Raw genomic sequence first — 56,794 nt, forward strand, 5'->3', positions numbered from 1 at the left:
AAATCATCGATGGGCGTGGGCACGGTCACGATGAAGACATTCGCCTTGCCCAGCTGCTCCAGCTCGGTCGTATAGCGCAGGTGCTTGGCTTCGGCCAGCTCCTTGTCGTCCACTTCCAGCGTGTGATCATGGCCGCGGCGCAGTGCTTCGATGCGCTGCGTGTTGATGTCAAATCCGATGACGGAGCGCTTCTTGCCAAACTCCACCGCCAGGGGCAGACCGACATAGCCCAGGCCGACGATGGCCGGATGGATTTCAGAGAAAACGGGAAGCAAGCTCATGGATACCTCTGCTGTAAAAATCAATACGTGCCGACGCGCTGGCCGACGATGAGCACCTGCACGATGGGCGTAATGATCTTCTCCCACTCGTACATCGGCGCGTTGCTGACATAGATGACATCCTCGGGGCGCAGCTCAAACTGCTTGGCGAGGAACATGGACTCCGGGTTGCGCATATTCAGACGGAATACGGTCGGACGCGGCTGGCCGGCCTTGTCCTGCCCTTCAAGGCGGAAGACGAACACCCCCGTCGCATCGGCGGCGCGGTCATTCAGGCCGCCCGCCACCCCGAGCGCGTCAAGCAGATTGCTGCGCTTGGAAGGCAGCTCGTGCAGGCCAGGCTTGGTGATGGCGCCCATGGCGACAAAGCGCTTGAGATTGGGCTCGACCACGACTTCGGAGCGCGGATCCAGGGCGATATTGCGGCCGTTGAGCAACTCCTGATAGGGCACGCGCGTCATGCGGGTGCCATTGCGGATGACCACATCGACCTGGTAGGGCGGCAGCGTCGTGCCGCCGGCCTGGGCCACCGCGTCCAGCGCCGTGAGCGGGCTCTTGTTGCCCCCGAAACGGCCGGGCTGCGGCACGGCGCCCGTCACCAGCACCGAATTGGAGCGGTCGTCGGCCAGGTCGACCATGACCTGAGGCTGCACCGCCGCCGTATTGCGCAAGGCCGTCTTGATCATCTGTTCGATGGCGCCCAGCGTCTTGTTGCGCACCCGCAGATGGCCGGCATAGGGCAGCGAGATCATGCCGTCGGCGTCCACGCGCACCGCCTCGAAGACCGTGCCGCCGGCATTCAGCGGCGCGAACAACCCGCCCTCCATGCTGTCGGCCACCAGGATGCGCAGCACATCGCCAGGGCGCGCCCGCATATTGCCTGCGTAGCCATCGGAAGTATTACCCTGCACCTCCTCGGGCCGCTTGAGCACATAGGGTTCTATGGTGGTGGCGCTGAGGTCCACGACATCGTAGGCGCCGGGCGTGGCGGCGCCCTGCGCCGTGCCGCCATCCAGGATGGCGCCGCGCGTCGGTCCCGAACCGGACAGCACGCTGCAGCCGGACAGGCCCATCAGGATCACCAGGGGCAGAAAGCGAAGCATTGGAATAATAGGTTTTCTCATGCGGATCGTCAGACTCCGTTTTGCTATAGGGCGGGCGCTAGCGGGCGCCGGCCCTGAGTACGGCCGCCACCTGCTCATGCATGTGCTCGGCCAACACGGCTTCAAACGCCGGGGAATAGTGGTTGAGGTCTTCGCCCTCGCGGTCGAGGACCTCATGGCGGGCCAGCCCCTGGGCGCTGTCGAGCGGGTCGATGGCCCAGACGCCGGCCAGGCCCTGGGCCGCCGACTTCACCCTCGCGACGTGCTTGCGGCGCGAGAGCACGGGGCGCCCATCGGTGCGCGGCAGGTCCACATGGGTGACCACAAAGACCGGCTTGCCCAGGACATGCGCGGCATACCGCAGATCGCCGCGCACATCGTCCTCGCCATCGGTCTCGCAGCGCGCCCGGCGCAGGACGCGCTCGCCCGCGGCCAGCATGGCCGGCTCGGCGATCTGGCGGTACTCGGCCATGGCGCGCGCATAGTCATCGGGCCCGACCGAACCGCTGCGCATCAGGCCACGCCACCATTGCATGCCCGCTTCGCCCAGCTCGCGCACCAGATGACGCACCACCAGGTTCTTCTGCAGAAACACGCCGTCGACTTCGACACTGCGCTCGGCCGCCGCCTCGATGAAGATGGCGTCGGCCTGGGCCAGTTCGCGCGCATGGCTTTCATCCAGCCGGGGCCAGACCGCCCGCGCGAACAGAAAAGGCAGCAGCTGCCGGTCCAGGCCCTGTCCCTCCAGCAGCCAGCGCAAGCGCTGGCAGGCCTCGCGCGTGCTATGGATATAGCCCTGGATGCCCGCCGTGCACAGACGCGCCCGGCCCTGCTCCTGCAGCAGGCGCACCGGCCGGTGGACCCGGCAGCTTCCCAGCACGAAGAGATTGAGTGTGTCCGTCATCCGTCTCCCTCAAGGATGTTGATAGCAACGCACGGTGGCGGCGATCATCTGCGACAGGGAGAAACGCGAGCGGGCCCAGACCGAAGCCTTGTTGCCGATATGCTCGTCCGCCTGCCGCATGTCATAGATACGGGCCAGCGCGGCGCTGACCTGCTCGGCGGTGGTGTCCTCGGCCGGCAGGGTCAGTCCGGTGACGCCTTCCTGCACGGCCTCGCCAGCGCCGCCGGCCAGCGTGGTCACCACGGGAACCCCCGAGAACTGCGCCTCGATCAGCACATTGGGCAGGCCCTCGAAACGCGACAGCAGCAAGAAGGCATCGAACTGCTCCAGCCAATAGCCCACGCGCTTGGACAAGCCGGTGAACAGAATGCGGTCCGCCATGCCGATGCGCTCGGCGAACTCCTTGACCGGCTCCAGCAAGGGGCCCCCGCCCACCATCACAAAGCGGGCCTGGGGATGGCTGCGCGCGAACTGTTTGGCGGCCTCCACCCACAGGAAGGGGCGCTTGTTCTCGTCCACCCGCATGACCGTGCCGACCGTGAAATTCTTGTCCTGGGTCCGGGCGGCGAAGGTTTCCATCATCTTGACGGCAGCCTCGTCGCTCACCGGCTTGAGCGGCGCCAGGCCGTTGTAGATCACCGGAATGCGGCGCGCGTCCACCTGCAGCCAATCCGCATAGCGGTGCGCGGCGAAACTGGAGTTGGAACTGAGCACCACGCCGCGCATCTTGAGCAATTCGGAGTAGATGATGTCGTACTCGACCCGGTAGCGGTCCGGCCGGTCCACCGGCGGCATGGTGCGCACCGACAGCACGATGCGCGGCACGCCGGCCAGCAAGGCCGCCAGCGCCGTGGCGAAGATGGAGCCGTCCTGCCAGATGTGCACGACGCGCGGCGCGCCCGAGCGGATGACGTCGGTCAGCTTGCTGGTGCCTTCGATGATCTGCTTGGGCAGGAAGCGCAGGTACTCGCGATAAGGCGCCAGCAGCGAGGCGAATTCCGAGCCTCCCCAGGCGTGCATGTCGGCATACACCGACACCGGGATGCCATGCTCGCGCAAGGTGGCCGCGAAGAAGTCGGCCCCCTCCCGGCTGCGCAGCGAGCGGCAGACCACCTGCACCGGGCCGATGACATCGTGGCCGGCGATCATCTGCCCTTGCTGCATGGCCGTCTGCAGGGCGACCGCCGTGTTGACGAACTGGCGCTCCGCCCCGCCCGCGCCGAGCGAGCCATTGATCATCAGCACCTTGCCGACAAAGCTCTCCGGCTCGGCATCCAGCTCTTCATTGCGCCGCCGCCCGATCTCCTGGAAGAGCCGCTGCAGCACCAGCACGCTGACCGGCACATTATTCTCGGCCCATGACACGCCCAAGGCCGTCAAGGCCGCCAGGTCGGCGTCCAGGTCGGCCAGGCGGCGGGTCAGCTTGCGTCCGCGCTCGCCCAGCCGCTTCAGACCCAGCTGGAGGATTTCCCGGGAGCGCCACAGGATGCCGCGCCGGTTCTGCGACTGGGCCCAGACGGCATAGCCGTCCTCGAATTCCGGATGCGTATCAACCAGCCTGGCGAAGGCCGCATCGGCCAGTCGCGGCTGCCCGATCTCGTCCCAGCTCTTGGCTTCGAGCAGGATGTCGCGGGCGGCCTGGCTGCCGCCGGCGAAATACTGTTCGATCTCCTGGCGCGCGGCGTCCACGCCCAGCTGGCGCTTGACGCCGCGCAGCGTCAGGATGAAGGCATCGGCCGAATCCGGAAACCGCTGCTGGATGCCGCGCCAGACCGCCAGACTGTCATCGGGGCGATGCGCCGCCTCCAGGCTGCGCGCCACCAGCACCTGGAACAGCTCGGTCTCCGGATAGCGCCGCACATATTCCAGCAAACGCGGCACCGCATTGAGCGCATCGTTGGCGGCCACATGACGCTGCATGAGCGCGCGGGCCTCGTCCTCGATCTCGCGGGCCGGCGCCTCTTCCTGAGACGCGCCGACCAGCAGCTCCTCCAGCTGGGCCGCGGGCGAGGACAGGATGGGCGCCGCGGCCCTCACCGGGGGCCGTTCCTGCCTGCGCAAACGCGATAGAAATGCAAACATGATGGGTTTTCGTCCTTGTGGCGGCCCGGATCAGGCGTGATCCCGGATGGCGTAGACCACGAGCACGACCACGATCCAAAGGATGAGCAGGCCCAGCAGACCCAGCGCCGTGTCCACCCAGCGGCGCGGATATTGCGACTCATCGGCCAGCGTCGGCTGGGACGCGATCACCGTGTAGAGCACCTGACGGGCGGCCAGGCCGCGGGCGTCCTCCAGGCCCTTGAGGGCGCCGGTGTAGTACACCTCGGCAAACTGGCGCTCGGTCTCGGCCGATTCATACTCGCGCAGCAGCGAAGACAGCGTGTCCGCCTTCTCCGCGCCCCGGCGCACGCTGATCTGATGGTCATTGAGTTCGCGCAGCTGGCCTTGGAGGGCCCGCAGGCGAGCCTGCGCGCGCTCCATCGCCGGGCCGCCGCTCACGCCGCCGGCGCGCAGGGTTTCGACCTCGGCCGCGGTGGTCGCGATATCGCCGCGCACCTTGGCGGCCAGCTGCAGATTGGCCTCGGCCTCCTTGACCGGATCGAGCACGCCGGTGCGGGCCCGCATATCCTGGACCTTGAGCCGCGCCGCCGACAAGCGCTGTTCGGCGCCATCGACTTCAAGGCGGGCAAAGCGCACGCTGTCCTCGCGGGCCTTCTTGGACATCTGGTTGACCAGCGTTTCGCTGGCCTGCAGGATGGCCTGCGACAAACGCAGGGAGTCCTCCGGCGTGAAGGCCCTGACGCGCAGGATGATGGCGCCGGTAGACATATCGAACTGAATATCGACCATGCGGTTCCAATGCCGCCACAGGGCTTCCTCCGAAGCATCGGCCGAGACGCGATACCAGAAATCGATGGCCGGCTTGGACCACATCTCCCGCAGATTCAGTGTCTTGTCCAGTTCGCGCACGATCTGCCGCGACTTGACGTAGTCCACCACGGCAAAGGAATCGACAAACAGCTCCGCCGTCATTTCGCCGCCGCCCAGGCTGGAATGCCCCTCCCGGTTGGCCGCCGAGGCCTGCGTCACCGTGCCGGCCCGCAGGCCGAAGCGCGCCTCGGACACATATTGATCCGCGGCGATCAGCAGCAGATAGAGCGCCAGCAGCACGCCCGGAACGGCGATCAGCAAAATGGCAGAGCTGCGCAGCCAGCGCGACGGCCGCCGCGCAACGGTGCCCGGCAAGGCCGGGCCGCGATAGGAACTCTCCGAAGTCGTCATAAAGGCTCAGGCTCTCTCTTACAAAAATCAGTTTTCGCTGTCCGCGGCTTCGGTCACGGCTTCCTCGACGGTGTCGGCTGCCTGGGTGAAGCGGGCAGCAACGTCCTGCAGCTCGCCATAGCCCTGCAGCCGGCCGTCGCGCAGGATCACGCCATGAGTGCAGAAGCGCCGCACGGTCGTGGTCGAACTGGAGGTCATCAGGATGGTGGCGCCGCGGGAGCGCTCGGTGAACACCTCCAGGCACTTGCGCTTGAAATCCATGTCGCCGACGGCCAGCATCTCATCGACGACATAGACATCGCAGGCCAGGGCCATGGACACGCCATAGGACAGGCGCGCCCGCATGCTGTTGGCATAGGTCGACACCGGCAGGTCATAGGCGCGGCCCAGCTCCGAAAACTCCTGCACAAAGCGCTCGACCTCGGCGACGTCGCAGCCATAGACGCGCGCGATGAAGCGCACGTTGTCCCGCCCGGTCATCGACGAGCTGATCGCGCCGGCGAACCCCAGCGGATAGGACACCCGCGCCTGGCGGTGCACCACGCCGCTGTCGGGCAGCTCCATGGCGCAGATCATCCGCAACAAAGTCGATTTGCCGCTGCCGTTGGCGCCGAAGATGGCGACATTCTGGCCGGCGATGAAGTCGAAGCTGACCCGGTCCAGCACGGCCTTCATCCCCTTCTTGGAGCGGAAGGCCTTGGAAACATCGCGCAGGGCGATCACTATGGAAGCATCTTGCATCGCGGACTCCTAGCGGGTGTGCAGGCGCCGGCGCATGGCGCGCTCCAGGCATAGGCCCAGCACCGTGGACGCGATGGCCCACTCGATGAGATAGGAGCGGTCCAGGGTCAACGAACTGAAATTGGCGAAATACCCTTCGCGGAACCATTCGATGGCGTGGACCATGGGGTTGTAGACCAGCACCGCTCGCGCTTTGTCCGGCAAGGCGTCGACCAGGTAGAACACGCCGGACAGCAGGTACAGCGGGCGCGTCACGGCGCTATAGAGGTGCTCCCAGGACTTGAACATCATGTTCAGCACCGAGTTGATCAGGCCCACGCCGAAGCCCAGCATGAAGGTGAAAAAGGCCGCCGCGGCGCAAGTCTCCAGGTTCTCGGGCAGGATCAGCTTGTCGCCCAGCATGGCGAGAAACAGCAGGATGCCGAAGACCGCGATCCAGGTAAGCCCCTGCAGCAGCGCCTTGGCGAAGATCACATCCATATTGGTGATGGCCGGCAGGCGCAGGAGCTGGGTGTTCGACGTGATCGCGCGGGCCAGCCGCGAAGACGTGTGGCTGAACAGGAAGAAGGGCATGATGCCCGTGATGAAGAACATCTGCAGGTTGCCCAGGGGCGACTGCCGACCCCACACGACATAGATGGTCGACAGCACCGCCACGTGCAGGATGGGCTCGATCAGCGCCCACAAATACCCCAGCCGCGTGCCGCCGAAGCGCACCCGCGTCTCGCGATAGATCAGCGCCGCAATCACCCTGGCCTGGATGGCCAGCAATTGGGCGCTCAATGCGCCGCCCTCTGCGTATGGTTCATTTTCCTCTCCCTGTTCCGGCGTGTTCGCCGTTCTGAACTCCAGGACCGCGCCTGGCGGTTTCCGTGGAAACGGGAGGGATGATACGGGCCAAAAACTCGGCCCGATATTTCAACACTTATCAAATAAAACCAAGTACGTATTTTCCAGCGGCCGATTATCGATGGAAAAAGCGGGTTCCTATAATTTTCCTATGCAACCGCGATTCCAGAACCACCTTCCCCAGGGATCGCCAACTAAATCAAGCCACGGCTAATGAAAATCCAACCTCCCAGGGCCCTTCGATGCTCGGAACCATTCTGTTAAATCTTTCCCAGAAACGCGCACATAGGTATGTCAATACATTTCACGCATGGGAAGTGCTGCACCGCCATGCGGATAACCCCGTGCTGCTCAATCGCATAGGCCTGTTCGACACGGCGCGCCGGACAGGCCGCGGCGGACGGGAGGCCGAACTGGCGCGGGCCCGCGCCACCCTGGAATGGACAGGCGAGAACCCCGGCCTGGAACGGCGGGATTTCCTGGGGCGCGTCTCCGACCATGAACGCCAGCAGTACGCCCTGGCCCTGGGCAGGCTGGCTCCCCAGGAGGCAAGCGGCTGGCTGCGGGACTCCGAAAGCGATATCGCCCTCGGGCTGGCCCTGGCCGAGGGCAATGCGCAAGCCGCCCAATGGCACGCCGCCGCTCTGTCTCCGGCCCGCCGGGATGATCTTAAAAAAGCGAATAATTTGCGTGCAGTTGTTGCTGCGCAGCATTGCATGGCCGGCCATTACGTCCAGGCACGCAAGAATTTAACGTATATCCTCACAAATTCCGGCATCGAGTTACCCGCCAAGAATTCCCCTATGGCAATGGATGATTTCCTGTCGGATTTCCCCCAGCAAAACCCCGCCGGCGTCGCCGACCATGGCTTGGTCACTGTAATCATTTGTGCGCACAATGCCGCGCCATTTATAGACAAAGCGCTGCTTTCCGTTCAACGGCAGACTTATCAGAATATTGAAATAGTAGCAATTGATGACGGATCAACAGATAACACTTTCGCACATCTGACTGCAGCCTCTTCAAATAATCTGCGTATAAATACGCTGCGGACAGAAAATCGCGGGGTATATGCGGCAAGAAATATCGCATTAAGTCGGTCGCGCGGCCGTTTTATTACTTTCCTGGACGCCGACGACATCATGCTGCCCAGGCGGATAGAGCAACAGCTTGAGGGGCTCCTATCCGGACAGGCCCAGGCATGCACCAGCCGCCTGTTGCGCCTGACGCCCGACGGCCAGCTTGTCTCCCCGCGCATTTACCCCTTCATCCGCCACAACCCCGCGTCGCTGATGATGCGCCGCGAGGTCTATGAACGCCTCGGTTCCTACGAGGAAGTGCGTTTCGGAGCAGACGATGAATACGAGCACCGTATCCGACTTCATTGCGGGACAGACAGCCTGCGGCGGGACGCCGCCGTGCACACCATCGCCCTGCATCACCCCGCCTCGCTGACGCAGGCCGCCGCCTCCGGGCTGACCTCCCCCGCAGGCCGGCAAGCCCGCATCCGCTATCGCGAAGAATGGGTCAGGCGCCATCTGCAACACGGCCTGTCCCGCGACAACCCCTCTCTTTCATAAAAACAAGGTCATGAACACGAGCAACGTCATCCGTCCTCTCAGTTTCGCCAATGTGCCGGCCGCGCCCAGCGGCGGCGAGCAACTCATGGCAAGGCTGGAACAGGAGCACGCCGCCCGCGTGCAGGCCGAGAAGGATCTGGCCAACGCGCGCGCCCTGCTGCGCGAGACCACGCAGCAGCTCGCCAAGCAGCGCATGACGCTGACCTGGAAGTTCGGCGAGGCCGTCATCCGGGCGCGCAATGTCATCGACTATGCGCTGCTGCCCTACACCCTGCTGCGCCTGTCCCATGCCCACCGCCGCGAGCACCGGCATAATCCGGCGCCGCGCAAGCCGAGCGCGGCGGCCCTGCCCGCCGAAACGGCCAGCGCCATCAAGGACGCCCTGGACTATGTCAAGCGCGTGCGCAGCCCGGAAGTGCTGCTCTGGTGCTCGCGCCAGAACTGGCCCGCCGAGGTGCGCAGCAAAGTCTATTGCGAAGTCGCCCGCTGGGCGCGCACCAGCTACCCGGAAATCGCCGAACAGGTCGCCCAGCAGCTGCTGGACATCGACCCCGGCGCGCCGCACAGCCGCCAGCTCGCCTTCAGCCTCTACGACGCAGGCCTGGTGACGGTGTCGGCGCGCCTGCTGCAGGCCGCGGCCAAGAGCGGCGTGCGTCTGAATACGGCCGAGTCCCAGCGCCATGCGCGCATCCAAGCCGCCCACGAGATCCTGAACGCCGAGGACGCGCCGCTGCAGCCGGGCGGACATCGTTTTGACTTCACGGGCGACGGCCCCCTGATCATCCTGGCGGCGCGCAGCCTGATGCAGCGCCGCGGCGCCAACGAGAACGCCCTGCACCGCTATGCCACCAATCTCGCCGCGCGCGAAGGCGCGGTGCGCGTGATCAGCCTGGACACCGGGGACGAAGAGACGGCCGAGCCTGACCTGCAGATGGGCGCCGAGCTGAAAATCGACGGCGTGACCTACCAGGCCATCGCGCCCGAACAGGCGCGCGCCGCCCGCCTGCGTCCCGACGCCTTTGCCGACGCCATCCTGGCTCATACCGTGGGCCAGCAGCCTCGCGCCGTGCTGGCCTGGGATGATGCGCGCTGCGGCCTGGGCGCCCGGGCCGCGGCCCATAGCCTGCGCGTGCCCTATGGCTTCATCGTGCACAGCCTGGGCTTTTTCCAGAAGACGGCCGCCAACCATATCCTTTCCGAACGCGCCCATGTGGACTTGCGCCTGCTGCGGCGCGCGCTGCGCCAGGCCGACATGGTCGCGCTGGGCTCCAGCGCGCTGGCCGAGCCGCTGCAGGCCCTGCTGCAGGCCGAGCTGCCCGTCTGCCTGTTGCCGCCCCTGCCCCTGCCGGCCGCCAATCTGCGCACGCCGCAAAGCGACGCCGCCCTCACGGGCGCCATGGCGCGCCTGCGCGGCAAGAAGGTCATCGTCTGGAGCGAGGACGAGCCCCCGGCCTTGCTCGCGCGGGTGGTGATCGATCTCTACGCCGAACTCGCCCTGCGCGATGCCGAAGCCGTCCTGCTGGTGCTCTGCGAAGGCCGCGCGGCGGCGGCCATGCGCCAGCATGCCGTCGCCATCGGCCTGACCGAAGACCAGATCGTCTTCGCGCCGGCCATCACGGACGCCGTCTCGCGCGAGCAGTTGCTGCGCCAGGCCCGGCTTGCGCTCTTTCCCTATTGGCCGACCAAGGCCGAGCAGGCCGCCGTGCCCACGCCGGCCGCCTTGCTGGAGGCCATGTCGCTGGGGCTCTGCCCGGCGGTCGGGCCGGCCAGCACCTATACGGACCTCGTGGACCACGGCGGCAACGGCGTGCACATCGATCTGGCCGCCTCGCCGGCGGACAGCGCCGCGCAATTGCACCAGCTGCTGGGCGATGCCGCCGCGCTGGAGCAATACGGACGGCGCGCGCGCGAATCGGTGCAGCGCCATATGCCCTGGCAGGCCTACGAGGAATCCATCACCGCCATGCTGATGCAGGCGGCCACGCCCGAACCCGCCAATCCGGCGCGCCGGGCCGAACCGCGTCTGCTGCACTTGCGCGCACGCTGACACCAAACGGAGTTGCAACAAAGACTGATGACGCGCCAGGCGCCGCCCACCTGAGCAAGAACCGGCGCCTTGCACAGCCGTTACGTAATCACACCCCCTGCATAAGGCAGGCGGATGTGGCTGCGCTATCTTCAAACTGCTGTTGAACAAGACGGAGTATCTCACCGTGAATATCACTACGATCGGATCCTGCCGCGTGGCTGGACCCATGGCCAAAGTCCAGGCCCGGCGCAATTTCGTGCTGGATAACCGCCTGCTGTATGGCTACACGCACAACACCAAGGAGGCCATCCAGGCCATCCGCTATATGCGTGGCGACCTGAGCATTCCCGAGAGCCTATGGAAGTTCATCTCCGGCCAACCGTATCGTGGCAGCAATCCCCGCCTGGACCACTCCAGCATCCCCACCGACGACCGGCATGTGGTGGAGGTCAGCTCGACCAAGGTGCTGGAGCTGGACGGCTACCAGCTGCAGCTGGTGCGCTTCAAGGAAGCGCTGGCCTTCTGCCCCGATCTGCGCAAGATCTTTTTTGACCACGGCGCGGCCGACGCCCGCGCCGAGCGCCTGCGCCTGCTGCAGGCCACCGCCACCTATGCCCGCGTGCCCGCCGACGTGCAGCACGTGCTGGCCCAGACCGTGCTGCGCACGCAGACCGCCGCCGAAATCGAAAGCGATCTCAAGCAGATCGCCCTGCTGCTGGACCAGAACTTCGTACTGGTCACGCACTGCAACGCCATGAACGCCCACGGCGAACTCATCGCCGACCGCGCCAAGATGGTGGACCGCGTTTCGCGGGCCTGCGCCCGCGCCGGCATCACCCTTATCGATCCGGGCTCCCTGCTGGCCGCCTATGGCCAGGAGCGCGGCATGCCCGACGAAGGCCGCGACACCGCGCACTACACGCCCGCCTTCGCGCGCCTGGTCGGCAAGGAAATCAGCGATAAGCTTCTCGGCGTGCAGGAAACCGCCGCGCTGCCCGAAGGCGAAGCCGCGCTGGACTGGAAGCAAAGCCTGGAACGCGCCAAGGAATACGGCCAGACCCAAGCCTGGGACCTGGCCCTGCTCTACGCCAACCGCGCCATCGAACTCAAGCCCAACGTCTCGGCCGCCTATGTGCTGCGCGCCCGCGCCATGACCGCCCTGAACCAGGACGACGAGATTCTCGAAGCCTGGGGCGCGGCCCTGGCCATCGACGCCAACCGCAATGCCTACATCCTGCGCCAGGCCGCCGAATGCGCCTTCGACCTGGGGCAGGTCCAGACCGCCCGCGAATGGGCCCAGGAATCGCTGCAGCGCGAAAGCAGCGAAAGAACCGCCATGCTGCTTGGCCGCATCCACGCCCGCTTGGGTCAGAACGCGGAGGCCGAGCAAGCCTTCCGCGTCAGCGCCCAGACCTCGCCCGAGCGCGCGCTGCGCCATGCCATGCGCGGCACCACGCCGCTCGAAGAAGCCGCCAGCATGGTCAGCGCCCTGGCCGCCACGCATGCGGTCGACGGCGCCAGTCTGCAGGGCGCGCGCGAACAGGTGCTCAAGCGTGCCCGCCGCGAAGTCCGCCATGCGGGCCGCGCCGGCGCGCTGCTGCCCAGCCTGGGCGCCTTTTATGCGCTCCAGACGCTGGCCGGCGAGCACAAGGCCGAGCTTGATGACGAAATCAACCAGGCCTACCGCCGCCTGCTCAAAGCCTATGAAACCAGCGCGGAATACCGCAACAGCGAAACCGCCATCCAGCTCCTGGGCGAGCTGGCGGCGCTGGCCGCCGTGGATGCGCGCTATGTCCAGCGGGCCGCCAAGCAGCTGCAGACCGACGGCCATGCGGACGCCGCCATCGCCTGCTGGCACCGGCTGGCCGAGGCCACGCTGCCTGGCGAGTCGGAGAGCGTGCTGCTGGCCGCCGCCCGCCTGGTGCAGCTGGGCGCGCATGCCGACGCGGTGTCGGTCTACCGCCGCCTGGCCAAGAGCGGTGTGCTGCAGCCCGAACAGACCAAGGCCATGATCGAGAAAAGCCTGCGCGCGCTGGCCCGCTCCATGCGCCGCCACCTGACCGATGGCGACCTGAGGGCGGCCGAACGGGAGCTGACCGCCATCCGTTCCATCGATCCGGCCTACGCAGGCCTGGCGTCCCTGCAGCGCACCCTGTCGGATGCGCACAAGCGCGAGTTCCAGGACCAGCGCCAGCAATCCAGCGACCAGAGCGAAGTCATCGCCAGCGCGCGCCGCGTGATCGAAAGCAACCCCTTGGACCGCGAGGCCAATGTCGAGCTGGTGATGCAAAGCCTGCGCACCGGCAATCTGGGCGAAGGCCGCCGGCTGCTGGAGCGTTTCATGGAGAACAGCCCGGCCTGATAGGCTGATTCCAAAAAGAATCCCGGCGCAAGCCGGGATTTTTTTTTGGGCGTCCCGCCGATGACGGGCGCTTATTGCAGCAGGCTGCGCAACATCCAGGCGTTTTTCTCGTGCACGTCCAGGCGCTGCGTGAGCAGGTCGGCCGTGGGCTGGTCGTTGGCGGCGTCGGCCTTCTCGAAGGCGGCGCGGGCGGTCTTGGCCACGGCTTCGTTGCCCTTGACCAGCATGCGCACCATCTCCAGGGCTTCGGGCACGTCGCTCGGCTCTTCGATGGAGGTGAGCTTGCCATATTCGCGGTACGTGCCCGGCGCATAATGGCCCAGGGCGCGGATGCGCTCGGCGATGGCGTCCAGGGCGCCCCATTCTTCCGTGTACTGGGTCATGAACATATTGTGCAGGGTGTTGAACAACGGCCCGGTCACGTTCCAGTGGAAGTTGTGCGTCATGAGGTAAAGCGAGTACGAGTCGGCCAGCAGCTTGGACAGTTCTCCCGCCACGGCCGCGCGGTCCTTGTCCGAGATACCGATATTGATACGCGGGGCGGCACTGCTGTTCTTGGTCGGTTTTGCCATGTAGTGCTCCTTGTCCAAAGGCGACGGAAAGAGCTTAAAAGGATACCACCGAGGCGTGCCGCCGGTCAGCCTTCAGCAGCAGTCGCACAGCAGCTCGTCGTTGATGACATTGCGCGGCCGCGCGCCCAGGCGGCCGAAACCGAAGGCGGCCAGGACGTCGTGACAGACCTCCATGGCCTGGCTGTCGTCCTGCGCGTCGGCCACGTTGGGCCAGGTCACCAGGATGCGGCGCTGCCGCATCCCCGCCAGGAAAGCCTCCGGCACCTTATGGCCCACCACGGTCACGGACTGCACGCCCGCCGGCACCCGCTCCGGCGGCATGCCGGCCAGCGTGCAGGACCGGACGATCAAGGCCGCCGTGTCGGCCGGCAGACCGTCTTCGGCCCGCCGGCATTCCAGCGCGAAGAAATCGTCCAGGCGCTGGCGCGCCTTCGGCGCCAGCGGCAGCAGACTGACGCAGCGATGCCGCTGCAAGGCCAATCGCATCATGTCCTTGCCTCCTGGATCCAATCGGCCGCCCGCTCGGCCAGCATCAGCACCGGGGCGTTGATATTGCCCGAGGTGAGATCCGGCATGACCGAAGCATCGACCACGCGCAGGCCGCGCAACCCCTGGCAGCGCATGCGGCCGTCCACCACGGCCATCGGATCGCCCTCGGCGCCCATCCGGCAAGTGCCGCCCGGGTGATGCACCGTGATGGCGGTACGCCGGATAAAAGCGTCCAGCGCCTCGCCGTCCTCGACCGCCTGGCCGGGCAGGAGCTCGGCGGCGACGTAGCCGCCCAAGGCGGGCTGGCGCAGCAGCTCGCGGGCGATGCGCACCGAGTCCCTGACCCGCTCGCGATCTTGCCCGCTGGCCAGGAAATTCTGCTCGATACGCGGGGCGGCCAGGGGATCGGCGCCGGCCACCGTGATATGGCCCCGGCTGTGCGGGTGCAGCAGCACCGTGCGAACGGCGAAGCCATCGTCGAAAGGCTTACGCAGCGGCTTGAACCAGGGATGGGCATTGAACGGCGCGGCCGTCAGCAAGAACTGCAGGTCGGGCGTCTCGGCTCCCTCGGGCTGAACAAAGCCCACCACCCCGCCCGGCACGTCCCCGGCGAAACCTTCGCCTCCCAGATAGGCGCGCGCCATGGACAGGCCGATGCGGTCGGCACGCAGTCCGCGCACAAAGGGCCCGGCCTCGCGCCGCCTGGCGGTGACGATGACGGAAATATGATCCTGCAGGTTCGCGCCGACGCCGGGACGGTCCTGGCGCGGGCGGATGCCAGCCGCCTTGAGCACACCGGCCGGCCCGATGCCCGAATGCATGAGGATGGCCGGCGTATTGATCGCGCCCGCCGACAGAATCACCTCAGCGCTGGCGCGCACCAGGTGCTCGCGTCCGTTACGGACAAAGCGCAGGCCCACCACGCGATCGCCCTCGAACTCCAGCCCGAGGACGTGGGCGCCGGTCTGGACCGTCAGGTTGGGACGCGCCAACGCCGGCCGCAGATAGGCCGTGGCGGCGCTACACCGCCGTCCCTGGCGTATCGACATCTGCAGGCGCGAGAAGCCGCCCGAGGGTTGGGCGTTGTAATCCTCCAGCCAGGCATGGCCCGCCTGCCGGCTCGCCTGGGCGAAGGCATCGAGCAGCGGGTCCTGGTAGCGGCAGCGCTGCACGCGCAGAGGGCCGCCGCCGCCACGAACCGCGCTGCCGCCCTCCTCCCAGTCCTCAAGCCGCCGGAAATAGGGCAATACCTGGTCGAAGCTCCATTCCGGCAGGGCATAGTCGCGCGCCCAGCGGGCAAAATCGCCCGGATGGCCGCGCACAAAGGCCATGGCGTTGGTGGAGGAACTGCCCCCCACCACCTTGCCCCGGGCGCATTCAATCGCGCGCCCGTCGGCGTGCGCCGCCGGCTCGGCGTCGTAGCCCCAATCATGCAGCCGCTTCTGCAGGATCTTGCCCCAGCCAAGCGGGATATGGATCAGCGGATCGCGGTCCCAGGGGCCGGCCTCCAGCACCAGCACCTGCGCCTGGCCGTCCGCGCTCAGGCGATTGGCCAGCACGCAGCCGGCCGAACCCGCGCCGACGATGATGTAGTCATAGGCCGTCTTCATGGGCGTCCCACCTGGCGCAGGTTGATATGCACATTCTTTTCGCGCGTGAAGGACAGCATTTCGCCAAAACATTCATCGCGTCCGATGCCGGATTGCTTGACGCCGCCATAGGGCGCGCCCAGAAAGTGTTTGCCAACCTCGTTGATCCACACGAAACCGGCGTCTATCTCGCGCGCCAGCCGATGCGCGCGCGCCAGGTCCGTGGTCCAGATGGCCGCCGTAAGACCCACATCCAGGCGATGGATATCGGCCAGCAGCTCCGCTTCCTTATCCCAGGGCAGCATGGCCAGCACCGGCCCGAAGAGTTCCTCGCAGGCCAAGGCCGAGTCGGCCGCCACATCGGCGAAGACCGTGGGTTCGAGGTAATAGCCGCCGGCCGGCACGCCGACCCGCGGAATGCTCCCGCCGCACAGCAGGCGCGCGCCCGAGCCGCGCGCGCGGTCGATCGCGTGCTTGACGCGGTCGCGGTGTTCGGCGCTGATCATGGCGCCCATGGTCGTGGCCGCCGCGGTCGGATCGCCGGGCACATAGGCCGCGCACGCCTGCGCCACCCGCTCGCAGACCTCTTCATAAATGTCGCGATGCACGAAGGCCCGGCTGGTCGAGCCGCAGGACTGGCCGCACCAGGTGAAATTCATGCCGTCGACGATGGCGCGGGCCGCGAGCGCCGGATCCACGTCCGAGCAAGCCACGAAGGGGTTTTTGCCGCCCAGTTCAAGCGCCACGGGCTTCAGGCGCCCGGCCGCCGCCTCCATGACCTTGCGGCCGGTGGCGATGCTGCCCACGAGGCCGATCATATCGACGTCCGGGCTCGCGGCGAGCGCCGCGCCGGCCTCGCCGCCGCCCGGAATGATGGACAGCACGCCCGGCGGCAGCAGGTCGCCGATAAGTTCGGCGCAACGCAAGGCCGACAGAGGGGCCTGCACGGGCGGCTTGATGATGACGGCATTGCCGGCGGCCAGGGGCGCGGCCAGCTTGCCCATGGCAAACAGCAACGGATGGTTGAAAGCCACGATGCGCGCCACCACGCCCACCGGCTCGCGCTCGGTGTAATTGAGCGCGTCGTAGCCCATGGGAATGGTGTCGCCCTTCAGCTCGGTGACCAGCCCGGCGAAAAAATCCATCAAGGCGGCGGCCACCATGACATCCGAACCCATTTCACTGACCGGATTGCCGCAGTCCAGCGCATCCAGCAGCGCCAGCTGCGCGGCATTCTCGCGCAGGCGCTGCCCGATCTTGCGCAAGACCGCGGCGCGGGCCAGCGGCGCGGTGCGGCGCCATGTCCGGGCGCCGGCGCGCGCCGCGCGTGCCGCGCGCGCCACATCCTCGGCCGTCGCGTCGGCGACCCGCGCCAGGACTTCGCCCGTGCCGGGCGCCTCGATCTCCAGCCAGCGGTCCGCCGCGGAACGATGCCACTGCCCACCATAGAACAGGCCGGTCTGGCCCGGCAGGATCACCGGACCGGAGGCCGTATCGTGCGTCTGCATCCCCTACCCCTTAACGCTTGAGCGGCTGAGCCTGTTCAAGAAACTTCATGTCGAAACCCTTGCTGTCGTCGAACGTGGGCGCCAGCGCTCCCTGCTCCTTGTACAGCGCCGCGGTCGCTTTCCACAGCCCGGCGTCGATCCAGCCCAGTCCGTGCGTCTTGGTGTGTTCGCTGAAGAAGGTGAAATCCAGGTCGGCCTGCAGCTGGGCCACCAGCATGGCCTTCTTGTCCTTGTATTCGGGATTGTTCTTGATCAGTACATCGGCGGCCGCCTCCGGATTGGCGACGACGTCGGCGAAGGCCTTCATATAGGCTGCCACGAAGCGGCGCACGAGGTCGGGCCGCTCGGCGATCGTCTTGTCGGAGGTGAACATGCCCGAACCATAGCTCTGGATGCCCAGGTCGGCGCCGTGCAATACCGACAGCGACCCCGGGCCGCCCGCCTTGTGCTCCAGCTCGGGCACCTCGGCATCGATATAACCGGGCACCGCATTGACCCGGTTGAGCAGGAGGAAATTCTCGTAGGGCGGCGAGACCGTGGACTGCTTGATGTCGCTCAGCGACAAGCCGTTCTTGGCCAGCGCGGCCTTCAGGAAGATATAGGTTGAGCCGGCGGGATGTACCCCGACATTGGCGCCCTTGAGTTGCTGGGCGCTTGTCAGATCGAAATTCTTCTTGACCGAGATGATAGCCAGGGGCGTCTTCTGGTTTACCGCCGCCAGCGCCGTGTTGGCCACGCCTTGCGTGCGCCCCACCATCAGGGTGGGCAGGTCAGAGAATCCGAAGTCCGCATTGCCATTGGCCACCAGACGCAGCGCATCGGTCGACCCCGTGCCCTTGCGTATGGCCTGCACCGTGATGCCCTGTTGGTCGAAATAGCCCTTGTCCTTGGCGACGAAGAAGGGCGCGTGGTTGCCGCGAACCACCCAGTCCAACTGCACCGAGACGGTGTCCTTGGCCTGGGTCGCGCCCGCGGCCAAAGCCAGGACGCCAGCCAAAATGCCCGATTTCCAGCGTTTCATCATGATTTTCCCCTTGTTGATGTCCAGGATCAGTGCGCCGCCCAGCCGAGAAAGCGCAGTTCAAGCAGTTCGATGATGTAGTAGAAGACGACTCCCAGTACCGAGACCTGCACCAGGGCGGCGAACACCAGTGCGGTGTCCATCTGGCTGGAGGCGAACTGAATCATGTAGCCCAGCCCAGCCGAGGCGCCGACGAACTCGCCCACGATGGCGCCGATCACGCTCAGCGTGATGGCGACCTTCATGCCCGCCATGAGCGCCGGCAGCGACGCCGGCAGCTTCACGCGCGCCAGCACCTGGTTGGGCGTGGCGCCGATGGACTGCAGCAGCGACACCAGATTGGCATCGGCCGAGCGCAGGCCCACCAGCATGTTCAGGGTCACTGGAAAAAACGCCATGATGACAATCAGGGCGACCTTGGGCAGCAGGTCGTAGCCAAACCACAGGATGAGCAGCGGCGCCAGCGCGATCTTGGGCACGTTCTGGAACAGCACGATGAGCGGATAGCTCGCGCGCCCGAACCAGGCGAAGCGGTCCACCAGCAGCGCCACCACGATGCCCACGATGCAGGAGTACAGAAAGCCATAGAGGATTTCCGCGCCCGTCACCAGCGAGGCATGCATGAGCTCGCCCTGGCGCTCCAGCAGCACCGCGAGGATGCTCGACGGCGCGGGTACGACAAAGGCCGAGACTTCCAACGCCCTGACGCAAGCCTCCCATATCGCCAGGATGAGGAGGACCAGCACGATGCTGGGCGTGGCCGCCCGCAAGGCCAGGGCCAGCCGGCCCGGCGCCGCGGGCGCGGCGGTCAGCTTCTCTTTCATGGTTGTGCTCGTGCTCATCATGCATTGCCCTGTGCGTGTCCGGCTTTCAGCAGCTGGCGCAGCTGGAACGACTTCTGATGAAAGACCGGGCTGGAAAAAGTGCGCTCATTCTTGGGTCCGAGCAGGCCGATTTCCAGCTTCTCGACGATGCGGGCCGGATTGGTCGCCATGACATAGACACTGTCGGAGAGATAAACCGCCTCGTCGATGGAGTGGGTGACAAAGACAATGGTCTTTCCCGTGCGCCGCCAGATATCGAGCAGGAAATCGCTCATGGTCTCGCGCGTGATGGCGTCCAGGGCGCCGAAGGGCTCGTCCATCATCAGCACCTCGGGGTCCAGCGCCAGCGCGCGAGCGATGGACACGCGCTGCCGCATGCCGCCGGAGAGCTGCTTGGGATAGCGGTCGGCGGCATACTCCAGCCCCACCAGCCTGAGCATCTCGCGCCCGCGCTGGCGCAGTTCGCCCTTGGGACGCGATTGCACCAGCTCCATCAGCGAACACACATTCTCCAGCGCTGTCTTCCAGGGCATGAGGGCCGCTTCCTGGAACACCATGCCCACGCGCCGCTGGCGCACCGCCTCGGCCGGTGTGACGCCGGCCACCGAGACCTCCCCGCCCGTGGGCGGCACCAGGCCGGCAAAGACCTTGAGCAAGGTGCTCTTGCCGCAGCCCGACGGGCCGATGATGGAGGTAAACGAACCCTTGGCGATCTCGACATCGATACCTTGCAGGACGCGCACGCGCCCGGCCCGGGTGTCGAAGTCGACATTCAGCCCCTGGGCCCGTATCTGCGCGCCACAAGGCGGCGCGCCGGAATTCGCAAGCCTGGCCATGGCCTTAACCCGCGGCCACGGCCGTGGCGAAGGCCGGTTTTTGTTCGATGCGGGCCATCCATTGACGCAGATGCGGCAATTCCGGTTTTTTGTGCGGGAACTTCAAGCAACGGCGCACCAGCGGAGCCAGACAGATATCGGCCAGCGAGAATCCCTCGCCCGCCATCCAGGTCCTGCCGGCCAGATGCTCATCGAGCAGGGACAGCTCGGCCGTCAACAACTTGGAGGCCGCTTCCGTCTGCTCCTCGGGCGGCAGCTTGGCCTCCTTGAAGCCGGCCAGATAAGCGACATTCAGCGACGCCAGCGTCCAATCCATCCAACGCTCGACCTGGCTGCGCGCGGCCGGATCGCGCGGATAGAGCGCCGCGGCGTCCTGGACATTGGCGATATAACGCAGAATGGTGTGCGATTCCCAGATATGGAGGTCGCCGTCGCGCAAGGTGGGCACCTTCTGGGTGGGGTTCAAGGCTTTGTACTCGGCCGTCAGCGTGGTTCCCTCGAAAGTCTTGCCGTAATCGTGGCGCTTATAGGGCACCCCCAGCTCTTCCAGCAGAAAAAGCACTTTTTGCACATTGCCCGAGGTGGCGCGTCCCAGAACTTCCAGCATGATCAAACTCCCTTGTAATGTCGTTGCGGCCGCTTATTGCGGCTTGTAGGCGATGCACTCGATCTCGATCTTGGTATCGATGACCGCACGCGCTTCCACCGTGGTGCGCGCCAGCATGCCGTCCGAAAAAAACTCCTTGAACACACCGTTGTAGCGGCCGAAGTCGCGCGCATCCTCCAGATAAGTCGTCACCTTGACCACATCGGTCAGGTCGCAGCCCGCGGCCTGCAGGGCGCGCCGCATGGCCTCGATGGTGGCTCGCGTGAGCTGCTCGATGCTGCCTTCCAGCATGACCCCGTTCTCGTCCTTGGCCACCTGGCCCGAGACGAACACGAAGTCACCGGCGCGCACGGCCGGATGGAAAGGCAGGTTGGGATTCTTCTTGCCGAAGGCTTGTTGCAGGTAGGCCATGTTCAGTTTCCGTAGACAGTGCTTTCGATGATGTCCAGACCACGCTGGCGGTCCAGCAGATAGAGCAGACCGCGCGCGTCGGTGGTGACATCGTTGGAAGAGACCCGTTCGAAGCCGGCCGGCACGTCGGGCTCATAGAAACCCACCTCGCGCGGCCGGAAGGGATCGCTGATATCCACCAGGCGCAGCCCGCGCGCGAACCAGGCAAAAGGCAGCACGGTGCCGCTGAAGCGCTCGGCGGGCTGATGGCAGCCGGACATGGCCTCGCGCGGCTGGCCGTCCGGATCCACCCCATCGACCTGGAAGGTGGAGATGGGCATGGGCTGGCGCTCATCGCTGATGTCGAACAGCCAGGTGAAAGCTGGCGGCGAGGGCCGCAGCTTGGCGACGTCCTCGTCCGCGACCACCAGCACTTGCCGGCCCTTGAGCAGGCCCGGAATGGGCAAGGCGGTATGCGTAGGATGGGGATGGGCCGGACCCGTGTTGAACTGCGACACCAGCCTGGGCCGAGACATATCCTCGATATCGAGGATGAACATGCCGTGGTGCCAATAGGACACGTACAGACGATTGCCCATGCGCAGCGGATGATGGCAGCGCGGCGGCACATAGTTGTCCCAGGGATAGGCCTCGCCGCCCTCCACGTTCTGGCCCGGGATCCACCAGCGGCCGACCTCTTCGGGGCGGGCCGGATCCTTCAGGTCCAGGATCTTGACGATATTGCCGACATAGCCGGGCGCGGTCGGCGAAATATAGGCGTAGCGCCCGTCAAAGTCATAGCGATGCACGCCGCCGCCCTGTGTGCCCGTCTTCCAGTGGGTGATCAGGCGCGGCCGCTCGGGACGGCTGACGTCATAGATGCCCAGGCCGCCGCCGAAATCGTCGGCGCCGCTGCGGAATTTCTCATAGTTGACGATCATCAGGCCGTCCTGCGCCCTGACCTTGTGGGAGTGCCAGCCTATCGGCACCTCCAACGAGGCCAGCAGCCGCGGCTTGCGCGGATCGGCGACATCATAGATGGAGGTGCCATAAGGCGGGCGCATGTGGGAGACATACATCGTCGTCCCCTCGACCCAGACCTGCCCGCCCCCCTCGCAATCGACGTGCGCCACCAGCGAGGTGTTCCATTGTTTAGCCAAGACCCGCCTCCCTCAGACCAGCTCGATCAGGTCGCCCTGGGCCGTACGCGACCACTGATGAAACAGCCCCATGGCACGCAGGGCCGGCTCATCGCTGGCAATGAAGAGGATCAGCGGCTCGCTGCCGTCGTTGCGGTACTGCACCCAGTTCTCGCTGGGCACGGCCACCGTGTCGAAAGGCTCAAGCGCGAACTTTTGTTCGCCCACGGTCATGCTGCCCTGGCCCGAAAAAGGCGAAACCAGCAGGTTGGCGGTCTGTTTGAGAGGCAGCGTGGTTTCGCCGGGACGAACCATCTGCATGAAAAATGTCATCGTTCGATATACCGGTCCACCGCGCAAGGGATGGGTGTACTCGATCAGCACGCCCTCATGAGGGGACTCGTCCCAGTCGCGGAAGCGGTACAGCAGCTCGCGCATGGCCTCGTAGCGATAGACAAACATCGGCGAGGAGTCGCCGCCGCCGCGGCGATGGTCCAGGAAGCGCGGCGTCAGACCGCCGATGCCGTAGACCATGCGCGAATACTCGGTCTGGAACCGCGCGCTCTGCTTGCGCACCACCTCGCCGTTCTCCTGATAGTCATGCTGGAAGGACAACGCATTCAGGTTTTCGACCAAGGGATAGTCCAGCACGGACAGATTGATCGCCGGCTCACCGCCCAGGTTGCCGTGGTTGTGCCAGGTGTCGCGCGGCGTGAGCACCATGTCGCCCGGCAGGAAGGTGATGTCCTCGCCCTCCACGCCGGTGAAGTTCTGCTTGCCCGTCAGGCCGAAGCGCACGGCGCTGGCCGTGTGGGCATGGGGCGGCATGATTTCGTTGGGGTCATTCTGGCGGTAGGCCGTGTACAGCGTGGAAACCGTCGCACGCCTCGGCGCCAGGCCGGGGTTGATGAGGATGAGGGAGCGCCGGTCGGTGTTCTCGGTGGAGATCAGACGCGCCGACTGCGCCAACAGCGGTTGAATATCGCCGCGGAAGGACCAGCGATGCGCGACGGGCTTGGGCCCGTTCATCAGCTGCTTGATGTCGTCATGCTCGTCTTCCTCGCGCGCCCAGAACGGGAACATGTATTTGCGCTCGATTTCGCCATACATGGACAGCAGTTCCGCGGCGCGGTCGGTGGCCGTGTTTGCTTGCATAAGGTTCCCCTTGTTTGGTTATCACCATTCAACGGGAGAAAATCTAATAACAACCACTGGTTGTGTAAACACGATTTTGGTTTATTTATGGAAAACCCCTAACCTGAAACACGATTTCGTTAAAAAACCGATTTTTATCCTGTTGAATCAATGCTTTGTAAAATAACAACCAAATTCGACCAATAAACAACCATTCGGGTTTTCGATATTGCCCAGGAGCCGGGCAATCCATAAGATGGACGCAAAAAACGGAGGCCGGAAAACCATGTCACGCACCAGGCAACCCGAGGTATCGAACGATGTGGCCCGGCTGGTCACGCAGATCCGCGCCATCATTGGCAAGGGAGAAGAACTCCCACCCGAACGGGTGCTCGCCGGTCTGTTGAACGTCAATCGCCACCGGCTGCGCCTGGCGCTGGAAACCCTGCGGCAGGCCGCCGAATTGCCGCGTCCGGTTATCCGGCGCAACGACAGTCCGGTGCTAAAGAGTGATGTGGTGGTGCAGGACACCAATGCGTTGGAGGTCATCGAACTGCGCATGGTGCTGGAGCCGGCCATCGCGCGGCTGGCCGCTGTGCGGGCCTCGCCGGTGCAGATCGCCAAGATCCTGGAGGCCGCCACCACGCCGCGGGGCGTGACGCGCACAATAGGCGATATCGCCTTTCACAAACTGCTGGCCGACAGCTCCGGCAACCAGCTGGCGGCCAGCCTCTACGCCTTTCTGAGGCGCGTGGGATCGGATCACAGGCTGCATGTGCCGGCGGTCAGCGCGGTCACACGCGAGCGCATCGAACTGCGCGATCAGGAGCACCGCGCCATCGCCGAAGCGATCGCGGCGCGCTCGCCGGATGCGGCCGAACAGGCCATGCGGCAGCATCTGCGCCGCGTGCAGCACGAGATCGCCGACCGCCTGAACCCGCTGGCCACGACTGCCTGAGCTCAGCCCGAGCGCGGCATGGCGAAGGACATCCCGGCGGGCTGGGCCGCCCACCGCTGCATCACGCTCTTCTGGCGCGTGTAGAAGCGCACGCCCTCCTCGCCATACACATGCAGGTCGCCGAACAGCGATTGCTTCCAGCCGCCAAAACCCTGCCAGGCCGCCGGCACCGGGATGGGCACATTGACGCCCACCATGCCGACCTCGATGCCCTGCACGAAAGCGCGGGCGGCCGTGCCGCTGTCGGTATAAAGACTCACGCCATTGGCGAAATCGTGGCGGTTGATAAGCGCGATGGCCTCTTCGAGGGTGTCCACGTGCACGCAGGCCAGCACGGGGCCGAAGATTTCTTCGCGGTAGATGCGCATGGACGGCTGCACCCGATCGAAAACCGTGGGCCCCAGCCAATAGCCTTGTTCGCAACCCGCGCCGCAGGTAGCCGGATCGATATTCCGCCCGTCAAGCAGGAGACTCGCGCCCTCCTCCACGCCCGAGGCAATGTAGGAAGCAATGCGCTGACGCGCCGCCGCGCTCACGATGGCGCCCATTTCGGCCTCCTCATGCAGGCCGCGGCGCACCTTGAGCTCGCGCGATTTGCGCAGGATATGCGGCAATACCGCCTCGCCCGCGCCGCCCACGAACACCGCGACCGAAATCGCCATGCAGCGTTCTCCCGCGCTGCCAAAGGCGGCGCCCACCAGCGCATCGGCGGCCGCCTGCGCGTCGGCGTCCGGCATCACGACCAGATGATTCTTCGCGCCGCCCAGCGCCTGCACGCGCTTGCCTTCGCGCGCGCTGCGTTCATAGATCTGGCGCGCCACCGCGGTCGACCCGACAAAGGAAATCGCCTTCACGTCGGGATGATCGATCAAGGCATTGACGGCCTCGACGCCCCCCTGCACCACGCTGGCCACGCCGGCCGGCAAACCTGCCTGGGCCAGCATCTGCGCCAGGGCCAGGGAGGGCGAGGCGTCCAGGGGGCTGGGCTTGAGCACGAAGGCATTGCCCGTGGCCAGCGCCACCGGCATCATCCACAGCGGCACCATCACGGGAAAGTTGAAGGGCGTGATGCCCGCCGCCACGCCCAGCGGCTCGCGCTGCACCCAGTTGTCGATATTGCCGCCCACATTCACGGACATCGCGCTCTTGGTCAACTGAGGCGCGCCGCAGGCGAACTCGACCACCTCGATGCCGCGCATGACCTCGCCGCGCGCATCCGAAATCACCTTGCCGTGCTCGCGCGAGATCATGCGCGCCAGCGCCTCCTTGTTGTCGTCCAGGATGGCCAGGAAGCGGTTGAGCACGCGCGCGCGATGCAGGGCGCTCTTGGCTGCCCAGGCCGGCTGGACCGCCCGCGCCGCGGCGACCGCGCGCGCCACGGCCTGGCTGCCGCCCAGCGCCACCTCGGCCACCACCTCGCCCGTGGCCGGATCGTGTATGGCCTGAGAGCCATGCTCGGCGCCATCCTCGGCCTGGCCGCCTATCCAGTGCGTCAAGCGCCCGATCTGAGTTTCCATACTGTGCTCCCGTTGAGTAAGAAACCCCAGTCTAGACAAGCCACGGCGCGCCGCAATCCCTTATAGTTGGATAGACTGTTTATATGGATCAACAATAATGAGCGCTCCCGCCCTTGACCGCCTGGCCGACCTGAAGATGCTGGCCGTGCTGGCGGACACCCGCAGCTTTACCGCCGCGGCCCAGCGCCTGGGCGTGTCCAAGTCGCTGATCAGCTTGCGCATGAAGGCCCTGGAGCAGGAATTGGGCGTGGGCCTGTTATTGCGCACCACGCGCTCGGTGCGCCCCACCGAGGCCGGCGCCCTCCTGGTCGAACGCGCGCGCCCGGCGCTGGACGCGCTGGAAGACAGCCTGGGCGAAGTGCGCAACCTCAGCCGCGCTCCGCGCGGCCGGCTGCGCCTGACCGCGCCAGTGGCGCTGGGCCGCCAGCACCTGGGATCTGTGCTGCGCCAGCTCGGCCAGCAGTATCCCGACATCGCGCTGGAAGTCTATCTCTCGGACCGCTTCGTCAATCTGCGCCAGGAGGGCTTCGACTTCGCCTTGCGGCATGCCGATCAGGTCTCCGACGCCTACGTGAGCAAACGCCTGTGCGCCACGGGCGCCCACCTGGTGGCCAGCCCAGGCTATCTGGCCCGGCACGGCCTGCCCGCCCATCCGTCCGAACTGGCGCGTCACCGCTGCCTGCTCTACCGGGGCGACGAACGCAACCCGCAATGGTCTTTCGCGCCGCGCCAGGGGCGTGGTCCCGCCGTGCATGTCAAGCCCAGCGACTGCCTGAGCGTGAACAACAGCGAACTGCTGCGCGAATGCGCGGCCCACGGTCTGGGCATCGCCATGGTGCCGGACTTCAGCCTGGGCGCGGGGGCCGACCTGCAGGCTGTCCTGCCGGAGTGGGAGTGCTATGCCGGCTTCGGGCGCGCCCTCTACCTGCTTAAACCGTTTTCGGCCACCCCCACCGCGGCGCACCGCGTGGTGGAGAAAGCCCTGGCGGCCCATTTCCGGCCAGGCTTCACGCTTTGATCAGGCCGCCTCGTCCTGCGCGCTGGCCGTCGCTTCATTGAGCATGGTCACGCCCGGCAGGCCGCAGGCGTATACCGCCTGGGCCAGCGCCTCGACGGCCGCCAGGCGCGGAAAGCTGCGCCGCCAGGCCAGCACCACGCGGCGCGTGGGCGCCTGGCCCGCGAACGGCACATAGGTCAGCAGGCTCTTGCTGGCCGGCTGCTCGGGCACCGCCGTCACCGGCAACACCGTCACGCCGATGCCGGCGGCCACCATATGCCGTATGGTCTCCAACGAGGAGCCCTCGAACGTGCGCTGGATGCCGTCGCTGGTGGCCGAAAAGCGCGAGAGCTCCGGACAGACCTCCAGCACCTGGTCGCGGAAACAATGGCCGCTGCCCAACAGCAGCATGGTCTGCTGCTTGAGATCCTGCGCGTCGATGGACTCGCGCCTGGCCCATTCATGGTCATGCGGCACGGCCACCAGGAAAGGCTCGTCATACAGCGGCTGGGTCACCAGGCCGGCCTCGGGCAGGGGCAAGGCCATGATGGCGCAATCGATCTCGCCCTGGCGCAGCAGCTCCACCAGCCGCACGGTGAAATTCTCCTGCAGCAGCAAGGGCATTTGCGGTGTGCGCTCGATCTGCACCGGCACCAGGCGCGGCAGCAGATAGGGGCCTATCGTGTGGATCACGCCCACGCGCAGCGGCCCGGCCAGCGGATCATGGCCCTGGCGGGCGATCTCCTTGATGCTGGCGCTTTCTTCGAGGACCTTCTGCGCCTGCGCGACGATGCGCTGGCCTATCGGCGTGACCCCCACCTCGGAGCCGCCGCGCTCGAAGAGCGTGACGCCCAGTTCGTCCTCCAGCTTGCGGATGGCCACCGACAGCGTGGGCTGGCTGACGAAACAGGCCTCGGCGGCGCGGCCGAAATGGCGTTCGCGCGCCACCGCCACGATGTATTTCAGTTCAGTCAGGGTCATCGTGCCCGCTCCTGGAAAAAGGACCGCTCGCGGCGGCCCGCGCAAAGGTGGGAAGTCATGTTCGTAGAAAATCCTCGCGGCCCCGCATCCAGCGCGCCAGATGCGCCTGGACGGCCTGGGGATCATGCTGGCGCAGCCACACCGCCGTGTCGCGCGCGGCCTCGGCCAGGGCAATATCGCGGTCGATATCGGCAAAGCGCAACAACGCCAGGCCGGATTGCCGCGTGCCCAGGAACTCGCCCGGGCCGCGCTGCTCCAGGTCGCGCCGCGCGATCTCGAAACCATCGCTGGTCTCGAACATCGCCCGCAGGCGCTCGCGCGCCACCTGCGACAGCGGCGTCTGGTACAGCAGCACGCAGACCGACTCGGCTTCGCCGCGGCCCACGCGCCCGCGCAGCTGGTGCAGCTGCGCCAACCCGAAACGCTCGGCATGCTCGATCACCATGAGCGAGGCGTTGGGCACGTCCACGCCCACTTCGATGACGGTCGTGGCCACCAGCAGATCGATCTCGCCGGCCCGGAAGGCCGCCATCACGGCGGCCTTCTCCGCCTGCGGCAGCCGGCCATGCACCAGGCCCACCCGCAGGTCGGGCAATTCGGCGCACATGGCCTCATAGGTGTCGACGGCGGTCTGCAATTGCAGTGCCTCGCTTTCCTCGACCAGCGGACAGACCCAATAGGCCTGGCGTCCGGCGCGCGCGGCCTGGGCGATATGCTCGATCAGTTCGTCGCGCCGGGCCTCGGACAGCAGCTTGGTCAGCACGGGCGTGCGCCCGGGCGGCAGTTCGTCGATGACCGAGACGTCCAGGTCGGCGAAGAACGTCATGGCCAGCGTGCGGGGAATCGGCGTGGCGCTCATGCTCAGCTGGTGCGGCACCACCAGGCCCTCGGCCTCCTCGCCCTTGCGGTTCAGGGCCAGGCGCTGCCCGACGCCGAAGCGGTGCTGCTCATCGACGATGGACAGGCCCAGCCGGGGGAAATTCACCCCTTCCTGGATCAGCGCCTGGGTGCCCACCACGAGCTGGACCTCGCCCGCCTCGACGGCCTCGGCCGCCTTGCGGCGCGTCTTGGGCGTGAGGCTGCCGCTCATCCAGGCCACCGACACGCCCAGCGGCTCCAGCCAGCCGACCAGCTTGCGGAAATGCTGTTCGGCCAGGATCTCGGTCGGCGCCATCAAGGCCACCTGGAAGCCATTGGCGATGGCCTGCGCCGCCGCCAGCGCCGCCACCACGGTCTTGCCGCTGCCCACATCGCCCTGCAGCAGACGATGCATGGGATAGGGGCGCGCCAGGTCGGCGGCGATCTCGGCCACCACGCGCTGCTGAGCCCCGGTCAAGGTGAAGGGCAAGGCCGCATACAGGCGCGCCACCAGGCCGCCGGGGTCTTCATCGGCCGGCATCGAAGGCGCGCGCTTGTCGCGCCTTGCCGCGCGCGCGGCCGCCAGCGACAGCTGCTGGGCCAGCAATTCGTCGAACTTGATGCGCTGCCAGGCGGGATGGGCGCGCTCGATCAGGTCGTCCTCCGCCACGCCGGGCGGCGGCGCATGCAACAGACGCACCGCCTCGGCAAACGGCATCAGCCCATGGCGCTGGCGCACCGCTTCCGGCAGGGTGTCGTGCAGGTCCACCCGCTCCAGCGCCTGCGCCACGGCGCGGCGCAGCGCCGGCTGGGGCAGGCCATCGGTGCTGGGGTAGACCGGCGTCAGCGCCGTGGGCAGCTCGGTGTCGGCATTGCTCATGCGCGGATGGACCATCTCGCGGCCGAACAGGCCACCGCGCACTTCTCCGCGCGCGCGCAGCCGGCGGCCGGCCGTCAGCTGCTTCTGTTGGCTGGGATAGAAATTCAGCCAGCGCAGTTGCAGCTCGCCGCTGTCATCGGCGATGACGGCCGTCAACTGGCGGCGCGGCCGATACAGCACTTCGGAACGCAGGATCTCGCCCTCGACCTGGGCCGGACAGCCCGGCCGCGCCGAGGCAATCGGCGTGATCCGCGTCTCATCCTCATAGCGCAGTGGCAGATGCAGCACGAAATCCTCGGGCTCGACCAGGCCGAGGTTGTGCAGGCGGCGCTCGGTATCCGAGCGCGCGCCGGATGCGCGGCTGGCGGCAGCCTTGGCTTGGGCAGGCATGATGGCCGCGCGATGCCGCTCAGAGGACCAGGATGGCCTCGACCTCGAATTGCGCCCCCTTGGGCAGGCTGGCCACGCCGACGGTGGAACGCGCCGGGAAAGGCTGCGGAATCAGTTCGGCCATGATGGCATTGGCCGCGGTGAACTTGCTCAGGTCGGTCAGGAAGAGCGTGAGCTTGACGATATCGTTCAGCGTGCCGCCGGCTTCCTTGATGACGGCCTGCATATTGGCGAAAGCCTGGCGCACCTGGGCGTCGAAATTCTCCGACACCAGATCGCCGGTGCCCGGCTCCAGGCCGATCTGGCCCGAGAGATACACCGTTTTCGAACCCGTTGCGGCCACGGCCTGCGAATAGGGGCCGACGGCGGCAGGCGCCGCATCAGTATGGATGATCTGCTTGCTCATGGGCGACTCCTTGGTATCGATAAGTATGACTATCGAAGTTTAAACAGCAATAGGCGCTTGTGAAAGTGGCAGGGTGCCAGGCGGATGCAAGCTGACGCCCCCTACAATCATCGGACCCTGGTTTTACGTCTCGCCATGTCCCTGTCCGCCCTCCGCGCCCGCAGCGCCTTTACCCTGACCGTGCTGCTGGTGGGCCTGGCGGCCGGCGTCGTGGGCCTGCTGCTGGCCCTGCTGCTGCACGCCGTCCAGCATCTGGCCTTTGGCTACAGTCTGGACGCTCTGTTTCTCAGCCATCAGACTTTTCTTGAAGGCGTGCGCGCCGCCACGCCCGAGCGCCGCGTGCTCGCCCTGCTGGGCTGCGGCCTGGTCGCCGGCCTGGGCTGGTGGGCGCTGTATCGCTGGGGCCGCCCCCTGGTGAGCGTCAAGGCCACGCTCTCGCCGGCCGCGCCGCCCATGCCGCCCGGCTCCACCCTGGTCCATGCCCTGCTGCAAATCGTCACCGTGGGCCTGGGCTCGCCCCTGGGACGCGAGGCCGCCCCCCGTGAAGTCTCGGCCATGCTGGCCAGCGGCCTGGCGCGCTATGCGGGCTTGAATGCCGAACAGCGCCGCCTGCTGGTCGCCTGCGCGGCGGGCGCGGGCCTGGCCGCGGTCTATAACGTGCCGCTGGGCGGCGCCGTGTTTGCCCTCGAAGGACTGCTGGCCAGTTTCAGCTGGCAGGCCGCCCTGATCGCCCTGGCCACGTCGGCCATCGCCGCCGCCGTCGCCTGGCTGGGCCTGGGCATGGGTGTGCAATATGTCATCGGCCCCATGGACATCCACCTGAGCCTGCTGGCCTGGGCCATCCTGGCCGGCCCGGTCATCGGCCTGGCCGCCCATGGTTTCTCGCGCCTGACCCAGGCCGCCAGGGCGCGCGCCTCGCGCGGCTGGAGACTGCCCGCGCACGCCCTGCTCAACTTCGCGCTCATCGGCCTGCTCGCGACATCCTTTCCCGCCCTCCTGGGCAATGGCAAGGGTCCGGCGCAGCTGGGCTTTGACGGCGCCCTGACCCTCGCCGCCGCGGCCGCCCTGCTCTGCCTGAAGGTGCTGGTCACGGCCACCACGCTGCGGGCCGGCGCCTCGGGCGGCCTGCTCACGCCCGGCCTGGCCTGCGGCGCGCTGTTGGCCACGCTGCTGGGCGGGCTATGGAATCTGCTCTGGCCGGGCGCGCCCCTGGGCGCCTACGCCATCATCGGCGCGGCGGCCTTTCTGGGCACGTCCATGCACCTGCCGTTCACGGCCATCGTGCTGGTGATGGAATTCACCCAGGTCAACCATAATTTCGTCGTGCCCATCGCCCTGGCGCTGGCCGGCGCGCTGGCCACGGCCCGGCTGCTCGACCACGGCTGAAAACAAAAAAGCCCATCGATGATGGGCTTTGCTTGGGCACGAGGACAGGTCATTTGTCGACGAAGGCGCGCTCGTAGACGTAATCGCCCGGTTCGCCCACGCCCGGCGAGACCTGGAAGCCGCGCGCATCCAGCATGGCGCGGATGTCGGCCAGCATATGCGGGCTGCCGCAAATCATGCCCCGGTCGGTCTCGGGATTGAGCGGCGGCAGGCCGATGTCTTCGAACAGCTTGCCGCTTTCCACCAGTTCGGTGATACGGCCCTGGTTGCGGAAAGGCTCGCGCGTCACCGTGGGGTAGTAGATCAGCTTGTCGCGCACCACGTCGCCGAAGAATTCGTTGCCGGGCAGATCCTGGCCGATGAAATCGGCATAGGCCAGCTCGCTCACGTAGCGCACGCCATGCAGCAGCACCACCTTGTCGAAGCGCTCGTACACCTCGGGGTCCTTGATGATGCTCATGAAGGGCGCCAGGCCCGTGCCGGTGGCGAACAGGTAGAGGTGCTTGCCCGGGCGCAGGTCGTCGACCACCAGGGTGCCCACCGGCTTGCGGCTCACCAGGATGCTGTCGCCTTCCTTCAGGTGCTGCAGGCGCGAGGTCAGCGGGCCGTCCTGGACCTTGATGCTGAGGAATTCGAGGTTTTCCTCGTAGTTGGCGCTGGCGATACTGTAGGCGCGCATGAGGGGCTTGCCCTCGACCTCCAGGCCGATCATGACGAAATGACCATTATGGAAGCGCAGCGCGGCATCGCGGGTGGTCGTGAACGAAAAGAGAGTGTCGTTCCAGTGGTGCACGCTCAGGACGCGCTCAGTATTGAAAGCAGCCATATCGTTCTAGAAGTTGAGGCGCCGCACAGGCGCCCCCGGGTTTGGCCTAAAGAATGGACCTAGGGTTAGTACCGATTTTACTCCATCCACCTGATAATTGCTCTCATTAATCGTTATACCCATATAGCCAAAACAGGGGTAATTCCGCCCTTTTCTGACTTGGCGCAATACCGACACCTGTTCAGACCCCGTTTATTTGTCCGCCGGCCGCGCCCCCAGGAGCTTTCATTCAGTTGAATGATCCGGGGCTTCCTGCTATCTTGCGCATCTTGTTGATAATCATTTTCGTTATGCGGCGCCCCACGGCGCCTAGCAGGAGATCCGCCCATGTCCCTTAAGCGTCCCGCCCTCAAGACCCTGCTGCGCGCCCTGGCGCTGGCCGGCGCCGCATCCTTCGCCGCCCAGGCCGGCGCGGCCGAAGAGGTCAGCCTCTACACCACGCGCGAGCCCAAGCTCATCCAGCCGCTGCTGGACGCCTTCACCAAGGACACCGGCATCAAGGTCAACACCGTCTTCGTCAAGGACGGCCTGCTCGAGCGCGTCAAGGCCGAAGGCGGCAAATCGCCCGCCGACGTGCTCATGACCGTGGACATCGGCAATCTCATCGACCTGGTCGACGGCGGCGTCACCCAGGCCATCAAGTCCGAGATGCTGGACAGCGTCATTCCGGCCAACCTGCGCGGCGCCGACGGCAAGTGGTACGCGCTGTCGCTGCGCGATCGCGTGCTCTACGCCGAAAAAGACCTCAAGCTCGACAGCTTCCGCTACGAAGACCTGGCCGATCCCAAGTACAAGGGCAAGGTCTGCATCCGCTCGGGCCAGCATCCCTACAACACCGCCCTGGTCGCGGCCATGATCGCCCATGACGGCGCCGAGGCCACCGAAAAATGGCTGCGCGGCGTCAAGGCCAACCTGGCCCGCAAGGCCGCCGGCGGCGACCGCGACGTGGCCCGCGACATCCTGGGCGGCATCTGCGACGTCGGCCTGGCCAATGCCTATTATGTCGGCCACATGAAAAACGCCGAGCCCGGCACCGACGCCCGCAAGTGGGGCGACGCCATCAAGGTCATCCGCCCGACCTTCGCCAACAGCAAGGGCACCCACGTCAACGTCAGCGGCGCCGCCGTGGCCGCGCATGCGCCCCATAAGGCCAATGCCGTCAAGCTGCTGGAATTCCTGGTCTCCGAGCCCGCCCAGACGCTCTATGCCCAGGCCAACTATGAATACCCCATCCGCAAGGGCGTCAAGCTTGACGCCGTGGTGGCCAGCTTCGGGCCGCTGACGGTGGATCCGCTGCCCGTGGCCGACATCGCCAAGTACCGCAAGCAAGCCAGCGAGCTGGTCGACAAGGTCGGTTTCGACAATTAAAGTCACGGGCCGGCGCGCCGTCCATGGGCGCGCCGGCCCGTCGACACTCGCTGTCGCCGCGTTTCCCGTAGTCCCGACAGGGCGGCCCCATGGCCGCTTTGTGTTTTTTCGCAGATGATGCCCAAGCTCACCCTGGCACGCCCCTCCAGCACCGGCCTGCGCGGACGCGGATGGCTGCTGGCCGCCGCCCTGATCGCCCTGGCCGTCCTGGCTCCCTTGGCCAGCCTGGCCTGGTGGGCCCTGGACGCCGACCTCTCCCACTGGCGCCATCTGGCCGCCTACGTCCTGCCCCAGGCCCTGGGCAACACCGCCCTGCTGCTGCTGGGCGTGGGCGTGCTGGTGACCCTGCTGGGCACGGGCGCCGCCTGGCTGGTCGCCGCCTACGACTTCCCCAGCCGCAAGATACTGGTCTGGGCCCTGCTGCTGCCGCTGGCGGTGCCGACCTACATCATCGCCTTCGCCTACCTGGACCTGCTCCACCCCATCGGCCCCGTCCAGTCCGCCATCCGCGCGCTGCTGGGCTACGACAGCCCGCGGCAGTTCCGCCTGCCCGACCTGCGCTCGCTGGGCGGCGCGATCTTCGTGCTGGGCTTTGTCCTCTACCCCTATGTCTACCTGAGCACGCGGGTCATGTTCATGACCCAGGCGGCCAGCCTGATCGAAGCCGCGCGCACCCTGGGCGCCGGGCGGCTGGGCGTCTTTTTCCGCGTGGCCCTGCCGCTGGCGCGGCCGGCCATCGCCGTCGGGGTCAGCCTGGCCCTGCTCGAAACGCTCAACGACATCGGCGCTTCCGAATTTCTCGGCGTGCAGACCCTGACCGTCTCGGTCTACACCACCTGGATCACCCGCTCGGACCTGGCGGGCGCCGCCCAGATCGCCCTGACCATGCTGGCCTTCGTGCTCGCCCTGGTGCTGCTGGAGCGGCGCGGCCGCAAGCGCCAGCGCTATGCCAATACCCAGCGCATGCGGCCCATGCAGCCTCAACGCCTGCACGGCGCGGCCGCGCTGGCGGCCTGTGTGCTGGGCTGGATCCCCGTGCTGCTGGGTTTCGTGGCGCCGGCGCTGTATCTGGTGGCCGAGACCTATAAGCGGCTGCACCTGGTGGGCGGCGTCTCCGGCCAATTGCTCTCCAGCCTGGGCAACACCCTGGCGGTCGCGGCCAGCGCCACCGTGATCACCGTGGTCTGTGGCCTGGCGGTGGCCTGGGCCGCGCGCAACCTCGGCGCGGGCGCCGGCCCGGCCCGCGCCTGCGCCCGCGTGGCCAGCCTGGGCTATGCCGTGCCTGGCACGGTGCTGGCCATTGGTCTGCTCGCGCCCTTTGCCTGGATAGACCAGGCCGCCGGCCGATTGCTGGGGCTGCCCGGCATGCTGCTCATGGGCAGCATCGGCGCGCTGGTCTGCGCCTATACCATCCGCTTCCTGGCGATTTCCACGGGCGGCATCGAAGCCGGCCTGGCCCGCATCCCGCCCTCGCTGGAACACGCCTCGCGCCTGCTGGGCGAAAATGCCAGCGGCACGCTGCGTCGCGTGCATCTGCCGCTGTTGCGCCCGGCCCTGGCCGCCGCGGCCCTGCTGGTCTTCGTCGACACCATGAAAGAACTGCCCGCCACCCTGCTGCTGCGCCCCATGAATTTCGACACCCTGGCCACCTGGCTCTATGCCGAGGCCGCGCGCGGCACCTACGAAGAAGGCGCCGTGGCGGCGCTGGCCATCGTGCTGGCCGGCCTGGCTCCCGTCATCCTGCTTGCCCGCAGCAATCTGAAAATGGGACATTGATATCGTGCCCGACCTCCTGGAACTCGAACACCTGGCCCTGGGCTATGACACGCCGCAAGGCCTCAAGCGCGTGGTCGAAGACCTCAGCCTGACGCTGCCCGCCGGCCAGATCGGCTGCCTGCTGGGCGAATCCGGCTGCGGCAAGACCACGGTGCTGCGCGCCATTGCCGGCTTTGAACCCTTGCGCGCCGGCCGCATCCTGCTCGATGGCCGCGTGCTGTCCTCGCCCACCGAACAGGTCGTGCCCGAAAAACGCCATGTGGGCATGATGTTCCAGGACTACGCCCTGTTTCCGCATCTGACCGTGGCCCAGAACGTGGCCTTCGGCCTGCGCCGCCTGCCCAAGCCCGAGCAGCAGGCCCGCGTCGACGAGATGCTGGAACTCGTCGGCCTGTCCCAGGCCGCGCAGAGCTATCCGCACGAGATCTCCGGCGGGCAGCAGCAGCGCGTGGCCCTGGCCCGGGCGCTGGCGCCCTCGCCCGAGCTGCTGCTGCTCGACGAGCCTTTTTCCAACCTGGACGTCGATACGCGCGAGCGCCTGGCCTTCGAAGTCCGCGAGATTCTCAAGGCCACCGGGCATACGGCCATCCTCGTGACCCACAACCAGGCCGAAGCCTTCGCCATCGCCGACCACATCGGCATCATGCAAAAAGGGCGTATCGCCCAATGGGATACGCCCTATAACCTGCGTCATGCGCCGGCCAGCGACTTCGTGCGCGACTACATCCGCCGCGAAGCCCTACAAGAACAGCGCGAAGCCGCCTACGCCCGCGGCCGCTGAGCAAGCCGCGGCGCCTTATGCGCGCGGCGGCGGCAAGGGGATGAACTCGGTCTCGTCGCCCGGCACTGTCTGGCCAAAGCGGTCGCGCTGCCAGTCGTCCTTGGCCTGCTCGATGCGGTCCTTGCTGCTGGAGACAAAATTCCACCAGATAAAGCGCGGGCCATCCAGGGGCTCACCGCCCAGCACCGCGAAGCGCGCATCGCTGCGCGCCCGCAGCGTGACCGGACAGCCGGCCCTGAAGACGAGCAAACGCCCGGGCTCGAACACCTGGCCATCCACCTCCACCGTGCCCTGCACCAGATAGGCGCCGCGCTCTTCGTACTCGGCCGGCAGCTCCAGCCGGGCGCCGGCGCGCATCTGGATATCGCCATAGAAAAGCGGCGACAGCGTCTTGACCTGCGAGGTCTGACCGAACAGGCTGCCGGCCACGAGCTGGGCGCGCACGCCCTCGCCTTCGATCACCGGCTGGGCCTCGCGGCCATAATGCACAAAACCCGGGTCGGTCTCCTCATGGGCCTTGGTCAAGCCCACCCAGAGCTGCAGACCGAACAAACGCTGCTCGGCGCGGCGGCTCTCCGGCGACGAACGCTCCGAGTGCACAATGCCCCGGCCGGCCGTCATCCAGTTGACCTCGCCGGGCAGAATCGTCTGCACATTGCCCGCGCCGTCGCGGTGCACGATGCTGCCCTCATACAGATAGGTCACGGTGGCCAGCCCGATATGCGGATGCGGCCGCACGTCCATGCCCGCGCCGGCCGGAAATATCGCCGGCCCCATCTCATCCAGGAATACAAAGGGACCGACGGAACGGCGCTGCGCCGACGGCAGGGCGCGGCGGACCTCGAAACCGCCCAGGTCGCTTGTGCGCGGCACCACGATGGTTTCCAGGCTGTTTTCGCCTTCTGGGGTCAAGCTCGACATGATGAACACCTCTGGGAGCATGGCGCGGCGCGCCGGGACAGTCGGCAGGCAAACGGGCGGGACCGCCAGGCCCCGCCCGCCTACTTTACGGCAAGTCGAACACCAGCACTTCGGCCGCGTCGCCATCGCGCAGTTGCACGGCGGCTTCGCCTTCCAGCGCCAGCCCGTCGCCGGCCTTGAGGGCCCGGCCATTGACCGTCACGCTGCCGCGCGCCACATGCACCCAGGCGCGGCGGCCCGCCGCCAGCGCCAGATCGGCCGCCTCGGCGCCATCGAACAGGCCCACGTACAGGCGCGCATCCTGGTGAATGCGCAGCGAATCGTCGGCGCCATCCGGCGAAGCCACCTGGCGCAGCTTGCCGCGCTTGTCGGCAGCGTCAAAGGACTTTTGCTCGTACTCGGGCGCGATGCCGGTGACATCGGGTTCGATCCAGATCTGCAGCAAATGCGTGGGCGCATCCGGCTGCGGGTTGAACTCGGAATGCAGCACCCCGCGTCCGGCGCTCATGCGCTGCACATCGCCCGGGCGGATGGTCGATCCCGTGCCCATGCTGTCCTTGTGCGCCACCGCGCCATCCAGCACATAGGTGATGATCTCCATGTCCCGGTGACCATGCGTGCCAAACCCCCGGCCCGCGGCAATGCGGTCATCGTTGATCACACGCAGTGGTCCGAACCCCATATGGTCGGGATCGTAGTAGTTCGCAAACGAAAAAGTATGAAAAGTGTCCAGCCAGCCATGATTGGCGTGACCGCGCTCGGCGGCGGGGCGAATCGTGATCATGATGCGGCTCCTTATTCCAATTTGGTGAATGGTGCCGGCCCCTCCGGCCTAAGCTTGTCATTCACGTCATGGATGTCATTCTGCGCCTTTGACCTGGGCCCGTGGGCGGCTAGAATTGAAGATATCATTCAAAATTATTGAACGATCATGGCCAGCCCTGCCCAGAACCGCCCGCCCATCGGCGCCATCACCCCCGAGCTGCTGCTCATGGTGGACGCCATCGCCCGCCATGGCAGCTTCGCCCGCGCCGCCCGCGAGCTCGGCAAAGTGCCCTCCGCCGTCACCTATGCCGTGCGCAAGCTGGAGGACAGTCTCGACGTCCTGCTCTTTGACCGTTCGGGCCACCGCGCCCGCCTCACCCCGGCCGGCCAGGCCCTGCTGCAAGACGGCCGGCATCTGCTGCATGCCCTGGATGACCTCGCCTGCCGCGTCAAACGCATCGCCACCGGGTGGGAAGTCGAACTGCGCATCGCCGTGAGCGCCGTGCTGCCCATCGAACCCCTGTTCGATCTCGTGCGCGATTTCCAGGCCCTGCAAAGCGGCACCACGCTGCGCATCAGCGAAGAAGTGTTGAGCGGCGCCTGGGACGCGCTTGCCGCCGGCCGCGCCGACCTCATCATCGGCGCCGACGCGGCTGGCGCTCCCGCCGGCGCCTATCGCAGCACCGCCATGGGCCAGACCCAATTCGGCTTTTGCGTCGCCCCCCACCATCCCCTGGCCAAGCTGGGCCGCCCCCTGACCGCGCTCGACATCGCCGAGCACACCGCCATCGTCGTGGCCGATACCTCCCGCGACCTACCGCCGCGCACCCGCGGCCTGCTGCAGAGCCAGGGCATCATCGTCATGCCCACCATGCGCGCCAAGATAGAAGCCCAGATCCGCGGCCTGGGCTGCGGCTACCTGCCGCTCACCCTCGCGGCCAGCGCCATCACCCAAGGCCTGCTCGTCACCTGCCTCATCGAAGACCTCATGCCCCCCACCGAACAGGTGGTCTATGCATGGCGGGCCGAACGCCCGGGCCAGGCCCTGGGCTGGTGGCTGGAACGATTGCGCTCCCCCCGGCTGTGCGAAAGCCTGCTGGGTGTGGGCTGAACCTCAATAACCGATCGCGATCGTCAGCGGGCCCGCCGCCGTCCCCAGACGCGGCTCCATCCGCGTCTCCGACTTGCCGGCGCCCCACATCGTCGCCAGGCGCCCGGCCTGAGCCGCGCGCAGCTCCACCGTGGGCGGCTGGCTGTCCGAGCACACCACCCGGGGCGCCTCGTCCTGGCGCACCGTCGCCAGTTTGCAACCCTTGGCCAGGTCCAGCTCGAATTCAAAGTCTTGCGCCTGCGCGACGCCGCCCACGAGAGCCGACGCCATTACCGCGATTCGAATAACCTTCTTCATAACCCTGCTCCTTTCCGATCAAATGAAGTCGATATGGAAAGAATAGGACTTACGAACATAAGACTAAATCACCAAATTCGCTTGGTATTGTAGGAAAAATCCTAATCGCATCGGGCGCCGGCGGTCTGCCGCTCGGCGCCCGAGGAAGGGCTTCGCGTCTTCAAATATGATTTCCCCCGCTGTTCGAATAACAGGATATGCCGCCCCGGGGACCGGTGCCGTATTGCCGGCCGAAAAGGCGCTACGCGGTGAACAGGAACCGGCGCGGCATTATCATGCCGCCGATTTTCGACGAATAAGAATGCGAGAAAAAAGATAATCAATAGGCCAAAACACCAAGAAGGCAATAAAAAAAGCCGCTCATGGAGCGGCTTTGCAATCTGGAATCGCCATCATGATGTCAGTCCTCGGCGATGCCCAGTTCGCGCAGTTTACGCGTGATGGTGTTACGGCCTATGCCCAGCCGGGTGGCGGCCTCGACGCGGCGGCCGCGGCTGGCGTCCAGGGCGCTTTGCAGCAGGATTTTCTCGAATTGGCGCGTGAGCGTGGCCATGATGGCGGGCTCGCCCCGCTCCAGCCGGTACTGGGCGTCCTTGAGCAGGGCCTGCTGCCAATTGCGCGGCAGGTCCTCGAGGGCCGGGCCCGCCGCGGCGGCATGGCTGGCCGCATGACCGGCCGGGGTATCGGCCGAGATACGCATCGGCGGATTGGGCGCGGCGTGCTCCATGGCCCGGATCTCGGGAGGCAGATCATTGCGGTCTATGGTCTGCCCGGGCGCCATGACCGTGAGCCAGTGGCAGAAGTTCTCCAGCTGGCGCACGTTGCCGGGAAAGTCGAACTTAATCAGGACGGCCACCGCTTCCGGCGTGAGGCGCTTGACCGGCACGCCCAGGGTCTTGGCGCTGGCGGCCAGGAAATGATTGGCCAGCGCCGGGATGTCCTCGGTGCGCTCGCGCAGCGGCGGCAGGCGCAGGCGGATGACGTTCAGGCGGTGAAAGAGGTCTTCACGAAACAGGCCTTGCTCGACGCGCTGCTCCAGCGGCTGGTGGGTGGCGGCGACGATGCGCACGTCCACGCGCACGGGCTGGGCCCCGCCGACGCGATAAAAGCTGCCTTCGGCCAGCACGCGCAGCAGGCGCGTCTGCAGCTCGATGGGCATGTCGCCGATTTCGTCGAGAAAAAGCGTGCCGCCATGGGCCTCTTCGAAGCGCCCCCGCCGCAGGGTATTGGCGCCGGTGAAGGCCCCGCGTTCGTGGCCGAAGAGTTCGGCCTCAAGAAGGTCGCGCGGAATGGCGGCGGCGTTCAGGGCGACAAAGGGGCCGCTGGCGCGCGCGCCATGGCCATGCAGCGCCCGGGCAACCAGCTCCTTGCCGGTGCCGGACTCGCCCGTGATCAGGACGGTGACCTTGGACTGCGCCAGGCGCCCAATGGCCCGGAAGACCTCCTGCATGGCGGTCGATGAGGACTGGGTCATCATGTAGCGCTCGCCGGCGGCGGCATCGGCCGCGGCGGTTGCCTCGGCCTGAGGCTCGATCTCCTGCATGGCGCGCTGGATGAGCGCCACGGCCTCATTGACATCAAAGGGCTTGGCCAGATAGTCAAAGGCGCCGCCCTGGAAGGCGGACACGGTGCTGTCGAGATCGGCAAAGGCGGTCATCACGATGACGGGCAGGCCGGCATGGTGCTCCTTGATCTGGCGCAGCAGCTCCAGGCCGTTGCCGCCCGGCATGCGGATATCGGATACCAGCACCGAGGGCGTGTCGCGCGTAAGCGCCTCCAGCACGTCGGCGGCCTGGGAGAAGCTGCGCGTGGTGATGCCGGCGCGCGCCAGGGCTTTCTCCAGTACCCAGCGGATGGCCTGATCGTCGTCAACGATCCATACGGGTTTCATCAAAGGGGCTCCATCGGTAGAACCAGGCGGAATTCAGTGTGCCGGGGTCGGGATTCGAATTCGATGATGCCGCCGTGCTGCTGCACGAAGTCCTGCGCCAGGCTCAGGCCCAGGCCGGTGCCGCCCGCCCGGGCGGTGACCAGCGGATGGAAGATGCGGTCGCGGATGTGCTCGGGCACGCCGGGCCCGTTGTCGATAATGGACAGCACCAGCGCCAGGCGGTGATGGCGATGCGCCAGCATGACCTGGCGCGCCACGCGCGTGCGCATCGTGATCTGGCCGGGCGGCACGTCGGCGCCGGGCTTTTGCAGCACCAGCTCCTGGGCGGCGTTGCGCGCCACGTTGAGGACGGCCTGCATGAGCCGCGCGGCATCGCCTTGCAGATCGGGCACCGAAGCGTCGTAGTCGCGCACCAGGCCGACCTCGTCGCGGAACTCGGCCTGGATGAGCGCGCACACGCGCTCGCAGATTTCGTGAATGTTGACCGGCCGGGCGTTGAGCGGCACACGCTGCGGGCCGCTCAGACGATCCACCAGCGCCTGCAGGCGGTCGGCTTCGGAAATAATGACCTGGGTGTATTCGGCCAGCGCCGGGCTGGGCAGCTCGGCTTCCAGCAGCTGAGCCGCGCCGCGCAGGCCGCCCAGGGGATTCTTGACCTCGTGCGCCAAGTTGCGCAGCAGTTCGCGGTGGGACTCGATTTCGTCGACCAGCCGGTGATTGCGGTCGGCCAGCACGCGCTGTTCGATTTCGCGCGTCTCCAGGAGCACCGGCCAGCGCTGGCCGGGGCAGGCGACGGTCGTGACGGTGACTTCGATCGATTCGCTGGCGCGCCGCAGCGAGGACAGCTGGCGCACATCGGCGAATTTCCCGGCCACCGCGCCGTCTATGGAATTCTGTAAGGCTTCGGGGTGATCGAACAGCGTGGGCGCCGCCAGGTCGCGCAACTGCTTGCGGGAGCGGCCGAACAGGTCTTCGGCGGCAGCGTTGGCATATTCGATATGGCCACGTTCGTTCAAGAGGAGAACGGCGGTGGCAAGCAACTCAAAAGCATCAACATTCGTCATGCGGGCTCCGGGGCGGGAAAGTCGGCGGGTCGAATGACCCGCCCCTGGCGGACTCCGCCCGCCCAGGCGGGCGGAGTCTTCAGCCTCGGCGGATTAGAGGCTGTAGTACATGTCGAACTCGACCGGATGGGTCGTCATGCGCAGGCGCGTGACTTCGCCCATCTTGAGCTCGATGTAGGCGTCCAGCATTTCGTTGCTGAACACGCCGCCGCGGGTCAGGAACTCGCGGTCCTTGTCCAGCGCGGCCAGGGCTTCTTCCAGCGACGCGCAGACGGTCGGGATCTTGGCATCCTCTTCCGGCGGCAGGTCGTAGAGGTTCTTGTCGGCGGGGTCGCCCGGGTGGATCTTGTTCTGCACGCCGTCCAGGCCGGCCATCATCAGGGCCGAGAACGCCAGGTAGGGGTTGGCCAGGGGATCCGGGAAGCGGGTCTCGATGCGGCGCGCCTTGGGGTTGCCCACGTAGGGGATGCGGATCGAGGCCGAGCGGTTGCGGGCCGAGTAGGCCAGCTTGACCGGGGCTTCGAAGTGCGGAACCAGGCGCTTGTACGAGTTGGTGCCGGGGTTGGTGATGGCGTTCAGGGCACGGGCGTGCTTGATGATGCCGCCGATGTAGTACAGGGCGAACTCGGACAGGCCGGCATAGCCATTGCCCGCGAACAGGTTCTGGCCGTCCTTCCAGATGGACTGGTGCACGTGCATGCCGGAGCCGTTGTCGCCGACGACAGGCTTGGGCATGAAGGTGGCGGTCTTGCCATAGGCATGGGCCACGTTGTGGATCACGTACTTGACGATCTGGTTCCAGTCGCCACGGCTCACCAGCGTGCTGAACTTGGTGCCGATTTCGAGCTGACCGGGAGCAGCCACTTCATGGTGGTGCACTTCGACCGGCACGCCCATTTGTTCCATCAGCAGGCACATTTCCGAACGCATGTCCTGGAAGGAATCGACCGGCGGAACGGGGAAATAGCCGCCCTTGACGCCCGGGCGGTGGCCCATGTTGCCGCCTTCGAATTCCAGGCCGGTGGACCAGGGGGCCTCTTCCGACTTGATCTTCACGAAGGTGCCCGACATGTCGGTGTTCCAGGTCACGCCGTCGAACACGAAGAATTCGGGTTCCGGGCCGAAGTAGGCGGTGTCGCCCAGGCCGGAGGACTTCAGATAGGCTTCGGCGCGCTTGGCCAGCGAACGCGGGTCGCGGTCATAGCCCTTCATGTCCGAGGGTTCGACCACATCGCAGGTCAGGATCAGCGTCGGCTCTTCGCGGAAGGGATCCAGGTTGGCGGTGTTGACATCGGGAATGAGCAGCATGTCGGAGGCTTCGATGCCTTTCCAGCCCGGGATAGACGAACCATCGAAGGCCTGGCCGCTTTCCAGTTTGTCTTCATCGACGGTATGGGCCGGCACCGAGACGTGGTGCTCGCGGCCGAGCGTGTCGGTGAATCGGAAATCCACGAACTTGACTTCGTTGTCGGCGATCTGTTTGAGAACGTCTTGGGGGCTTGCCATGTCATCTCCATTGGTAATAGCGTCACGGGCATAGCGCCCGACAGGCGTAGAAGCAGAAGCAATATGCGTGCCAGGTTTGCCCCAGGGGAAATCCCGGGGGCAATATCAGACCGCGATAAATTTAGCACCGTTATGGTGCAAAACATAGGGCATGATAGCCCTATATTGGTGCACGCCGATTACAGGAAGATTTCCTGCAAATCGTTCAGGAAGCGCCAACCCAGGGCGGTGGCCCGCAGGCGGGTGGGATCGGCGTCCAGGAGGCCGCGCTGGGTGGCCGCCTCCAGTTGGTGCGCGATGGCGGCCAGGGACAGGCCGGTGCGCTCGGAAAAGGTGCTTGCCGCCACGCCCTCTTTCAGGCGCAGGGCATTGAGCATGAACTCGAACGGCAGCTCGCCCGGGCCGACCTGGCGGCTTTCGGCGATATGGCCGCCATCGCGGGCCATGGCCCGGGCCATCCAGGATTCGGGATTGCGGTGGCGGGCTTCGCGCACGATGCGGTCATGGAAAGACAGCTTGCCATGCGCGCCCGGGCCCAGGCCCAGATAGTCGCCAAACTCCCAGTAGTTCAGGTTGTGCTTGCTGCGCGCGCCCGGCCGCGCATAGGCCGAGACCTCATAGCGGGCCAGGCCCGCCTCGGCCAGCGCCGCCTCCACCGCGTCCTGCATGAGCGCGCTGCTGTCGTCATCCGGCAGTTCGGGCGGGTATTTGGCAAAGACGGTATTCGGCTCCAGCGTCAGGTGATACATGGACAGATGCTCGGTGCCGAAGGACAGGGCCTGGCGCACATCGGCCAGGCAGGCCTCCAGATCCTGGCCCGGCAAGGCGAACATCACATCCAGATTGACGCGCGGCACGGCGCGCTGGGCCATCTCGATGGCCGCGCGCGCCTGCGCGGCGTCATGGATGCGTCCCAGCTTGCGCAGCTGGCCGTCGTCGAAACTCTGGATGCCCAGGGACAGGCGCGTCACGCCGCTGGCCCCGTAATCGCGAAAACGCCCGGCCTCGGCCGTCCCGGGATTGGCCTCCATGGTGATTTCGGCATCGGGCAGGAGGTTGAGGCAGGCCCTGAGCATGGCCAGCAGCTCGTCCAGCCCGGCGGCCGACAACAGGCTGGGCGTGCCGCCGCCGATAAAGACCGAGATCACCTGCCTGCCCCAGACCAGGGGAATGGCCTGCTCCAGATCGGCGCGCAAGGCGTCCAGGTAGGCGCGCTCCGGAATATCCTGGCCCGGCACCGCATGCGAATTGAAATCGCAATAGGGGCATTTGCGCACGCACCAGGGCACATGCACATAGACCGACAGCGGCGGCAGACTGGTCAGCGCCGCGCCCGAAGGCAGGACGACGGGCGATTTGGCCGGCGCGGCGCCGGCGACCCGGATCGGAATGGTGATGGCCATGCGGCTCAAAGCGCCTGCAATTTATCCAGGATCTCGCGCAAGGCGCGGGCTCGGTGGCTGACGGCGTTTTTTTCTTCGGCCGGCAGCTGGGCGGCGGTGCGGCCCAGATCCGGCAGGTAGAAATACGGGTCGTAGCCAAAACCGTTCTCGCCGGCCGCCGACCGGGCGATCTCGCCATGCCAATGGCCTTCGCCGATCAGCGGACAGGGGTCTTCGGCGTGGCGCACCAACACCAGCAAGGCCACATACCCGGCGCGCCGGTCGGTCTGCTCCCGCAGTCTCTCCAGCAGCAAGGCGTTGTTCGCGGCATCCGACTTGGGCGCTCCGGTTTCGCGCTGGGCATAGCGGGCCGAATAGACGCCAGGCGCCCCGCCCAGGGCGTGCACGCACAGGCCGGAGTCGTCGGCCAGGGCCGGCAAGCCGGTCGCCAGGCTGGCATGGCGGGCCTTGGCCAAGGCGTTCTCGACAAAGGTGACGTGCGGCTCCTCGGCCTCGGAGACCCCCAGTTCGCCCTGGGGCACAAGCTCGATGCCCAGCGGGGCGAACAGCGCGGCGAACTCGCGCAGCTTGCCGGGATTATTGGAGGCCAGCACGACGCGGCGCAAAGAATTGGGAATGGCAGCAGACATGGCCGCTATTGTAATCGCGGGCCCTTGGCGGCCATGGCCGGCCGCAATCATGACAATATGCAACAAGCCCAAGCCAAGGCCTCGTCATGAGGGGCAGTTCCGCCCCCCTGCCCCTCACGCAAGCGGAACACCGCCACCGCCGCGCGCAAGGACTGGGCCTGCCCCTCCAGCGCCATGGCCGCGGCGGCCGTCTGCTCGGCCATGGCCGCATTCTCCTGCGTGCCCCGGTCGACCTCGGCCACCGCCCGGTTCACCGCCGTGATGCCCGCGGCCTGCTCGGCGCTGGCATGCGAGATATCGCCCGCCAGCCGCATCACGCCATCCACCGCCGAGACCATGGCCTCCATGGTCCGGCCGGCCTGGGCCACGTGGCGCGAACCGGCGGCCACGCGCTCGCGCGATGCCTCGATCAGGGCCTTGATTTCGCGGGCGGCCTGGGCGCTGCGCTGCGCCAGCGAACGCACCTCGGCGGCCACCACGGCGAAGCCCTTGCCCTGCTCGCCGGCCCGCGCGGCTTCGACCGCCGCGTTCAAGGCCAGGATGTTCGTCTGGAAGGCGATGCTGTCGACCACGCCCACGATTTCCCCGATGCGCCCGGCCGAGGCCGAGATTTCCCGCATGCTCCGCACGGCGTCCTGCACGGCCGCGCCGCCTTCGCGCGCCAGGCGCGCCGCGCCCTCGGCCTGGCGGCTGGCCTGGTCGGCATTGTGCGCGGTCTGGCTCACGGTATCGGCCAGCCCCGCCATGCTGGCGGCCGTCTCCTGCAGCGTGGCGGCCTGGCGGGCGGCGCGGTTAGACATCTCGCCCGCGCCCGCGGCGATCTCGGCCACGCCCTCATGGATGGCCTCCACACCGCCGCGCACACTGGCCACTGCCTGTGTCAGCCCGCCCTGCATGCGGCCCATGGCGCGGTAGAGCACGCCGATCTCGTTGCCGCCGCGATCGGCGATGCCGGCGGTCAGGTCGCCGTCGGCGATGCGCGCGAAGTGGCGGCCCGCCTCGGTCAAGGGGCGCAGCACCGCGCGCCGGAAGGCCAGGCGGATCAGCAGCGCCAGCGCGCCCACGGCCAGCAACAGCAGCCCCGCGCCCAGCGCCATGCGGTCGGCCATCCGACCGGCCTGGGCCAGCAGCTCGCGGCCCTGCTGGCGCGCATGGCCCTGATAGGCATCGACCGCCCGCACATAGGCGTCGGCGGCCGCCGGCAGCGCCTTGTCGCTCAACTGATTGGCCTGGATGCCATTCCAGCCCTTGATGGCGGCCGCCAGCGGCAGCAGCGCCTGGTCGGCCAGGTTCGCATAGGCGGCCAGCACCGCGCCATAACGGGCCTCGCCCGCGTCGGGATTGGCGCGCAGCCGCGCCGCGCTCTGGGCCGCCGATTCCAGCAGGGTTTCGGCGCGCGCCAGCGCCGCATTGCGGTCTTCTTCAAGGCCGCCTTCCATGAAGGTCTTGGCGTCGGCCAGCTGCGCGCGCGCCTGGAACAGCCGCGCCGTGGTGTCGCTCAAGGCATTGGCGCGCTCGATATTGCCCCGCCCCAGGGCTTCGATATGGGCCTGGTTGGCGCGCAGCGCCGCCACCGCCGCCGCGGCGGCCGCGACGAATAGAAGGACAAAGACCGCCATCGTGGCGGTCAGGGCCGTCGCGACCCGCAGATTCTTAGCCATAGCCATCCAGGAACAGGCGCCCAAACCCCTAAGGGCGCGGTGCGCCGATTATCCCGGCCAACCATGGCAGTTTCTTGACATCAGGCCGGGATTTCGTCCTCGGGAATGTCATCGATCATGGTCTGGACCAGCTCGCGCGCGAAGACCGGCAGGGCTTCCAGATCGCGCACACAGATATGCAGCTGGCGCACGCTCCATTCATCGGTGAGCGGCACGACCGCGATATCCAGCACCCGCGCATAGCGCAGCGCCACGGACTCGGGGATCACGCCTATGCCCACGCCGCTTTCTATCATGCGGCAGGCCGCCTCGAAGTTGCCCACCTCGATACGGAAACGGAAAGTCCGCCCCAGGGCGGCGGCCGCCTGCACCAGGAAGGGATGGATGGCGCTCCATTCGGACAGGCCCACGTAGTCAAAGCCCAGCGTATCGGCAAAGGGCACGGCGTCTTCGCCGGCCAGGGGATGGCGGCTCGCCGTCACCAGCACCAGCCGGTCGCTGCGGTAGGGGATGAATTGCAGCTTGGGATCCGGCGCGCAGCCGGCCACCACGCCGATGTCGGCCGAGCCGTCGGCCACGGCGCGCACGATGAGATAGCTCAGGCGCTCGCGCAATTCGACATTGACGTCCGGATGCACGGCCAGGTAGCGCGCCAGCACCGCCGGCATGAACTCCGTGCTGGCCGTGGTGTTGGCCAGCACCCGCACATGGCCTTTGACGCCGCGCGCGAACTCCTGCATATCGCCGCGCAATTGCTCGATCTGCTGCATGACGGTGCGCGCATGACGGGTCAGCGCCTCGCCCGAGGGGGTCAGGGTCACGCCCTGGCTGTTGCGATACAGCAATTGGGTGCCGAAGTGCTCTTCGAGATTCTTGACCCGGGTGCTGGCCGCCGGCAGGGACAGGTGCGATTTCTCGGCCGCCCTGGTCAGGCTGTGCCAGTCTCCGATATGAACCATCAGCTGCAGGTCCGTGAGGTCGAAATGCGTTGCCATGCCTGTTGTGTCCTGGTGCTTCGGGTTTGGATAACCCGGTATTAAGCAATGCGAAATTGGCAGCCCGCCCGCCTTTGCGGCACAGTCTGCCTGTTCCCCTTTTTTGAAACCCGATAATAGCCCGCCCATGCAGGACACCCAGAACGATTACCAGGACATCCGCGAAGCCGTCCGCGACCTGTGCAGCCAGTTTTCGGCCGAGTATTTTCGCAAGATCGACGAAGAACGCGGTTATCCCGAAGAATTCGTCCGCGCGCTGACCGAAGCCGGCTGGCTGGCCGCCCTGATCCCGCAGGAATACGGCGGCTCGGGCCTGGGCCTGACCGAGGCCTCCATCATCATGGAGGAAATCAACCGCAGCGGCGGCAATTCGGGCGCCTGCCACGGCCAGATGTACAACATGGGCACGCTGCTGCGTCATGGTTCGGAGGCGCAGAAGCGCGAATACCTGCCGCGTATCGCCAGCGGCGAACTGCGCCTGCAGTCCATGGGCGTGACCGAGCCGACCACCGGCACCGACACCACCCGCATCAAGACCACGGCCGTCAAGCGCGGCGACCGCTATGTGATCAATGGCCAGAAGGTCTGGATCTCGCGCGTGCAGCACTCCGACCTGATGATACTGCTGGCCCGCACCACGCCGCTGGACCAGGTCACGCGCAAGTCCGAGGGCATGTCCATCTTCCTGGTGGACCTGCATCATGCCGTCAAGCACGGCATGCAGGTGCGGCCCATCCCCAATATGGTCAACCACGAGACCAACGAGCTTTTCTTCGACAACCTGGAGATCCCCGCCGAAAGCCTGATCGGCGAGGAAGGCAAGGGTTTCAAATACATTCTGGACGGCCTGAACGCCGAACGCACGCTGATCGCCGCCGAGTGCATCGGCGACGGCTATTGGTTCGTGGACAAGGTCAGCGCCTATGCCAAGGAGCGCGTGGTGTTCGGCCGGCCCATCGGCCAGAACCAGGGCGTGCAATTCCCCATCGCGCGGGCCCATATCAATGTGGAAGCCGCCAGCCTCATGCGCTTTGAGGCCGCGCGCCGTTTCGACGCCCACCTGCCCTGCGGCGCCCAGGCCAACATGGCCAAGCTGCTGGCCGCCGATGCCTCGTGGGAGGCCGCCAACGCCTGCCTGCAGTTCCATGGCGGCTTTGGCTTTGCCAACGAATACGACGTCGAGCGCAAATTCCGCGAGACCCGTCTCTACCAGGTCGCCCCCATCTCGACCAACCTGATTCTCTCCTACGTCGCCGAGCACGTGCTGGGCCTGCCCCGCTCCTTCTGACCGCCATGACCACCTCTCCCAGCGCCGTGCTGGCCGCTTTCGCCAGCCAACTCCGTTACGAAGACATCCCGGCGCCGGTGCTGCGCCGCGCCGAAGACCTGCTGCTGGACACCCTGGCCTCCATCCTGGCCGGCGCCAACGCGCGTCCGGTGCAGATCATGGCCGGCTATGCCCAGGCCATGGGCCCGGCCGACGGCCCGGCCGAGATCCTCGTGAACCGCCGCCGCAGCTCGCCGCTGTTCGCCGCCATGGTCAACGCCGCCGCGGCCCATGTGGTCGAGCAGGATGACGTGCACAACGGCTCGGTCTTCCACCCCGCGGCGGTGATCTTCCCGCCGGCGCTGGCCGTGTCGCAGGCCCTGGGCCTGTCCGGCCGCGATCTCTTGACCGCCGCCGTCGCGGGCTATGAAGTCGGCATCCGGGTGGGCGAATTCCTGGGCCGCTCGCACTACAAGATCTTCCACACCACGGCCACCGTGGGCACGCTGGCCGCCGCCGTCACGGTGGGCCGCCTGCTGGGCCTGGACCCCGAACGCATGCTCAACGCGCTCGGATCGGCCGGCACCCAGTCGGCCGGCCTGTGGGAATTCCTGCGCGACGCCGCCGACTCCAAGCAGCTGCATACCGCCCACGCCGCGGCGGCCGGCATCACGGCCGCCTACCTGGCGCGCGACGGCTTCACCGGCGCGCGCCAGATCCTCGAAGGCCCGCAAGGCCTGGCCGCCGGCATGTCGCGCGACGCCGATCCCTCGCGCCTGACCGATCGCCTGGGCGAGCGCTGGGCGCTGGCCGAGACCTCCTTCAAATACCACGCCTCCTGCCGCCACACCCACCCCGCCGCCGACGCCTTGCAGGCCTTGATGCGCGACAACCAGCTGGGCGCCGGCGACATCGCCAGCATCGAGGCCTTGGTGCACCAGGGCGCGCTGGACGTGCTGGGCCCGGTCGTCAACCCGGCCACGGTGCATCAGTCCAAGTTTTCCATGGGCACGGTGCTGGGCCTGATCGCGCTCAAGGGGCGCGCCGGGCTGGCCGAGTTCGATGCGGCGCTGGACGATCCGGCCATGGCCACCTGGCGCGAACGCACCACCATGACGCTGGACCCCGAAGTCGACCAGGCCTATCCGCAACGCTGGATCGGCAAGGTCAAGGTCCGCACGGCCGACGGGCGCGAGTTGAGCGCCCGCGTGGACGAGCCCAAGGGCGACCCGGGCAACACGCTGTCGCGCGCCGAAATCGAGGCCAAGACGCTGAGCCTGGGTCAATATGCCGGCGCGGCGCGGCCCGAAGAACTGCGCGAGCTGATCGATACCGTCTGGAACCTGGCCGAGCAGTCCAGGCTGGGGCCCCTGCTGGCCGCGTGAGGCCAGCGCGCTCAGGACAGCTGCAACTCCCTGGGCGCCGCCTGCGGGTCACGGTTTAACTGATAGCCCAGCCACAGGCTTTGCGCGATGCGTTCGGCCATGGCGCAGGCCCGGGCCGCCATGGCCTGGTTGGGCTGCGCCCGCGCCGTGTCCCGGAACAGCGCCAGCCAATGTTCGAACAGGCCGGCGTCCAGGCCGGGCAAGGCCGCGTGCTTGGGCATGGGCGTGCCGCTGAAGCGCCGCGTGCGCAGCAGGATGGCCGACCAGAAGTCCACCAGCTTGGCCAGATGCACGTCCCAATCCTCCACATGCGCATTGAAAATAGGCCCCAGGCGCGCGTCGGCGCGCACGCGGGCATAAAAAGCATGCACGAGGCCGTGGATCTCCGCTTCGGTGCATAAGGGCTCTTGCGACATGGCCGTATCCCCATGGGATATTTAAGATGTATTTATAATACATCTTAAATGACGGACGCCCCCGGCGGACGTCTCCTGAGGCTTTAGCTGCGCGCCGCCCGCTGGGCGGCCACCAACTGCGCGATCCCGCCCTCGGCCAGCACCAGCATGCTGTCGAGCTGGGCCCGCGTGAACGTCGCCTCCTCGCCCGTGCCCTGCACTTCCACGAAAGCGCCCGAGCCCGTCATGACGACATTGACGTCGGCCTCGCAGGCCGCGTCCTCTTCGTAGTTCAGGTCCAGCACGGCGCGCCCGCCCACCAGGCCCACCGACACCGCGGCCACATGGTCGCGGATCGGGTTCTGCGCCAGCTCGCCGCGCGCCATCAGAAGCGCCACGGCATCGGCCGTGGCCACCCAGGCGCCGGTGATGCTGGCGCAGCGCGTGCCGCCATCGGCCTGCAGCACATCGCAATCCAGGTGCAGCGTGCGCTCGCCCAGGAGTTTGAGATCGACCACCGCGCGCAGCGAGCGGCCGATCAGGCGCTGGATTTCCTGGGTGCGGCCGCTTTGCTTGCCGCGGGCGGCCTCGCGGTCGCCGCGCGTATGCGTGGCGCGCGGCAGCATGCCGTACTCCGCCGTCACCCAGCCCTCGCCCTTGCCCTTCAGGAAGGGCGGCACCTTGTCGAGCACGCTGGCCGTGCACAGCACCTGGGTGTTGCCCGCCACCACCAGGACCGAACCCTCGGCATAGCGCGTGAAACCGCGCTGCAGGCGAAAAGGACGCAGGGCGTCGACGGCGCGGCCATCGGCGCGGACGGAAGTATCGGAAGTGGTCAAGGCGGACTCCAGAATCGTCATCAGGCAAAGATCAATAGCGGGATTGTACGTGCGCGCCCCGCCGCATCGGTTATTCTGCCGGCATAATCCCGCGCCTCGGGGCTTGCGCCCCTGTATTTCCAGGAACATCCACCATGATTCGCAGCATGACCGCGTTCGGCAACGCCCGCGTCGATCTCGAACAAGGCTCGCTCGCGCTCGAACTGCGCAGCGTCAACAGCCGCTTTCTCGACCTCTATTTCCGTTTGCCCGACGAGTTGCGCCATGCCGAAACCCCGCTGCGCGAACTGCTGACCAGCCAGCTGGCGCGCGGCAAGGTCGAGGTGCGCGTCAGCTTCACCCGCAATGCCGGCAACGAAGTCACCCAGCTCGATCCGCAGTGGCTCGGCCTGCTGGCCGACCAGCTGCAGGCCGCCCGCCGCGTCCTGCCCGAAGTCAGCGCGCCGCGCCTGGTCGAACTCCTGAACTGGCCCGGCCAGCGCGGCAATGACGCGCTGGACCCGCAGATCTGGGGCGCGGCCTGCGTAACCGCCGCCCAGCAGGCCCTCGGCCAGCTGCAGGACGGCCGCAGCCGCGAAGGCGAACGCCTGGCCCTCATGATGCGCGAATGCGCCGACGGCGTGGGCCGCATCGTCGAACTGGTCGAAAGCCATCTGCCGCAGCTGCTGGCCGATCACCGCGAAAAACTCGCCACCAAGCTGCGCGAAAGCCTGGAAGCCGCCTTCCCCGGCGGCTTTGCGCACATCAGCGGCGCCGAGCTGACCGAGCGCGTGGCCCAGGAGGCCGGCCTCTTCGCCCTGCGCATCGACGTGGCCGAAGAACTCTCGCGGCTGCGCTCCCACCTCGAAGAACTGCGCCATCTGCTGGGCGAAGGCGGCGGCAAGGCCGGCGGCAAAGGCAAGGGCAGCGCCGGCAAGCGCCTGGACTTTCTCTTCCAGGAAATGAACCGCGAGGCCAACACCCTGGGCTCCAAGGCGGGCAGCCTGGAAGTCACCCGCGCCGCCATGGACCTGAAGCTGCTCATCGAGCAGATGCGCGAACAGGCGCAGAATATCGAGTGATGTCTTCCGGCCGCCCGGCCTAACTTCGCGTCTGCGCCCCGGGCGGCAGCCAGCGCCAGAACACGCCGGCCGCCACCAGGCCCAGGATGCCAATGCCGAAGGAGGCGCCGCCCAGCGAGACCAGGGCCGTCAGCGCCGATAGCGCCACCGGCCCGCCGCTCGATCCCAGATCGGCCATGAAACGCCAGATGCCGAGGAATTGCGTGCGCGCGCCCGCCGGCGCGGCGTCGGCGCCCAGCGTCATCACGATGCCCGATCCGATGCCGTTGCCAAAGCCCAGCACCAGCGACACCAGGATGAAGCTGGCCACCCCGCCGGTCAGCGGTATCGCCATCAGGCTCAGCCCCATCAGCAGCGTGCAGGGCAGCGCCACCCAGAGGCGGCCGCGCCGGTCCATGACCTTGCCCGCCGGATAGAAGACCGACATGTCGATGGCGGCGACCAGGCCGTAGATGAGCGAGGTGGTGGTGGCGTCCAGGCCGAGATGGTCGGCCCACAGCGGAATCACCACCTGGCGCGAGGCGCGCAGCGCGCTGATCAACATGACGCCCACGCCCAGCGTGGCGTACACGCCGCGATGGTCGCGCGCGACCTCGCCCATGCGGGCGCGCGGCGCGCCGGGCATGCCCTTGGGCTCGATGTCGGGCGCCTTGAGGGCGATCAGCCCCGCGCCCAGCATGGCGCAGATGGCGATCCAATAGGCGCCGTCCAGCCCCAGGAAATGAATCAGCGCCGCGCCGGCGAAGGGACCGATGAAGACGCCGATGCGCGTCGTGCCGCCCAGGGTCGACAGGGCGCGCGCCCGGTAGGCCAGCGGCACGACCTCGATCATGTAGCTCTGGCGCGCCAGTTGAAACACCGACTGCGCGCACCCCTGCATCAGCATGGCCAGCGCCAGCACCCAGAGCCTGGGCACACCGATCACCAGCAGCAGGCCGATCACGCTCAACAGGGCCGCGCCGACCATGGCGCGCTTCTCGCCGAAACGTCCGGTGATCAGGGCGGACGGAATATTGGACAGCAGCGAACCGATCCCGATGAGGGCGGCGATCAGGCCGGCGGCGGCCACCGAGGCGCCCTGGTCGCGCGCGGTGAGCGCGATGACGGGCAGAATGGCGCCGTTGCTGATGCCGTAGAGCAGCGATGGGCCGAACGCCGGGACGGCGATCTTTTTCAGGTTGAATGAATCGGGTTGCGACATGGAAGGGCGAATGAGGGCTGGGCCCGCCGCGTGGACATTGCGCGGCGCCGGCACCAAATGCCGGGAGTGTAGCGGCGGGCTGGCCTACTGAAAGGCGGTCTCCGTGAAGGAGCGCAGCTTGCGGGAATGCAGGCGCTCGGGCGCCATCCCGCGCAATAGCTCCAGCGCCCGGATGCCGATCTCCAGGTGCTGGTTGACCTGCCGGCGATAAAAGGCGCTGGCCATGCCCGGCAGCTTCAGCTCCCCGTGCAGGGGCTTGTCCGAGACACAGAGCAAGGTGCCATAGGGCACCCGGAAGCGAAACCCATTGGCCGCGATGGTGGCCGATTCCATGTCCAGGGCGATGGCGCGCGACTGCGCGAAACGCTGCACCAGCTCGCCCTGGTCGCGCAGCTCCCAGTTGCGGTTGTCGATGGTGGCCACGGTACCGGTGCGCATGATGCGTTTGAGGTCCCAGCCCGACAGGCCCGCCACTTCCTGCACGGCCTGCTCCAGCGCCACCTGCACTTCGGCCAGCGGCGGCACCGGGACCCAGGTCGGCAGGTCGGCGTCCAGCACATGGTCGTCGCGCACATAGCCGTGCGCCAGCACATAGTCGCCCAGACGCTGCGAATCGCGCAGTCCGGCGCAATGCCCCAGCATCAGCCAGGCATGCGGACGCAGCACGGCGATGTGGTCGGTGATGGTTTTGGCATTGGACGGCCCCACGCCGATATTGACCAGCGTGATGCCCGAGTGGTTGGGGCGGATGAGATGATAGGCCGGCATCTGCGGCAGGCGCTGCCCCGGATCGGCGGGCGAGGCGGTCTCGCCGCGCCGGGTGATGCGGTTGCCGGGCTCGACCAGGGCGTCATAATCGCCGCCGCCTTCGGCCATCAGGGCGCGCGCGCGCACGCAGAACTCATCCACGTAGAACTGGTAATTCGTGAACAGCACGAAATTCTGGAAGTGCAAGGGCGCGGTCGCCGTGTAGTGCTGCAGGCGGTGCAGCGAATAGTCCACGCGCGTGGCGGTAAAGGGCGCCAACGGATGCGGCTCGCCGTCGCGTCCGCGCCAGGAGCCGTTGACGATGGCGTCATCGGTGACCGCCAGGTCGGGCACGTCGAACAGATCGCGCAGCGGCCGCTTCAGGCTTTCCAGATGCTCGCCCTCCACATAGGCGCCCTCGGGAAAGGCGAAATGCAGGGGGATGGGCATGTCCGACTCGCCCACCTCGACCGGCACGCCGTGGTTCTGCAGCAGCAGGCCGATCTGTTCGGCCAGGTAGTCGGTGAACAGCGCCGGCTGCGTGATCGTGGTCTGGTAGCGGCCCGGCTCGGCGACGTGCCCATAGGACAGCCGCGAGTCGATCAGGTCATACGTCTGCACGGAGATCCGCAGGGCGGGGTAGCAGGCCCGCACGCGGCCGCTCGGGCCGCGCCCATGCAGCACATCCTGGAAGGCCTGGCGCAAAAAAGCCGTATTGCGGTCGTAGATCTCGGTCAGGCGCTCGACGGCGGCGCGCGCATCATCGAAGCGTTCAAAGGGGATGGGTTCCGGACGGTAGAGATTGGCTGCTGAATAGACTGCACTCATGGCTCTCTTTCCCTGCTGCCGCGCGGCCGGGACGGCGCGCGTAGCCGATTATGCCGCATTGGCGCCGCCCCGCCCGGCGCAGCGGCACATCGGGCAACAAAAGTCCTGCAGCAGATGAAAGATGTAATGAAATACTATTTCATTCCCATCCGCGGCTTGCTGCTGTTATGGTTGCGCCTTGCCGCCGGCTTACACGTAAGAGACAGGTTCTCTGTAGCCATCCGTCCACACTTTGCTTTCTAAAGTGCCGCATGACTCCTCCCACGCGAAAAGTCCGCCGACAATGGCCCTCGTTGTCTGCTTTGTTCTGCGCCCCCTTGCTGGCGCTATGTTTTTCCGGCGCGGCCCAGGCCTCGCTGCACCCCACCGCCCTGGGCACGCTGCAAGGCCTGAGCCTTGCCAATGAAGCCACCGTGCCCACGCTGCGCGACCGCATCGTCCAGGCTGGCCTGGACAAGATC

At 66.8% G+C, this 56,794-nt stretch carries 50 protein-coding genes and 1 pseudogene (1 of these 51 cut by a window edge); 14 read left to right on the forward strand and 37 right to left on the reverse strand.

What is annotated here, in order from left to right; translation table 11 throughout:
- From L540_RS00005 to L540_RS00035, 7 genes and pseudogenes are all read right to left on the reverse strand, one after another.
- A pseudogene (locus L540_RS00005) lies at positions 1–281 on the reverse strand (Vi polysaccharide biosynthesis UDP-N-acetylglucosamine C-6 dehydrogenase TviB); the annotation flags it as partial.
- A 20-nt stretch (positions 282–301) separates the two neighbouring features.
- Complete coding sequence (locus L540_RS00010) at positions 302–1,384, reverse strand: polysaccharide biosynthesis/export family protein (protein ID WP_109842426.1); 1,083 nt, start codon at positions 1,382–1,384, stop codon at positions 302–304.
- 58 nt (positions 1,385–1,442) lie between these two features.
- The gene (locus tag L540_RS00015) at positions 1,443–2,288 is read right to left on the reverse strand and encodes a hypothetical protein (RefSeq protein ID WP_043209017.1); all 846 of its coding nucleotides are present in this window, start codon (positions 2,286–2,288) and stop codon (positions 1,443–1,445) included.
- Between the two features lie 9 nt (positions 2,289–2,297).
- Entirely contained in the window at positions 2,298–4,370 is a 2,073-nt protein-coding gene (locus tag L540_RS00020; protein ID WP_043209019.1) for a glycosyltransferase, read from the reverse strand.
- A 30-nt stretch (positions 4,371–4,400) separates the two neighbouring features.
- On the reverse strand, positions 4,401–5,573 hold the full coding sequence (locus tag L540_RS00025; protein WP_043209021.1) for a capsule biosynthesis protein: 1,173 nt from the start codon (positions 5,571–5,573) through the stop codon (positions 4,401–4,403).
- Positions 5,574–5,600: 27 nt separating this feature from the next.
- Positions 5,601–6,314, reverse strand: coding sequence for an ABC transporter ATP-binding protein (locus L540_RS00030; protein ID WP_043209023.1), 714 nt, complete (start codon positions 6,312–6,314; stop codon positions 5,601–5,603).
- Positions 6,315–6,323: 9 nt separating this feature from the next.
- Positions 6,324–7,097, reverse strand: coding sequence for an ABC transporter permease (locus L540_RS00035; protein ID WP_043209025.1), 774 nt, complete (start codon positions 7,095–7,097; stop codon positions 6,324–6,326).
- 308 nt (positions 7,098–7,405) lie between these two features.
- On the opposite strand from L540_RS00035, the gene L540_RS21335 reads away from it, so the two are divergent.
- The 3 genes from L540_RS21335 (at position 7,406) to L540_RS00055 (ending at position 13,134) form a co-directional block, all read left to right on the forward strand.
- The gene (locus tag L540_RS21335; RefSeq protein ID WP_082149491.1) at positions 7,406–8,743 is read left to right on the forward strand and encodes a glycosyltransferase family A protein; all 1,338 of its coding nucleotides are present in this window, start codon (positions 7,406–7,408) and stop codon (positions 8,741–8,743) included.
- Between the two features lie 10 nt (positions 8,744–8,753).
- Positions 8,754–10,790, forward strand: a complete 2,037-nt coding sequence (locus tag L540_RS00050; protein ID WP_231584716.1) for a glycosyltransferase — start codon at positions 8,754–8,756, stop codon at positions 10,788–10,790.
- Positions 10,791–10,956: 166 nt separating this feature from the next.
- Positions 10,957–13,134, forward strand: coding sequence for a capsular biosynthesis protein (locus L540_RS00055; protein WP_043209407.1), 2,178 nt, complete (start codon positions 10,957–10,959; stop codon positions 13,132–13,134).
- A gap of 71 nt (positions 13,135–13,205) precedes the next feature.
- Here L540_RS00055 and L540_RS00060 read toward each other — a convergent pair whose 3' ends face one another.
- The 11 genes from L540_RS00060 to L540_RS00110 all read right to left on the reverse strand — a co-directional run bounded on the left by L540_RS00060 (position 13,206) and on the right by L540_RS00110 (position 23,264).
- Positions 13,206–13,706: a Dps family protein gene (locus tag L540_RS00060; RefSeq protein WP_043209032.1), complete on the reverse strand. Its 501-nt coding sequence runs from the start codon at positions 13,704–13,706 to the stop codon at positions 13,206–13,208.
- Between the two features lie 72 nt (positions 13,707–13,778).
- Entirely contained in the window at positions 13,779–14,195 is a 417-nt protein-coding gene (locus L540_RS00065; RefSeq protein ID WP_043209034.1) for a hypothetical protein, read from the reverse strand.
- Positions 14,192–15,805, reverse strand: coding sequence for a GMC family oxidoreductase (locus L540_RS00070; RefSeq protein ID WP_043209035.1), 1,614 nt, complete (start codon positions 15,803–15,805; stop codon positions 14,192–14,194). The genes L540_RS00065 and L540_RS00070 overlap by 4 nt, the downstream gene beginning before the upstream one ends.
- Positions 15,802–17,292, reverse strand: coding sequence for an aldehyde dehydrogenase family protein (locus tag L540_RS00075; RefSeq protein ID WP_048025711.1), 1,491 nt, complete (start codon positions 17,290–17,292; stop codon positions 15,802–15,804). Before L540_RS00075 ends, L540_RS00070 begins: the two co-directional genes overlap by 4 nt.
- Before the next feature lie 10 nt (positions 17,293–17,302).
- The gene (locus tag L540_RS00080; RefSeq protein ID WP_043209038.1) at positions 17,303–18,316 is read right to left on the reverse strand and encodes an ABC transporter substrate-binding protein; all 1,014 of its coding nucleotides are present in this window, start codon (positions 18,314–18,316) and stop codon (positions 17,303–17,305) included.
- Between the two features lie 26 nt (positions 18,317–18,342).
- Positions 18,343–19,137, reverse strand: coding sequence for an ABC transporter permease (locus L540_RS00085; RefSeq protein ID WP_048025712.1), 795 nt, complete (start codon positions 19,135–19,137; stop codon positions 18,343–18,345).
- A 17-nt stretch (positions 19,138–19,154) separates the two neighbouring features.
- Positions 19,155–19,973 (reverse strand): ABC transporter ATP-binding protein, encoded by an 819-nt coding sequence (locus tag L540_RS00090; protein ID WP_043209040.1) that lies wholly within the window; start codon positions 19,971–19,973, stop codon positions 19,155–19,157.
- A 4-nt stretch (positions 19,974–19,977) separates the two neighbouring features.
- The gene (locus tag L540_RS00095; protein ID WP_043209042.1) at positions 19,978–20,580 is read right to left on the reverse strand and encodes a glutathione S-transferase family protein; all 603 of its coding nucleotides are present in this window, start codon (positions 20,578–20,580) and stop codon (positions 19,978–19,980) included.
- A 33-nt stretch (positions 20,581–20,613) separates the two neighbouring features.
- Positions 20,614–20,991, reverse strand: coding sequence for a RidA family protein (locus L540_RS00100; protein WP_043209045.1), 378 nt, complete (start codon positions 20,989–20,991; stop codon positions 20,614–20,616).
- A 2-nt stretch (positions 20,992–20,993) separates the two neighbouring features.
- Entirely contained in the window at positions 20,994–22,130 is a 1,137-nt protein-coding gene (locus tag L540_RS00105) for an LVIVD repeat-containing protein (protein ID WP_043209046.1), read from the reverse strand.
- A gap of 12 nt (positions 22,131–22,142) precedes the next feature.
- Positions 22,143–23,264 carry a cupin domain-containing protein gene (locus L540_RS00110; RefSeq protein WP_043209048.1) on the reverse strand — a complete coding sequence of 374 codons (1,122 nt, stop codon included), beginning with the start codon at positions 23,262–23,264 and terminating at the stop codon, positions 22,143–22,145.
- Positions 23,265–23,529: 265 nt separating this feature from the next.
- Between L540_RS00110 and L540_RS00115 the strand changes: the two genes are divergently transcribed.
- On the forward strand, positions 23,530–24,201 hold the full coding sequence (locus L540_RS00115) for a FadR/GntR family transcriptional regulator (protein WP_043209050.1): 672 nt from the start codon (positions 23,530–23,532) through the stop codon (positions 24,199–24,201).
- 2 nt (positions 24,202–24,203) lie between these two features.
- Here L540_RS00115 and L540_RS00120 read toward each other — a convergent pair whose 3' ends face one another.
- Positions 24,204–25,718 carry a CoA-acylating methylmalonate-semialdehyde dehydrogenase gene (locus L540_RS00120; protein WP_043209052.1) on the reverse strand — a complete coding sequence of 505 codons (1,515 nt, stop codon included), beginning with the start codon at positions 25,716–25,718 and terminating at the stop codon, positions 24,204–24,206.
- 136 nt (positions 25,719–25,854) lie between these two features.
- Between L540_RS00120 and L540_RS00125 the strand changes: the two genes are divergently transcribed.
- Complete coding sequence (locus tag L540_RS00125) at positions 25,855–26,736, forward strand: LysR family transcriptional regulator (RefSeq protein ID WP_043209413.1); 882 nt, start codon at positions 25,855–25,857, stop codon at positions 26,734–26,736.
- On the opposite strand, the gene L540_RS00130 is transcribed toward L540_RS00125, so the two are convergent.
- From L540_RS00130 to L540_RS00140, 3 genes are read right to left on the reverse strand one after another with little or no spacing between them, the layout of a single operon-like run.
- Positions 26,737–27,696, reverse strand: coding sequence for a LysR substrate-binding domain-containing protein (locus tag L540_RS00130; protein WP_043209054.1), 960 nt, complete (start codon positions 27,694–27,696; stop codon positions 26,737–26,739).
- A gap of 55 nt (positions 27,697–27,751) precedes the next feature.
- Positions 27,752–29,824 carry an ATP-dependent DNA helicase RecG gene (recG, locus tag L540_RS00135; protein WP_043209057.1) on the reverse strand — a complete coding sequence of 691 codons (2,073 nt, stop codon included), beginning with the start codon at positions 29,822–29,824 and terminating at the stop codon, positions 27,752–27,754.
- A 19-nt stretch (positions 29,825–29,843) separates the two neighbouring features.
- The gene (locus L540_RS00140; protein ID WP_043209059.1) at positions 29,844–30,230 is read right to left on the reverse strand and encodes a Rid family detoxifying hydrolase; all 387 of its coding nucleotides are present in this window, start codon (positions 30,228–30,230) and stop codon (positions 29,844–29,846) included.
- A 135-nt stretch (positions 30,231–30,365) separates the two neighbouring features.
- On the opposite strand from L540_RS00140, the gene L540_RS00145 reads away from it, so the two are divergent.
- Positions 30,366–31,616 (forward strand): chloride channel protein, encoded by a 1,251-nt coding sequence (locus L540_RS00145; RefSeq protein WP_043209060.1) that lies wholly within the window; start codon positions 30,366–30,368, stop codon positions 31,614–31,616.
- Between the two features lie 49 nt (positions 31,617–31,665).
- Here the strand turns inward: L540_RS00145 and L540_RS00150 are convergent, their stop codons facing one another.
- On the reverse strand, positions 31,666–32,442 hold the full coding sequence (locus tag L540_RS00150) for a ferredoxin--NADP reductase (protein ID WP_043209062.1): 777 nt from the start codon (positions 32,440–32,442) through the stop codon (positions 31,666–31,668).
- Positions 32,443–32,769: 327 nt separating this feature from the next.
- Here L540_RS00150 and L540_RS00155 point away from each other — a divergent pair, with 327 nt between their 5' ends.
- The 3 genes from L540_RS00155 (at position 32,770) to L540_RS00165 (ending at position 36,367) form a co-directional block, all read left to right on the forward strand.
- A complete protein-coding gene (locus L540_RS00155; RefSeq protein ID WP_043209064.1) occupies positions 32,770–33,810 on the forward strand; it encodes a Fe(3+) ABC transporter substrate-binding protein in 1,041 nt (346 codons plus the stop codon).
- 117 nt (positions 33,811–33,927) lie between these two features.
- Positions 33,928–35,586, forward strand: coding sequence for an ABC transporter permease (locus L540_RS00160; protein WP_197085624.1), 1,659 nt, complete (start codon positions 33,928–33,930; stop codon positions 35,584–35,586).
- A 4-nt stretch (positions 35,587–35,590) separates the two neighbouring features.
- Positions 35,591–36,367, forward strand: coding sequence for an ABC transporter ATP-binding protein (locus L540_RS00165; protein WP_043209068.1), 777 nt, complete (start codon positions 35,591–35,593; stop codon positions 36,365–36,367).
- Positions 36,368–36,382: 15 nt separating this feature from the next.
- Here the strand turns inward: L540_RS00165 and L540_RS00170 are convergent, their stop codons facing one another.
- Together L540_RS00170 and L540_RS00175 are read right to left on the reverse strand one after the other, a co-directional pair.
- The gene (locus L540_RS00170; RefSeq protein WP_043209415.1) at positions 36,383–37,288 is read right to left on the reverse strand and encodes a pirin family protein; all 906 of its coding nucleotides are present in this window, start codon (positions 37,286–37,288) and stop codon (positions 36,383–36,385) included.
- 85 nt (positions 37,289–37,373) lie between these two features.
- Entirely contained in the window at positions 37,374–38,072 is a 699-nt protein-coding gene (locus L540_RS00175) for a pirin family protein (protein WP_043209070.1), read from the reverse strand.
- A 147-nt stretch (positions 38,073–38,219) separates the two neighbouring features.
- Here L540_RS00175 and L540_RS00180 point away from each other — a divergent pair, with 147 nt between their 5' ends.
- The gene (locus tag L540_RS00180; RefSeq protein ID WP_082149494.1) at positions 38,220–39,164 is read left to right on the forward strand and encodes a LysR family transcriptional regulator; all 945 of its coding nucleotides are present in this window, start codon (positions 38,220–38,222) and stop codon (positions 39,162–39,164) included.
- Between the two features lie 3 nt (positions 39,165–39,167).
- On the opposite strand, the gene L540_RS00185 is transcribed toward L540_RS00180, so the two are convergent.
- The 8 genes from L540_RS00185 to L540_RS00220 all read right to left on the reverse strand — a co-directional run bounded on the left by L540_RS00185 (position 39,168) and on the right by L540_RS00220 (position 48,610).
- Complete coding sequence (locus tag L540_RS00185; protein WP_131726010.1) at positions 39,168–39,434, reverse strand: hypothetical protein; 267 nt, start codon at positions 39,432–39,434, stop codon at positions 39,168–39,170.
- Positions 39,435–39,861: 427 nt separating this feature from the next.
- On the reverse strand, positions 39,862–41,352 hold the full coding sequence (ntrC, locus tag L540_RS00190) for a nitrogen regulation protein NR(I) (RefSeq protein ID WP_043209073.1): 1,491 nt from the start codon (positions 41,350–41,352) through the stop codon (positions 39,862–39,864).
- Entirely contained in the window at positions 41,352–42,416 is a 1,065-nt protein-coding gene (gene glnL, locus L540_RS00195; RefSeq protein WP_043209076.1) for a nitrogen regulation protein NR(II), read from the reverse strand. Before glnL ends, ntrC begins: the two co-directional genes overlap by 1 nt.
- 93 nt (positions 42,417–42,509) lie before the next feature.
- Positions 42,510–43,922 (reverse strand): type I glutamate--ammonia ligase, encoded by a 1,413-nt coding sequence (gene glnA / locus L540_RS00200; protein WP_043209078.1) that lies wholly within the window; start codon positions 43,920–43,922, stop codon positions 42,510–42,512.
- A gap of 179 nt (positions 43,923–44,101) precedes the next feature.
- The gene (gene hemW / locus L540_RS00205) at positions 44,102–45,325 is read right to left on the reverse strand and encodes a radical SAM family heme chaperone HemW (RefSeq protein ID WP_043209079.1); all 1,224 of its coding nucleotides are present in this window, start codon (positions 45,323–45,325) and stop codon (positions 44,102–44,104) included.
- 5 nt (positions 45,326–45,330) lie between these two features.
- Positions 45,331–45,954, reverse strand: coding sequence for an RdgB/HAM1 family non-canonical purine NTP pyrophosphatase (rdgB, locus tag L540_RS00210; RefSeq protein WP_043209081.1), 624 nt, complete (start codon positions 45,952–45,954; stop codon positions 45,331–45,333).
- Between the two features lie 47 nt (positions 45,955–46,001).
- Positions 46,002–47,615: a methyl-accepting chemotaxis protein gene (locus L540_RS00215; RefSeq protein WP_048025713.1), complete on the reverse strand. Its 1,614-nt coding sequence runs from the start codon at positions 47,613–47,615 to the stop codon at positions 46,002–46,004.
- 80 nt (positions 47,616–47,695) lie between these two features.
- Positions 47,696–48,610: a LysR family transcriptional regulator gene (locus tag L540_RS00220; RefSeq protein ID WP_043209083.1), complete on the reverse strand. Its 915-nt coding sequence runs from the start codon at positions 48,608–48,610 to the stop codon at positions 47,696–47,698.
- 127 nt (positions 48,611–48,737) lie between these two features.
- On the opposite strand from L540_RS00220, the gene L540_RS00225 reads away from it, so the two are divergent.
- On the forward strand, positions 48,738–49,898 hold the full coding sequence (locus L540_RS00225; RefSeq protein WP_043209086.1) for an acyl-CoA dehydrogenase family protein: 1,161 nt from the start codon (positions 48,738–48,740) through the stop codon (positions 49,896–49,898).
- Positions 49,899–49,903: 5 nt separating this feature from the next.
- A complete protein-coding gene (locus L540_RS00230) occupies positions 49,904–51,262 on the forward strand; it encodes an MmgE/PrpD family protein (RefSeq protein ID WP_043209088.1) in 1,359 nt (452 codons plus the stop codon).
- Between the two features lie 11 nt (positions 51,263–51,273).
- Here L540_RS00230 and L540_RS00235 read toward each other — a convergent pair whose 3' ends face one another.
- Positions 51,274–51,678 carry a group III truncated hemoglobin gene (locus L540_RS00235; protein WP_043209090.1) on the reverse strand — a complete coding sequence of 135 codons (405 nt, stop codon included), beginning with the start codon at positions 51,676–51,678 and terminating at the stop codon, positions 51,274–51,276.
- Between the two features lie 83 nt (positions 51,679–51,761).
- Entirely contained in the window at positions 51,762–52,517 is a 756-nt protein-coding gene (rph, locus tag L540_RS00240; RefSeq protein ID WP_043209091.1) for a ribonuclease PH, read from the reverse strand.
- Between the two features lie 113 nt (positions 52,518–52,630).
- On the opposite strand from rph, the gene L540_RS00245 reads away from it, so the two are divergent.
- Positions 52,631–53,557 (forward strand): YicC/YloC family endoribonuclease, encoded by a 927-nt coding sequence (locus L540_RS00245; RefSeq protein ID WP_043209092.1) that lies wholly within the window; start codon positions 52,631–52,633, stop codon positions 53,555–53,557.
- Between the two features lie 19 nt (positions 53,558–53,576).
- Here the strand turns inward: L540_RS00245 and L540_RS00250 are convergent, their stop codons facing one another.
- Together L540_RS00250 and L540_RS00255 are read right to left on the reverse strand one after the other, a co-directional pair.
- Positions 53,577–54,758 carry an MFS transporter gene (locus L540_RS00250; RefSeq protein WP_043209093.1) on the reverse strand — a complete coding sequence of 394 codons (1,182 nt, stop codon included), beginning with the start codon at positions 54,756–54,758 and terminating at the stop codon, positions 53,577–53,579.
- An 84-nt stretch (positions 54,759–54,842) separates the two neighbouring features.
- Positions 54,843–56,333 carry an AMP nucleosidase gene (locus tag L540_RS00255; protein ID WP_043209094.1) on the reverse strand — a complete coding sequence of 497 codons (1,491 nt, stop codon included), beginning with the start codon at positions 56,331–56,333 and terminating at the stop codon, positions 54,843–54,845.
- 251 nt (positions 56,334–56,584) lie between these two features.
- Between L540_RS00255 and L540_RS00260 the strand changes: the two genes are divergently transcribed.
- Positions 56,585–56,794, forward strand: partial view of a C40 family peptidase gene (locus L540_RS00260; RefSeq protein WP_043209096.1) — the 5' end (the start) only. The gene runs 375 nt beyond the window's last position; 210 of the gene's 585 nt are visible here — the first part of the coding sequence; it begins with the start codon at positions 56,585–56,587; its stop codon lies off the right edge, out of view.

It is taken from the genome of Bordetella pseudohinzii (assembly GCF_000657795.2).
Classification (GTDB): Bacteria; Pseudomonadota; Gammaproteobacteria; order Burkholderiales; family Burkholderiaceae_B; genus Bordetella; species Bordetella pseudohinzii.

Bases quoted from the DNA above. Each gene is read 5' to 3' on its own strand.
- L540_RS00010 (WP_109842426.1), bottom strand. From the start codon at position 1,384: ATGCTTCGCTTTCTGCCCCTGGTGATCCTGATGGGCCTGTCCGGCTGC.
- L540_RS00015 (WP_043209017.1), bottom strand. From the start codon at position 2,288: ATGACGGACACACTCAATCTCTTCGTGCTGGGAAGCTGCCGGGTCCAC.
- L540_RS00020 (WP_043209019.1), bottom strand. From the start codon at position 4,370: ATGTTTGCATTTCTATCGCGTTTGCGCAGGCAGGAACGGCCCCCGGTG.
- L540_RS00025 (WP_043209021.1), bottom strand. From the start codon at position 5,573: ATGACGACTTCGGAGAGTTCCTATCGCGGCCCGGCCTTGCCGGGCACC.
- L540_RS00030 (WP_043209023.1), bottom strand. From the start codon at position 6,314: ATGCAAGATGCTTCCATAGTGATCGCCCTGCGCGATGTTTCCAAGGCC.
- L540_RS21335 (WP_082149491.1), top strand. From the start codon at position 7,406: ATGCTCGGAACCATTCTGTTAAATCTTTCCCAGAAACGCGCACATAGG.
- L540_RS00050 (WP_231584716.1), top strand. From the start codon at position 8,754: ATGAACACGAGCAACGTCATCCGTCCTCTCAGTTTCGCCAATGTGCCG.
- L540_RS00060 (WP_043209032.1), bottom strand. From the start codon at position 13,706: ATGGCAAAACCGACCAAGAACAGCAGTGCCGCCCCGCGTATCAATATC.
- L540_RS00065 (WP_043209034.1), bottom strand. From the start codon at position 14,195: ATGATGCGATTGGCCTTGCAGCGGCATCGCTGCGTCAGTCTGCTGCCG.
- L540_RS00070 (WP_043209035.1), bottom strand. From the start codon at position 15,805: ATGAAGACGGCCTATGACTACATCATCGTCGGCGCGGGTTCGGCCGGC.
- L540_RS00075 (WP_048025711.1), bottom strand. From the start codon at position 17,292: ATGCAGACGCACGATACGGCCTCCGGTCCGGTGATCCTGCCGGGCCAG.
- L540_RS00080 (WP_043209038.1), bottom strand. From the start codon at position 18,316: ATGATGAAACGCTGGAAATCGGGCATTTTGGCTGGCGTCCTGGCTTTG.
- L540_RS00085 (WP_048025712.1), bottom strand. From the start codon at position 19,137: ATGAAAGAGAAGCTGACCGCCGCGCCCGCGGCGCCGGGCCGGCTGGCC.
- L540_RS00090 (WP_043209040.1), bottom strand. From the start codon at position 19,973: ATGGCCAGGCTTGCGAATTCCGGCGCGCCGCCTTGTGGCGCGCAGATA.
- L540_RS00095 (WP_043209042.1), bottom strand. From the start codon at position 20,580: ATGCTGGAAGTTCTGGGACGCGCCACCTCGGGCAATGTGCAAAAAGTG.
- L540_RS00100 (WP_043209045.1), bottom strand. From the start codon at position 20,991: ATGGCCTACCTGCAACAAGCCTTCGGCAAGAAGAATCCCAACCTGCCT.
- L540_RS00110 (WP_043209048.1), bottom strand. From the start codon at position 23,264: ATGCAAGCAAACACGGCCACCGACCGCGCCGCGGAACTGCTGTCCATG.
- L540_RS00115 (WP_043209050.1), top strand. From the start codon at position 23,530: ATGTCACGCACCAGGCAACCCGAGGTATCGAACGATGTGGCCCGGCTG.
- L540_RS00120 (WP_043209052.1), bottom strand. From the start codon at position 25,718: ATGGAAACTCAGATCGGGCGCTTGACGCACTGGATAGGCGGCCAGGCC.
- L540_RS00125 (WP_043209413.1), top strand. From the start codon at position 25,855: ATGCTGGCCGTGCTGGCGGACACCCGCAGCTTTACCGCCGCGGCCCAG.
- L540_RS00130 (WP_043209054.1), bottom strand. From the start codon at position 27,696: ATGACCCTGACTGAACTGAAATACATCGTGGCGGTGGCGCGCGAACGC.
- recG (WP_043209057.1), bottom strand. From the start codon at position 29,824: ATGCCTGCCCAAGCCAAGGCTGCCGCCAGCCGCGCATCCGGCGCGCGC.
- L540_RS00140 (WP_043209059.1), bottom strand. From the start codon at position 30,230: ATGAGCAAGCAGATCATCCATACTGATGCGGCGCCTGCCGCCGTCGGC.
- L540_RS00145 (WP_043209060.1), top strand. From the start codon at position 30,366: ATGTCCCTGTCCGCCCTCCGCGCCCGCAGCGCCTTTACCCTGACCGTG.
- L540_RS00150 (WP_043209062.1), bottom strand. From the start codon at position 32,442: ATGGCTGCTTTCAATACTGAGCGCGTCCTGAGCGTGCACCACTGGAAC.
- L540_RS00155 (WP_043209064.1), top strand. From the start codon at position 32,770: ATGTCCCTTAAGCGTCCCGCCCTCAAGACCCTGCTGCGCGCCCTGGCG.
- L540_RS00160 (WP_197085624.1), top strand. From the start codon at position 33,928: ATGCCCAAGCTCACCCTGGCACGCCCCTCCAGCACCGGCCTGCGCGGA.
- L540_RS00170 (WP_043209415.1), bottom strand. From the start codon at position 37,288: ATGTCGAGCTTGACCCCAGAAGGCGAAAACAGCCTGGAAACCATCGTG.
- L540_RS00175 (WP_043209070.1), bottom strand. From the start codon at position 38,072: ATGATCACGATTCGCCCCGCCGCCGAGCGCGGTCACGCCAATCATGGC.
- L540_RS00180 (WP_082149494.1), top strand. From the start codon at position 38,220: ATGGCCAGCCCTGCCCAGAACCGCCCGCCCATCGGCGCCATCACCCCC.
- L540_RS00185 (WP_131726010.1), bottom strand. From the start codon at position 39,434: ATGGCGTCGGCTCTCGTGGGCGGCGTCGCGCAGGCGCAAGACTTTGAA.
- ntrC (WP_043209073.1), bottom strand. From the start codon at position 41,352: ATGAAACCCGTATGGATCGTTGACGACGATCAGGCCATCCGCTGGGTA.
- glnL (WP_043209076.1), bottom strand. From the start codon at position 42,416: ATGACGAATGTTGATGCTTTTGAGTTGCTTGCCACCGCCGTTCTCCTC.
- glnA (WP_043209078.1), bottom strand. From the start codon at position 43,922: ATGGCAAGCCCCCAAGACGTTCTCAAACAGATCGCCGACAACGAAGTC.
- hemW (WP_043209079.1), bottom strand. From the start codon at position 45,325: ATGGCCATCACCATTCCGATCCGGGTCGCCGGCGCCGCGCCGGCCAAA.
- rdgB (WP_043209081.1), bottom strand. From the start codon at position 45,954: ATGTCTGCTGCCATTCCCAATTCTTTGCGCCGCGTCGTGCTGGCCTCC.
- L540_RS00215 (WP_048025713.1), bottom strand. From the start codon at position 47,615: ATGGCTAAGAATCTGCGGGTCGCGACGGCCCTGACCGCCACGATGGCG.
- L540_RS00220 (WP_043209083.1), bottom strand. From the start codon at position 48,610: ATGGCAACGCATTTCGACCTCACGGACCTGCAGCTGATGGTTCATATC.
- L540_RS00225 (WP_043209086.1), top strand. From the start codon at position 48,738: ATGCAGGACACCCAGAACGATTACCAGGACATCCGCGAAGCCGTCCGC.
- L540_RS00230 (WP_043209088.1), top strand. From the start codon at position 49,904: ATGACCACCTCTCCCAGCGCCGTGCTGGCCGCTTTCGCCAGCCAACTC.
- L540_RS00235 (WP_043209090.1), bottom strand. From the start codon at position 51,678: ATGTCGCAAGAGCCCTTATGCACCGAAGCGGAGATCCACGGCCTCGTG.
- rph (WP_043209091.1), bottom strand. From the start codon at position 52,517: ATGACGATTCTGGAGTCCGCCTTGACCACTTCCGATACTTCCGTCCGC.
- L540_RS00245 (WP_043209092.1), top strand. From the start codon at position 52,631: ATGATTCGCAGCATGACCGCGTTCGGCAACGCCCGCGTCGATCTCGAA.
- L540_RS00250 (WP_043209093.1), bottom strand. From the start codon at position 54,758: ATGTCGCAACCCGATTCATTCAACCTGAAAAAGATCGCCGTCCCGGCG.
- L540_RS00255 (WP_043209094.1), bottom strand. From the start codon at position 56,333: ATGAGTGCAGTCTATTCAGCAGCCAATCTCTACCGTCCGGAACCCATC.